This is a genomic window from Chromobacterium sp. INPA-IVC (genome assembly GCF_059047085.1).
Window position 1 is genome coordinate 1 of sequence record NZ_JBTNLS010000007.1, and the last position, 54376, is coordinate 54376.

The following is a 54376-nucleotide window of genomic DNA, read 5'->3' on the forward strand; positions in this document are numbered from 1 at the left end:
AATTTTCTGGCACGCAAGTTCAAAGAAATAAACAAGTATCTCTTGTCTCTTGCAGTGCAAGTGTTCGGCTTTCGCCAAGCACTTACACCTATCGGTTATTCGTTCTGTTAAAGAGCAGTGCCATCCGCTGCGTCGTCTTCACCGGAACCGTTTCGTTTCCGCTGTTTCGTTCGCTGCGTCAGCTGAGGAGACGAACTATACCTGCGCCCCCACCCTCGGTCAACAGGTTTTTTGAGAAAAAGGAGAGGTTTTTACAGGAAAATAAGCAATAGACTGTTTTTAAATGATTTTTCATTTCATCCTTTTCAAAAAAAGATCGAATCTCCTGCATCCGCAAGCCTTTCCAGTCGTTTTCAACACCATGAAAATTTCCAGAAAGCAGAAAAATCAGCCTGTTTTTCCAAAAATCATCGAAAAGATATAACTTCTCCGCCACCTTGGTGTGACGTTGTCATTTCATGTTAGGATGAAATGCCTTCATCATCAGGATGCGCGCCATGAACATTTCCCTGCGGCAACGAATACGGGGCCTGCCCTCCGGCTTCCACCTGCTGATGTTGAGCGATGCGCTGAGCGGCCTGGCGATGGGCGCCGGCTACGTCAGCATCAGTTGGTGGGTGGTATCGACCGGCGGCGCGCGCGACATGGCTTGGTTCAGCACGTTGACCGCGCTGGTGATGCTGATCGCGCTGCCGCTGACCGCGCCGCTGGGCGACCGCTTTCCCAAGAACCGCGTGATCGCCGGCGGCATCCTGCTGGCGATGCTGTCCGGCCTGGCCTTGGCCGCGATGGCCTGGTTCGGCTTCTATAAGCTGGCCTGGGTCGTCGCCAGCGAATCGATGGCGATGTTCGCCTGGGCCATCGTGTTTCCCTCGATGCTGAGCATCGCTTCCGAACTGGTGCCGGCGGCGCGCCTGACCGACGCGCTGTCGCTGCAAAAGAGCTCGCAGTCGGTGGGCAATCTGATAGGACCGGTGGTGGGCGGCAGCCTGATGGCCTTCATGCCCGCCTGGCTGGCGCTGGGCGCTTACGCCATTCTGCTGGCCATCGCGGCGGTCGGCGCGCTGCGCATCCAGGTTCCGCCGCGCGACCTGGCCGACTTGCGCGATGAAAGCTTCGTCGACCAGGTGCGCAGCGGCCTGCGCGTGCGCTGGCGCATCCCGCTGGAGCGCAGCTGGGCGTTCTGGGGCTTGCTGGTGATGACCGCCTACCTTCCCATGGTGGTCACGCTGCTGCCGATCAAGCTGCACCAACTGGGCCTGCCCGCGATCTGGCTGGGCGCTTGCGAAGCGGCCGCCAGCGGCGGCCTGCTGATCGGCTCGCTGTGGCTGACCCACCGCCTGCTGCAATACTGTAGCCGGCCGCGCGCCCGCGCATTCGCCATGTGGGCGCTGGCGGCGGTGTTCCTGGTGGTGGCGCTGACCGACAGCCCTTATCTGATGCTGGCGATGTTCGGCATCGAAGGCATGCTGCTGTCCATCACCATGCTGATCGGCCAGACCCATCGCACGCTGGCGGTGCCGGAGGCTTACCGCGCCCGGGTATCGGCGATCAATGTGCTGGTGGCCAAACTGGGCGGCATGCTGGGCCCGGCGCTGGCGGGCATTCTGCTGGCCAGCTGGTCGCTGGATGGCGTCTACCTGTTCTTCGCGCTATTCCACCTGTTGACGGTGCCGCCGATGCTCTTGCTGCCCGGCGTGAATCGCTTCCTCGGCCTGAGCCACGATGAGGTCAAGGACTGGTATCTGCGCCAGCATCCCGAAGCCTTCGAGCCGATCGCCCCGGCAGCCGGCAAATTGAAGCAGCCTATATAAAGCAAAACGGCGACCGGAATGGTCGCCGTTTGCACATATCTATATATAAGGCATGAAACCGGCTCAGAGCACGTAGCGCGCCAGATCCTCGCGCTCAGCCACTTCGCCCAGCTTGCCGTCGACGTAAGCGCCATCGATTTGGCATACGCCTGACTTGGAGTCGAAGGCCACTTCCTCCAGCAGCTTCTCCATCACCGTGTACAGGCGGCGGGCACCAATGTTCTCGGTTTTCTCGTTGACCTGCCAGGCGATCTCGGCCAGACGCTGGATACCGGACTCTTCAAACGCCAGCTCCACGCCCTCGGTGGCAAGCAGCGCCTGGTACTGCCGCGTCAGGCAGGCGTTGGTGCTGGTCAGGATGGCCTTGAAGTCGTCGACCGACAGCGACGACAGCTCGACACGGATAGGCAGGCGACCTTGCAATTCCGGAATCAGGTCCGACGGCTTGGACAGCTGGAAGGCGCCGGAAGCGATGAACAGGATGTGGTCGGTCTTCACCATGCCGTATTTGGTGGACACGGTGGTGCCCTCCACCAACGGCAGCAGATCGCGCTGCACGCCGGCGCGCGACACGTCGGCGCCGCTGTGGCCTTCGCCGCGGCTGGTGACCTTGTCGATCTCGTCGAGGAACACGATGCCGTTCTGCTCGACGTTCTTCAAGGCCTCGGCCTTCAGCTCTTCCTCATTGACCAGCTTGGCGGCTTCCTCGTCGATCAACAGCTTGAAGGCGTCCGCCACCTTCATCTTGGCGGCCTGCTTCTTGCCGGCGCCCAGTCCCTGGAACATGCCCTGCAGCTGGCTGGCGAAATCCTCCATGCCCGGCGGCGCCATCACGTTCATCTGAGCGGCCGGCGCGGCGATTTCCAGTTCGATCTCCTTATCGTCGAACTTGCCCTCGCGCAGCATCTTGCGGAATTTCTGCCGAGTGGCGCCATCCTCCTGCTTTTCCTCGACCGCCGGCTCCTCGGCGAAAAAGCCGGACGGCTGCTTGCGCGGCTGCGGCAGCAGCACGTCCAGGATGCGCTCCTCGGCGGCGTCTTCGGCGCGCGCGCGGTTGCGCTTGATCGCCGCTTCGCGAGTGTCCTTGATCGCCACGTCCACCAGGTCGCGGATGATGGTGTCGACGTCGCGGCCGACATAGCCGACCTCGGTGAACTTGGTGGCTTCCACCTTGATGAACGGCGCGCCGGACAGCTTGGCCAGGCGGCGGGCGATCTCGGTCTTGCCGACGCCGGTGGGGCCGATCATCAGAATGTTCTTGGGGGTGATTTCGCTGCGCAGCGGCTCCGCCACCTGCTGGCGGCGCCAGCGGTTGCGCAGGGCGATGGCGACGGCGCGCTTGGCCTTGTGCTGGCCGATGATGTGCTGGTCCAGTTCGTGGACGATTTCCTGCGGGGTCATTTGCGTCATGACGTTCTCCGCCCGGCGAGCCTCGCCGGGCCATGCATTCGGGATTAGGCCGCGTCGTCCGGGCCCAGGGTTTCGATCAGGTGGCTGTGGTTGGTGTAGATGCAGATGTCGCCGGCGATCTCCAGCGATTTCTTCACCACCACTTCCGGCGCGAGGTCGGTGTTCTCGAACAGCGCGCGCGCGGCCGATTGGGCGAAGGCGCCGCCGGAGCCGATGGCGGCGATGCCCTGCTCCGGCTCCAGCACGTCGCCGTTGCCGGTGATGATCAGCGTGTGGTCCTTGTCGGCCACGATCAGCATCGCCTCCAGCCGGCGCAGCATGCGGTCGGTGCGCCAGTCCTTGGCCAGCTCCACCGCCGACACCAGCAAGTTGCCCTGGTGCTTCTGCAATTTGGCCTCGAAGCGCTCGATCAGCGTGAAGGCGTCGGCGGTGCCGCCGGCGAAGCCCGCCAACACCTTGCCGCCGTGCAGCTTGCGTATCTTGCGCGCGGTGGCCTTGATCACGATATTGCCCAGGGTCACTTGCCCGTCGCCGCCCAGCGCCACGCGCTCGCCGCGGCGGACGGACACGATGGTGGTGCCGTCGAACTGCTGCATATTGGTATTCCAATCAATGGCGGCCGGCGGTGTGCCGGCCTTTGACCGATATATGCAGACGATCGCCGCGATTGCAAGCGCGCGCAACACCGTCCTCCCTCAAGCTAGAAAATGAGAATTGTTTGTATTATCATTTCCAGCATGAAATCCTCCGCTATCCTGCAATATTCCGCCCTCGGCGGCGTGCTGGCCGCGCATGCGCTGGCATTGACGCTGCTGAACGGCATGTCCGCGCGCACGCAGACCGTCACTCCGCCCCAGGCGCTGCGGATGGAGATGATTTCGCTGGCGCCGGCCGACAAGCCCGCGGCCGCGCCCAAGGCCGCCCCCGCGCCCGAGCCGGTCAAGCCGCAGCTCAAGCCTCAATCCAAGCCCGCGCCCAGCAAGCCTGCCGTCCAGCCCAAGCCGGACCTGCAGCCGGTGAAGACCCAGACCGACACGCCCGCGCCGGCCAAGGCGATCAGCGTCGCTGCGGCCCCTGCGGCTCCGGCCGCGCCGGCGGCGGAAGCGCCGAAGAACGCCGGCGGCGGCAAGACCGACAACCGCGACCTGCCCATCACCGAACCGCAGTCCCGCGGCGGCTATTTGAACAACCCGGCCCCGGCCTACCCGACGGTGTCCCGCGAAGAAGGCGAGGAAGGCACGGTGCGCCTGCGCGTCCATGTCAGCGCCCAGGGCCTGGCGCAGGATGTGTCGGTGCAGAGCAGCAGCGGCTTCCCGCGGCTGGACCGCGCCGCGCTGGCCGCCGTCAAGCGCTGGCGCTTCATCCCGGCCAAGCGCGGCGGCGAAGCCATCGCCTATCCCTTCATCGTACCCATAGAATTCTCACTCAAGTCTGCCAATACATGAACGTACTGTCCGTATTCCAACAAGGGGACGCCGTGCTGATCGCGGTGTTCATGATCCTGATCCTGATGTCGGTGCTCACCTGGTACCTGATCATCGTCCGCGGCGTGCAGACCCTGCGCCTGCGCCGCGCCAACCGCGAGGCGGAAAACGCGCTGTGGGGCGCGGCCGACTGGCGCCAGGCCGAAACCAGCCTGCAACATAGCCAGGGCCAGTTCGCCAACCTGGCGCGCGCCGGCCTCGCCGCGCTGAAGCAGTACCAGAGCCAGGCCGGCCGCGCGCTGGGCCAGGCCTGCGGCGTCGACGAGTTCCTGACCCGCGCCATCCGCAAGGTGCTGTCGCAGGAGATGGCCCGCCAGGAAGCCGGCCTGACCGTGCTGGCCTCGATCGGCTCCACCGCCCCCTTCGTCGGCCTGTTCGGCACCGTGTGGGGCATCTACCACGCGCTGGTCAACATCGGCCAGGCCGGCCAGATGAGCATAGGCGCGGTCGCCGGCCCGATCGGCGAAGCGCTGGTGGCCACCGCCGCCGGCCTGGCCGCCGCCATCCCGGCGGTGCTGGCCTACAACGCGCTCACCCGCGCCCAGCGCGTGATGTCGCAGGAACTGGACTACTTCGCCCATGACCTGCACGCCCAGCTGCTGACCCAGTCCGGAGAAAGCCATGGCGTTCGGTAGTTTCAACCAGGGCCCGGCCGCGCCGATGGCCGAACCCAACACCACGCCGCTGGTCGACGTGATGCTGGTGCTGCTGGTGGTGTTCATCATCACCACGCCGCTGCTGACCAACGCGGTCAAGGTGGATCTGCCGCGCGCGCAGGCCGCCGAGCATCAGGACAAGCCCGAGCAGATCCGCCTGGTGGTGGACGCCGCCGGCAAGCTGTTCTGGAACGACAAGCCGGTGGCCGAGACCGATCTGCCCGCCCGCTTCGCCGCCGCCTCCGCCGCCAACCCCGAAGTGGAGCTGCATTTGTCGGCCGACAAGGCGGTGCGTTACGAGACCGTGGCCAAGGCGCTGGCCGCCGCCCAGAAGAACGGCGTCGGCAAGATAGGCTTCGTCACCGCCGCGCAGTAAACCCGCTCCCGAAACAGCCCCGCTTCCCACCGGAAAGCGGGGCTTTCTCATCCTCGACGCGCCGGATCTTCCACCCGGCCGCGATCCGGCCTCTGGCCCCCGCCCCGGCTGCATGGCAATATCGTCCGCGCAGCCATCCATTCATCCCGCCGCGCCCGGCGCGGCGACAGCAACGGTCCCACACGATGCCGATCCGCTTTCCCCGACTCGCCCTGGCCGCCGCGCTCGCCTGCGCCGGCCAGGCCGCCCACGCCGCCCTGCAGCCCGCAGCCGACGCGCCGCTGGCGCGCCGCTCCAACTCTGTCTGCCATCACCTCGCCGACAACAGCCTGGACTGCACCACGGAAAACCAGTTCACGATCCTGAAGCCCGCCGGCAAGGACCTGCTGTCGCGCATCGACTTCACCTATTCCGACACCGACAGCCTGGAAGTGCTGGACGGCGAAGTGCGCCAGCCGAACGGGCGCGTGGTCAAGCTGGACAAGTCGCAGGTGGAAACCCGCGCCGCGCCCAATCCCTACGCCGGCGTCAGCCGCGACAAGCAGACCTGGATCGCCTTCCCCGAGCTGGCGGTGGGCAGCGTGGTCAGCTACCGCGTCAAGCGCCACATGGCCTCGCCGCCGCTGAGCCGCGAGCTGCTGTATCGGCTGGACTTCGACGCCGAACCCACCCGCAACGACAGCTTCCGCTTCGAACTGGACTCCCCGCGCCCGCTGCTGTGGCGCGGCGAAAAGATGGACGATTTCAAGATCGACGCCAGCGCCGACGGCAAACGCATCGTCGTCGAGCAAAAAGCGCCCCGCTATTTGAACTTCACCAATGAATGGGACAACAGCGCGCTGCGCAGCTGGCCGCGGCTGAGCATCGCCACCAGCGACTCGCCGCAAAGCCATTTCGGCGTCTACGCCGGGCGCTACAACCAAATCCTGTCCGCGCCGCTGCCGCCGGCCGCCGCCGCCGAGGTGGAGGCGCAACGCGGCAAACCCGCCGCCGAACAGGTGGCCGCCTTCATGCAGCACATCAACGGCCATTACCGCTATCTGAACGACCAGCGGCTGGCCGAGCGCGGCCTGGTGCCGTTCACGCTGGCCGAGATCGAACAGCACGGCTACGGCGACTGCAAGGACCTGGCCACGCTGCTGACCGCGATGCTGCGCGCGTCCGGCATCGCCGCCGAGCCCACGCTGGTCTTCCGCGGCAACGACGCGCAGCGTCCGCTGCTACCGGGCCTGGGCACCGTCAACCACATGATCGTCCGCGCCGTGGTGAACGGCAAAACCGAGTGGCTGGACCCGACCAACCCCTTCTTCGTCCCCGACCGCATCATGCCTGACCTGCAAGACCGGACCAGCTACCGCATCGGCGGCGACGGCCAGGTGCGCGAGGAAGCGATCCCGATGCAGGCGGCGACGCTGACCAGCCGCAGCGAGCGCGTGGAAACCCTGCGCCGCGACGGCAGCGCCGCCATCGCCATCCGCGGCGAAGTCTCCGGCTGGCCGCTGGTGCAGCTGGCGATGCAGGACCGCTTCCAGGGACCGGCCAGCTCCGACCAAAGCCTGTGCCGCGCGGTCAACAAGCAGCCGCGGGAATGCAAGGTGGACCGCCCCGCCACCGGCTTTCTGCAGCCGGCGCGCTACGCGGCGCGGATAGACAGCGTCGACCAGCGCGCGGTGGAGAAGATTTCCGGGCTTTATCTGTACGACCCCGGCCTGGAGCATGACTGGGACGGTTTCGCCAGCTATCTGGCCAACGGCAACCAGGCCGACGTCTACCTGGGCGACGCCGAAACCACCGAACGCGCGGTGACGCTGCGCGGCGCCCGCGCCATCCAGCCGCCGTTCAGCTGCCAGGCCAGCTCGCGCTGGTACGACCTGTCGCTGGAGCAGCGGAAAACGCCGGACGGCATCCGCTACCAGTACCGGCAGACCCGCAAGGTGCGCTGGCTGAGCCATGACGAGATCGCCAGCCCCGAATTCATCCGCTTCAACGAAGCGGCGCGCGCCTGCGCGATTCAGGCACGGCAGATCATCAAGCTCTGAGCAAAAACGCAATCCGCACAAAGGACGGCCCCGGCCGTCCTTTTTCATGCCGTTTTGACAAGCGATTCCTTTAAAAACTGCCACGAAAATTCAATAGCGATCACATGCAAGCCTTGCTGCATGATGCGCATAGCATGACAATGACGGATTGGCAGCCATACTAAGATAGCAAGGTCATAGAGAAGCAAACCATGAAACAGACCTCAACAGGCCATCGCGGCGGCCGCGAAGTGCAGCTGGCGCCGCACGAACTAATCGTCACCAAGACCGATCCCACCGGCCACATCACTTACGCCAACCGCGTGTTCATGCGCATCGCCGGCTATGCCGAGCACCAGCTGCTGGGCAAGCCGCACAATCTGATCCGCCACCCGGACATGCCTCGCGGCGCCTATCGGCTGATGTGGCAGACGCTGCAAGCCGGCCACGAATTCTTCGCACTGGTGAAGAACGCCACCCTAGACGGCGATTACTACTGGGTGCTGGCCAACGTCACCCCGGACTACGACCTCAAAGGCAAGCTGCAAGGTTATTACTCGGTGCGCCGTCCGCCCAGCCGCGCCGCCATCGCCGCCATCGAGCCGATCTACGCCGAGATGCGCAAGATCGAAGCCGCGCACGGCAAGGCCGCCGCGCCGGACGCTTCACGCGACTGGCTGCTGGCCCTGCTGGAGGATAAGGGCTGCAGCTACCAGGACTTCATTCTGGGACTGAACGCCGATGTGCTCAAAGCCAGAGGAGCCGCCGCATGAGTTCTTTGCGCAAAACCACGCCCTTCCTGCGCTCGCACCTGGCCTGGGCCCTAGGCGCCTTCAATCTGCTGGTGCTGCTGTCCATCCTGGACGAATACCTGCTGCCGCCGATGGCGCAAGCCCTGATCAGCCTTCTGCTGATGGCCGCCACCCTGGCCCTGTCCTGGTGGCTATGGCGGCAAGGCAGCCGCCTCTTCCTGCTGCTCAACACCCTGACCCGCCAGCTGGGCCTGGCCTGCAGCGGCGAACTGCACCACCGCAGCATCCAGACCCGGCAGATGGGCGAGGTCGGCCAGGTGGCCTGGCAGCTGAACGATTTCCTCGACTTGGTGGAAACCTATTTCAAGGAAATCAACACCTGCTTCCAGGAGATCAGCCAGGGCAACTTCAGCCGCAGGCCGCTGAGCCAGGGCCTGCCCGGCATCCTGTCCAGCTCGCTGGAAAGCGTCAACGCCGCCATCCAGTCGATGGCCGACAACGACGGCTTTGTGCGCCGCAACCGGCTGTCGTCCCAGCTGGCCGCGTTGAACAATCCCCATCTGCGCCAGGACCTGGCCGGCAGCCAACGCGATCTCGCCGCCATCAGCCAGGCGATGGACCAGGTCGCCGGCATCACCCGCGACAACGCCGCCGGCGCCCGCGTCAGCCTGGACAGCGCCAACGAGCTGTCCGGCCACCTGGACACCATCGCCGGCAGCGTCACCAGCATGGACACCGCCAGCCAGATGCTGGCCCAGGAATGGCAGGGCATCGAGACCTCGCTGGCCGACATCTCCGCCATCGCCGACCAGACCAATCTCTTGGCGCTGAACGCGGCGATCGAGGCCGCCCGCGCCGGCGAAACCGGCCGCGGCTTCGCCGTGGTGGCCGACGAGGTGCGCAAGCTGGCCGAGCGCAGCAAGAGCACCGCCAACCAGGTGCAGGGCGTGCTGGAGTCGTTGTCCAGCCGCATCGGCGACATGCAGGCCCAGGCCAGCGCCGCCGGCGGCGTGGCCGGTGAGGTGCAGTCTTCGGTGGACTCGTTCCGCCAGCGTTTCTCCAGCCTGGCCGAGCAATCCGACCTGGTGCTGCAGCAGGTCAGCGCGGTGCAACAGAAATCGCAAACCTCGCTGCAGAAAGTGGGCCATGTGATCTACAAGCAGAGCGCCTATCACGCGATCGAGGAAGCGCAGGAAGCGCCGCCTGCGCTAGAGCTGGAAACCTGGCTGGAGGGCGACGGCTCGGCGCTGTTCGGCAGCACCGCCCATTCCCTGCGCCCGCCGCTGCTGCAGCTACGGCAACAGGTGGACGCCGCGCTGCGCGCCGCCAGCCAGAACGGCCAGCTGGACGAGGCCGCCATCGTCTCCAGCATGCAGGCGGTGGAACAAGCCAGCCAGAAGCTGCAATCAGGCCTGGAGGAACTGGGCGGGCGATGAGCCGCCGCCATCGATAGCGACAGCCGGGCGACGCCCGGCTTTTTTCATGCCCGCGCGCAGCAGGCAAGGCGTCAGTGCCGGCTGGGCAAGCGGTAGCGCAGCAGCCAGAAATGCTCGCGCCGCAACAACGCCATCTCGGCCGCGCCGTACGGCGCCAGCAGGATGCGGAACTCCGCCTCGGTCGGGAAATTCTTCAGCACCCGGCTCTCCCCGCCGTCGTGCCGCGGCCGGCGCTGGTAGCCGTTGCCGGCCTCGTCGTACTCCATCACCGGAAACTGCCCGCCCTGAATCTCGCTGTTGTCCAGCAGGATCACCGTCGCGCCGGGCGCCAGACAGCCGTGCAGCGCCGCCAGCGCCGCCTCGCGCCGCTGGCGCGGCAGATGGGAAAACCACAAGCCGGCGAAGGCCGCGTCGAACGGCTCCGCCGGTTTGGACAGCGCTTCGATCTCGGCCGCCGAGAACGCCACCCCGCCCACCCCGGGCCGCTGCCCGGCCAGCGCCAGCGCGCCGGGCGACACGTCCAGCGCCAGATAGGCGCGCGCCGCCGGCGCCAGATACTGCGTCCAGTAGCCGCTGCCGCAAGCCAGCTCCAGCACCCTGCGGCCGAAATACTGCTGCGGCAGCCAACGCCGCAGCCAGGCCAGATCCAGCGCCCGCTCCGGCTGCTCGTAAACCGTATCGTAGAACGCCACGCGCTCCGCGTAGCCGTCGTCATCCCGATTCATTCCCGCGTCCCCGCCATCAAACACTCAATTAGCATAACACGCTGGAGAAATGCTATTTCATCAACATCATTACGTAAATAATGAATGTATTTCATTATAAAAATAATATTTGAATACAGACTCTAGCTGTAATCGATAATTCATCCTACCCAATACCGCCTCAAAATCAGGTCGTCAAACCTGTCCCTTCGATCCCCTGGCGTGCTGTTCCCAAAAAAATGCCCCGCCGGCAAAAACCGGCGGGGCGGAAAACCAATTCAATCTCGCGGCGGACGCCTCGCTCAGAAGAAGCCCAGCTTGTCCTCGCCATAGCTGACCAACAGGTTCTTGGTCTGCTGGTAATGCTCCAGCATCATCTTGTGCGTCTCGCGGCCGATGCCCGACTGCTTGTAGCCGCCGAATGCGGCATGCGCCGGGTAGGCGTGATAGCAGTTGGTCCACACCCGGCCGGCCTCGATGTGGCGGCCCATGAAGAAGGCGGTGTTCATGTCGCGCGTCCACACGCCGGCGCCAAGGCCGTACAGCGTGTCATTGGCGATCGCCAGCGCCTCGTCGCGATCCTTGAAGGTGGTCACCGACACCACCGGGCCGAAGATCTCCTCCTGGAAGATGCGCATCTTGTTGTGGCCGTGGAACACGGTGGGCTGGATATAGAAGCCGCCGGCCAGATCGCCGTCCAGTTGAGCGCGTCCGCCGCCGGCCAGCAGCTTGGCGCCCTCGTCGCGGCCAATGGCCAGATAGCTCTGGATCTTGTCCATCTGCTCCTGCGACGCCTGCGCGCCTATCATCGTCGCCGGGTCCAGCGGGTTGCCCTGCTTGATCGCCGCCACGCGGGCCAGCGCCTTTTCCATGAAGCGGTCGTAGATGGATTCGTGGATCAGCGCGCGGCTGGGGCAGGTGCACACCTCGCCCTGGTTCAGCGCGAACATCACAAAGCCCTCGATCGCCTTGTCGAGGAAGGCGTCATCCTTCGCGGCCACGTCGCCGAAGAAGATGTTCGGCGACTTGCCGCCCAGCTCCAGCGTCACCGGGATCAGGTTCTGGCTGGCGTACTGCATGATCAGCCGGCCGGTGCCGGTTTCGCCGGTAAATGCGATCTTGGCGATGCGCTTGGAGCTGGCCAGCGGCTTGCCGGCCTCGACGCCGAAGCCGTTGACCACATTGAGCACCCCCGGCGGCAGCAAATCGCCGATCAGTTCCATCAGCACCAGGATGGACAGCGGCGTCTGCTCGGCCGGCTTCAGCACCACGCAGTTGCCGGCGGCCAGCGCCGGTGCCAGCTTCCACGCCGCCATCAGGATGGGGAAGTTCCACGGGATGATCTGGCCGACCACGCCCAGCGGCTCGTGGAAGTGGTAGGACACGGTGTTGGCGTCGATCTCGCCCAGGCTGCCTTCCTGCGCCCGCACGCAGGAGGCGAAATAGCGGAAGTGGTCGATCGCCAGCGGAATGTCGGCGGCGCGGGTCTCACGGATCGGCTTGCCGTTGTCCCAGGTTTCCACCTCGGCCAGCAGGGCCAGATTGGCCTCCATCCGGTCGGCGATCCTGTTCAGCACGATGGCGCGCTCGGTCACCGGCGTGTGGCCCCAGGCGTAGCGGGCGGCATGAGCGGCATCCAGCGCCAACTCCACGTCCTGCTCGTCCGAACGCGGAATCTCGCACAACGGCTGGCCGGTGATCGGTGTCACGTTCTCGAAGTAGCGGCCATTGACCGGCGGCACCCAGCGCCCGCCGATGTAGTTGGCGTAACGCGATTTCAGTTCGAATCCTGGCTTGAGTTGCATGGCGGTCTCCTTGACGTTGTGGCTCCTGCAAACCGCTTGTTGCGCAAGTCCCATGCCAGTCATTATCCGCATTGCATGGCAGCATCGCGCCAAGCCAGACCAGTCCGAGTGTTCGGCTCCCGCATGCCGCGGCGCAACAAACAACTGGAAAATCAGCCGCTTGCCAGCCTGGCGAAAGCGGCCATAATCGGCTGCATTCCCCACCGAAACTGTCGCGCATCGGCACAGCTGTCCCGCCGCCGCGCGACACCCCGCCGGAGCCGCGCATGAAACCCACCGCCCGCTTGCCGCTGGACGAGATCCGCCGCCGCTTTTTCGCCGGCCAGCCGCTGCCCGGCCAGGCGTTGCCGCCGTCCATCCTGCACTCCTGGCAACGCTGCCAGGGCCTGGGCCTGTCCGCCGGTGGCCGCGGCGGCGAGCGGTTGACCGACGGCGAGCTGCGCGACCGGCGCGACGCCAACGCCGACTGGCTGGAGCCGGCGCGGCCGGCGCTGGCCGGGCTGTACGAGCAGGTGTCGGCCGGCGGCCTGGCGCTGGTGGTGGCCGACCGGAGGGGACTGGTGCTGGACCAGGCGGGGGACATCGGCTTTCTCGACAAAGCCGAGCGGCTGGCGCTGACGCCGGGCATGGACTGGAGCGAGGCCGCGCGCGGCACCAACGCCATCGGCACCGCGCTGGCCGCGGCCGACAGCGTGCTGGTGCGCGGCGCCGAGCACTATCTGGAACGCAACCGGGCGCTCAGCTGCGCCGCCAGCCCGCTGTTCGGCCCCCAGGGCCAATTGCTGGGCGTGCTCGACATCAGCGGCCCCGGCCGCAAGCTGGGCGAGGCGCAGCGACTGGCGCTGCAGGCCGCGCGCGCGCAAATAGAGGCGCGCCAATTGGAAGAGGCCGCCCGTCACGGCTGGCGGCTCACGCTGCACGCCGATCCGCGCTGGCTGGACAGCCCGGCGGCCAGCCAGCTGGTATTCGACGGCGATGGCCGGCTGCTGGCGGCCAACCGCGCCGGCCTCGCGCTGTGCGGGCTGGAGCCGGACGCCTGGCAACCGCGCCATTTCGCCGCGCTGTTCGGCCAGAGCCTGGAACACTGGCTGGACCGCCACGGCCCGGCCGCCGGCCTGCTGGCGCTCGGCCACCACCAGCTGTCGGCCCGGCTGCGCCCGCCGCCGCGCCAGTTCCCCAAGCCAAGCGCGCCCGCCGCCGGCACGCCGCGCCCGCCCGCCGCGCCGGCGCTGGACGGACTGCCGGACGGTTTGTTCGCCACCGCGCTGAAATTGCTGGAAGCGGACATTCCAGTGCTGATCCTGGGCGAAACCGGCACCGGCAAGGATAGGCTGGCGCGCGCGCTGCACGCCGCCGGCAGCCGCCGCGGCGCGGCCTTCGTCGCGGTCAACTGCGCGGCGATACCGGAGGGGCTGATCGAGGCCGAGCTGTTCGGCTACCAGCCCGGCGCCTATACCGGCGCCAGCCGCCAAGGCAGCAAGGGCCGGCTGCGCGAAGCCGACGGCGGCGTGCTGTTCCTGGACGAGATCGGCGACATGCCGCCGGGCCTGCAGGCCCGGCTGCTCAGGGTTCTGCAGGAACGGGAAGTGACGCCGCTGGGCGGCGGGCCGGCGCAAAGGCTGGACATCCATCTGATCTGCGCCACCCACCGCGATCTGCGCGCGCGGGTGGACGACGGCGGCTTCCGCGCCGACCTCTACTACCGGCTGTGCCATTACCCGCTCAGCCTGCCGCCGCTGCGCGAGCGCGGCGACGCGGCGGCGATAGCGCAGACGATGCTGGACGGCATGGGCGCGGCGCGGCGCGGCATTTCGCTGGCGCCGGAGCTGGCGCGGGCCATCCGCGGCTATCGCTGGCCGGGCAATCTGCGCGAGCTGTCCAATCTGCTGGCCACGCTGCTGGCGCTGGCCGACGACGGCGCCGCGCTCCGCGTCGAGCATCTGCCGGCTGCGCTGCGCGAAGACATGGCGGCGCAGGGCCATGCGGTGGCGGACAGCGCCATCGCCGACCTGCTGCGCCGCTGCGGCGGCAACGCCAGCGCCGCGGCGCGGGCGCTGGGCGTCAGCCGCTCCACCTTGTACCGGCGGCTGGGCAAGACGCGCGGTAAGGCATCGCCGCCCGCCCCTGCGGTTTGACAGACCGCAGCGGAAGCGCGCGGAATCGCCAGCTGGCTCAGCCGGCTTCCGCCATCAGCGCGGCGAACATTTCGCGTATCCAGCGCTGGCCAGGATGGCCATGATTGCGCGGGTGCCACGCCATCGCCACATCGAAGCCCCGCACCGGAAACGGGCAGAGATGCACGTCCAGCGGCACGCGCGCCGCGGACACCAGCCGCTCCGGCATCAACGCGACGAAATCGGTCTGGGATACGATTTCCGGCACCAGCAGGAAAGACGCCACCGACAGCGCCACCCGGCGCGCCAGTCCCCGCTCGGCCAGGGCCACGTCCACCGCCGTGCCGAAATCGCCGCTGCCCAGCGACACCACCACATGCTCCTGCTCCAGATAGCGCGCCAGCGTGACCCCTTGCCGCCAGGCAGGATGATCCGGACGGCTGATCAACGCATAGCGGTCCTCGAACATCGCCTGGGTAAGCAGGCCCGGCGGCGCGCTCTCCTGGCTGATCAAGGCCAGGTCGACCTCGCCGCTTTCCATCTGCCGCTGCAGACGGGCCGTCTCCAGATTGCGCACCGCCACCCGGATGCCCGGCGCCGTCTCGCTCAGCCGCTTGACCAGCGGGATCGCCGCCACCGCCTGGGCATAATCGGTGCACGCCAGCTGCAAGGTCATGCCGGCCTCCGCCGGATCGAAGTCCTGGTGCGTCATCATGGTTTCGCGCACCTGCCGCAGCGAGGCCTGCAATGGCGCCAGCAACTGCTCCGCCTTGGCGGTCGGCCGCATGCCACGCTGCGCCGGAAGCAACAGCGGATCGCCGAACAGATCGCGCAGCCGCGCAAGCTGGGCGCTGACCGCGGGCTGGCTCAGGTGCAGCCGCTCGGCGGCGCGGGTGACGTTGCGCTCCTCCAGCAGCGCTTCCAGCGTTTGCAACAGGTTCAAATCCAGGCGTCTGGTATCCATATATTCAATGACTAGCGAGAAATCTATCGATTTCACTTATTTATCATGCCCGGACAGACTGTGGCCATCTCAAACCGATGACGCCGGAGCCATTCATGAGCCGCACCATCCTGCTGGTCTACGCCCAGCCCGAGCCCACCTCGCTGACCCGCAGCTTCGTCGACGCCGCCGTCGACACCTTTGCCCGCCAGGGCCACCTCGTGTTGCAATCCGATCTCTACGGCATGCGTTGGAAAGCGGTGCTGGACGCCGACGACTTCCCGCAACGCGCCGATCCGCAGCGGCTGTCCTTCATCGAAGAATCCGGCCAAGCCTACGCCAGCGGCGCGCAGCCGCCGGACGTGGCCGAGGAGCAGCGCAAGCTGCTGGCCGCCGACGCGGTGATCTTTGTGTTCCCGCTGTGGTGGTACGGCGTGCCGGCCATTCTGAAAGGCTGGTTCGAACGGGTGTACGCCTATGGCTTCGGCTATGGCTATCAGGGCCAGGGCAACCGGCTGCGCTACGGCGACGGCGCGCTGAAGGGCAAGCGGGCGCTGCTGGCCGCGATGGTCGGCGGCGGCGAAGAGGATTACGGCCCGCGCGGCATCAACGGGCCGTTGAAGGAGCTGCTGTTCCCGGTGGCCCACGGCTGCCTGTTCTACCCCGGCATGGACGTGCTGCCCCTTCACGCGGTGTACGGGGTCAACCGCCTCAGCCGCGAAGAGATCGCGCGGCAGCTGGATGGCTGGCGGCAGCGCTTGGCCGGCCTGTTCGACGAAGCGCCGATTCCATTCCGCAGCCAGAACGGCGGCGATTATCCGGACAGCCACCAGCTGGCGGCACACGTCGCGCCGGACGTCGAGGGCATCTGGGCGCATGTGGCCGCGCCGCGCAGCCATGCGCCGCAACCGCCAGCCGCGGAGCGCGCCGGGCAATAAAAAACGGCGAGGAGACATGCTCCCCGCCGTTTTTGGCTTGCCGATTCAATCAGAAGCCGAAGGCCGCCAATTCCTCCGCGGTCAGATGCCGCCACTCGCCCGCCGGCAGATCGCCCAAGACAATCGCCCCCAGGCTTTCGCGGTGCAGCGCCTCGACGCGGTTGCTGGCCGCCGCCACCATGCGCTTCACCTGGTGGTACTTGCCTTCGGTGATGGTCAGCACAATGGTGTGGGCGTCGATCTGGGCTACGCTGTCGGCGGCGAACTCGCGCGCCTCGTCGTTCAGGTACACGCCGCTCTGCAGCTTGGCGATCAGCTCCGGCGTCGCCTCGTGCTTCAGCGTGGCGCGGTAGACCTTGGGCACCAGCTTTTTCGGCGAGGAGAGCGCGTGGATGAACTGGCCGTCGTTGGACAGCAGGATCAGGCCGGTGGTGTCCACGTCCAGGCGTCCCACCGCGCTGATGTCCAGATTGGAGAACTGGTCCGGCAGCAGCCGATAGATGCTGGGGTGGCAATTCGGCTTGTGCGAGGTCTCGTAATTGGCCGGCTTGTGCAGCAAGAGGTATAGCGGCCCGCGCACCACCGGCCACGGCTCGTCGTCCACCGTCAGGCTGGAAATGTCGGCCAGCTCGAACTGGGCCCGGTAGTTGTCCACCACCTCGCCGTTCACTTCCACCAGGCCGTAGTCGATCAGCTGGCGGCATTCCTTGCGGCCGCCGAAGCCTTGTTGTTGCAACAGTCGATAGAGTTCCATGGCCGGATGGTAGCACGCGCGCCGCGCGCCTGCCCGGCTTGCCTGCGGCGGCGCATGACGCCATAGTCATCGGGAGCGGACTGAACGAAAGACCCCGGCATGCCCTACCCGAAATACGCGCTGCACAGCCTGGGCTGGATGCGCTACCAGCGGCGGCGCATCTTGCGCGCGGCGTTGTTCAGCGCATTGCTGTTCGCGCCGGCGGCGGCGCTGACCCTGTCCGGACACGGCGCCGGCGTGTTCCTGTTCGCGCTGGCCGCCAACTACAGCGCGCTGTGCATGATGATGGCGCGCCGGCTGCAGCCGCTGTCGCTGCTGGCGATACCCGGGCTTTACCTGGCCGGCCGGCTATGCGCCGGCCAGCCGGCGATCATGCTGGCCCTGCTGGCGGCGGGGCTGGCTCTGCAGGCGCTGAGCGCGCGCCGCGGCCTGCACAAGGGCGTGCAATTCTGGCTGTTCGCGCTGCTGTTGGGAAACATGACCCCCGCGGCGGCGATTCCGCCATGGCAGGAAGCCGCCTGGATGCTGGCCGGCGCCGGCTACGGCGACGCGTTGGCCCGGCTGGGGCTGCGCGACTGGTTTCGCGTGCTGCCGGCGGCCTCGTCCGCCGACGCGCGCCGCTACGCTTGGCATCTGCTGCCCTGGGGCATCCTCGCCTGGCTGGCCGGCGGCTGGATGCGCAGCGCGCATGCGTGGTGGCTGCCGATCGCCGCCGTGGCCATCCCCGATCCGTCTCCGGACCAGATGCTATGGCTGGCGCGCGAGCGGACGATAGGCACACTGGCCGGCGCGCTGCTGAGCGGCCTCATGTACTGGTCGCTGCGGGCGCTGGACGCGCCGCCGCTGTGGCACGTGCTGGCGCTGGCGCTGCTGCAGATGGCGATGCTGATCGCGATGCGGCACAGCTTCCGCGTCTTCGTCGCGCTGCTGACCGCTCTGGTGCTGTCGCTGCTGCCGCCCGGCCAGCTGGCCAGCGGCGCGCTGGAACGGGTGGAAGACACCCTGGTCGCCGCGCTGCTGTTCGCCGCGCTGGCGTGGTTCCTGCGGCAACGCGCTCCGTCCGTCCCGGACGGCAAGGGCTGAAGCCGGCTACCGCCGCCGCCGCGCTCGGCTAGCCCCCCGCGTCCGAGCGCTGATCCTCGCCCCGCAAATTTCCGCGCGCGCGCTCCAGCGCCTGTTCCGGGGTCCGGTCGCCCGCCCCGGCCAGGCACAGGCCGGCCCGCAGCTCGAGGTAGGCGCCGTCAGGCAGACCGGCCTCGATCAAGCCGGCGCTCAACCGCTCGCGGATCCGCGCCAGCACCACCTGCGCCTCGGCCTCGCCGGTTTCGGGCAGCAACAGGCCGAACTCCTGCGGCGACAGGCGGCCGGCGACATCGCTTTCCCGGATCGCGGCGGCGATGGACTGGGCGGCGATGCGCATCAGCATCTGGCTCACCAGCTGGCCGTAGGATTTGCTCAGCCGGCACAGGTCGTCCGCCTCCAGCAGCACCGCGGCCAGCGGCTTGCCCTGGCGCAAGGCCAGCTGCATGCATTTGGCTCCGACGTCGAAGAACATCTGGCGGTTGAACAGGCTGGAGGCCTCGTCCGACACCACGATGCGGTACAAGGCCTCGCTGCGGATATGGCGCGCGGTGGTGTCCTGCTGCAGCGCGGCGAAATGGCTGAGTTCGCCGCTCTCGTCGAACAGCGGCAGCAGATGCAAGCGGGCCCAGTATGGGGTGCCGGAGCGGTGGTAATTGAGCAGCTCCACCGTGGTCTGCCTGCCGTCGCGCAGCGCGGCGCTCAGCTGCAGCAGCGCGGCGGGATCGGTCAGCGGCCCCTGCAGCACGCGCGGCGAGCGCCCCAGCAACTCGCTGGCGTCGTAGCCGCTCATCCGGCACATCGCCGGATTGACGTAGACGATGATGGGGCCCGGCGGCTGCAGCGGCGCCACCTCGGTCACCATCACCGCGTCATGGGCGTGGTCGACTATCTGGCGGAACAGATTGAGTTGGAATGGCATGGCGGCGGCCCGCGTCGATTGGCGTCATGCTTTATTGATAGCAGCGCTGACCGGCTCCGGCATCGCGCCGGCTTGTTTATATTATGAGAATCATCTGAACTGCCGGGAGACGGCATGCGCTATCCGGATTCGCACAAGGCCCAGACCCGCCGGCGCATCGTGGCGATGGCCGCGCTGCGCTTTCGCGCCGAAGGACTGGCCGGCGTCGGCATCGCCAACCTGATGGCCGACCTGGGCCTGACCCATGGCGGCTTCTACGCCCATTTCTCCGGCAAGGACGAACTGGTGGCCGCCGCCTGCGGCGAAGCGCAGAGGCAGATGGCGGAACAATGGCGGCCGCTGCTGGAAAACAGCGCGGACGGCGGCTGCCTGGCCGCGCTGGCCGACCACTACCTGAGCCCCGCCCACCGCGACTTTCCCGACTCGGGCTGCGCGGCGGCGGCGCTGGCGGGCGAGATCGCGCGCCAGGACGCCGGCGTGCGCCGGGCGTTCGCCGCCGGCCTCGGCCCGCTGCTGGCGCAGTTGGAAGACGCCAGGCGCCGGGACGGCGCGGGGCCGGCGCCCGAGGCCAGCCTGGCGATGATGGTGGGGGCGCTGCTGCTGGCGCGGGCGGTGCCCGACGCCGAACTGTCGCAGCGGTTTCTGGACGAGGCGCGCGCCGCGCTGCGCGCTCAGGGCGAATAGGCGCGCGGCTGCAAACAGGCTTCGCGGGTTTCCTGCAGCAAGCGGTCGAAGTCGCCGCTGTCCTGCAAGACCTTCAGGCCGCGGTTGAAACGCTCCACCAGTTCCTTGCCCTGCGCGTGCTTGCGCCAGATCACCACGTGCAGCGGCGCCGACCAGAACGAGCGGCTCTGCGCCTCCAGCTGCGCGCCCTGGGCCGGCGGGAAATGGTGGGCGATCAGGTAACGGCCCACTTCCATATCGATGGGGAACAGATCGATGCGGCCGGCCAGCAGCTTGCGCAGATTGACCAGGTCGTCCGGCGCGCTGTCCACCGCCAAGATCCCGTTCTTGGCCTGGGCGTCGAAATCGTCGGAATAGTAGTTGCCGACGGTGATGCCGACGCGGGCGCCCTTGAGCTCGGCCCAGCGGCTCCAGTCCAGCTTGTGGCTCTTGCGCTGGTAGAACACCATGCGCGCCGACAACACCGGCAAGGTGTACAGCAGGTCGCGTTTGCGCTCCGCGGTCGGCGCCCAGCCGAAGCTGCCGTCTACCTGGCCGTTGCGGGCCGACTGCAGCGTACGGTTGTTGGGGTAATAGCGGAAGGCGACATCGACGCCGCCGCGGGCGAAGGCTTCCTTCACCAGCCGCGACAGAATGCCGTCGTAAGGCAGCTCCTGGCCCATGTACGGCGGCCATTCCTGATTGGAGAGCGTGATTTTGAGGCGTTGGGCAGCCTCAACCGGAGCCGCCAGCAGCGCGGCCCAGCTCAGGATACCCAGCGCCAAGCCGTGGTATCGCATCGTATTCCCGATCTTGCAAAATGCCCGGAGCCGTCCTTGTTTTATATGCTGCGGACAGTCTCCAGGCGAGCATAACCGTCAATGCGATATGCATCAATGCGAACCTTTTCGGTGCAATTCACACCGAGGCCGGTTTAGCGGCCTTTCGGCGGGCTGAACAGCGCGGGCTTCGGCGAGGACGGCTTGGCGGCGCGACCGCCCTGGCCGGTGCCCTGACCCTGGCGCGGACCGCCATTGCGGCCATGGCCGGCCGGCTTGCTTTCGGTCTGGTGGCGCGGCTTGGCCGGCGCGTTGCGCGACTGGCCCTGCCCCTGGCCGCGGTGTTGGCCTTGCCCCTGGCCGCCTCGACCACCCTGGCCTTGTCCGCGGCCGCGGGCGCCGCCGCCCATCGGAATCGGCTCCGGCTTGACGTTGAGATCGGCCTCGAAGCCCGGCACGGTGAAGCGCTCGATCGACATCTTGATCAGCTTCTCGATGTCGCGCAGGAAGCTGAACTCGTCGACGCACACCAGCGACAGCGCCTCGCCCGGCGTGCCGGCGCGGCCGGTGCGGCCGATGCGGTGCACATAGTCTTCCGACACGTTGGGCAGTTCGAAGTTGACCACGTGCGGCAGCTGGTCGATGTCCAGGCCGCGCGCGGCGATGTCGGTGGCCACCAGCACTTGCAGCTCGCCGCTCTTGAAGTCGGCCAGCGCGCGGGTGCGCGCGTTCTGGCTCTTGTTGCCGTGGATGGCCGCGGCCGGAATGCCGATCTTGTCCAGCTTCTCCGCCAGGCGGTTGGCGCCGTGCTTGGTGCGGGTGAACACCAGCACCTGGAACCAATTCTGCTCGCGGATGAGGTGGATCAACAGATCGGTCTTTTTGTCGCGGTCAACCAGGTGTACCTTCTGGGTCACCAGTTCGTTGGTGGTGTTGCGGCGCGCCACTTCCACTAGTTTGGGGTTGTCCAGCAGCTTGTCGGCCAGCGCCTTGATTTCGTCGGAGAAGGTGGCCGAGAACAACAGGTTCTGACGCTTGGCCGGCAGCTTGGCCAGCACCTTCTTGATGTCGTGGATGAAGCCCATGTCCAGCATGCGGTCGGCTTCGTCCAGCACCAGGATCTCGACGCCGGACAGGTCGACGGTCTTTTGGCCGACGTGGTCCAGCAGGCGGCCCGGCGTCGCCACCAGGATGTCCACCGGCGAGCGCAGCGCCTTGATCTGCGGATTGATGTTGACGCCGCCGAACATCACCAGCGACTTCAACGGCAGGTATTTGCTGTAAGTGCGCACCGACTCTTCCACCTGGGCGGCCAGCTCGCGGGTGGGGGTCAGCACCAGCGCGCGCGGACGGCCGGCATGGTGGCTGGGGGAGCGCATCAGCAGTTGCAGCAGCGGCAGCGTGAAGCCTGCGGTCTTGCCGGTGCCGGTCTGGGCCGCGGCCAGCAGATCGCCGCCTTGCAGCACCTGCGGAATCGCCTGGGCTTGAATCGGAGTGGGCGTGGTATAACCGGTATCGGCGACAGCGCGCAGCAAAGGGTCGGCCAGGCCTAGGTCGGCGAAGGTAAGATCGGACATAATATGCTCCTGCGACGGCCTATCGCAGAACTGCGACCAATCCAGGCTGACGGGAAAAGAAGTTGAACTCGGATGAGAAAGGCGCGCGGGACTGGCACTCGCGCGAAGCGTCGCAGTTTACAGCCAATCGCCGGCATTGGGAACTCGCCGCCGCGAAAGGCCGCAGGAAGCCGATGACGCCGCAGCGGACGGCAAACCGGCTCGCTATAATACGTTGTATTCAAGGATAGATTATGCCCGTAGCCCCATCTCGGCTGATAGGCTTGTTTTTGCTGCTGCCCACGCTGGCCCTGGCCGCCAAGGGCGGCCATGCCCATGCCGGCGGAGAAGGCGTCCCGCCGGCGGCGCCAGCCGCGCCCGCCGCCGTCCTGCCGCCGGTGGCCACCGATTTCCACTGCGACCAGCCCGCCAATATGGTGGAGAGCATGGTATGCCAGGACGATGGCCTGACCCGGCTGGACAACCGGCTGGAGAAGGTTTACGCCCAGGCGCTGAGCCAGGCCGAGCAAAGCCGCAGCGGCGCGCAAGCCAAGCTGATCGCCGAACAGAAGCGCTGGGTGAAAGGCCTGAAGGACTGCATGAAGGACGAGGATCCCCACATGTGCCTGGGCGACACCTACATCCTGCGCATCACCCAGCTGCAAGCCACCTGGAACCTGGCCCAATCGCTGACGCCGCTGCGCTACCTGTGCCGCGGCCAGCCCGGCGCCACCATCCTCGCCACCTTCTACCGCACCCACCCCGCCACCGCCAAGCTGGAGCGCGGCAGCGCGCTGGTGATCGTGCACCAGGGACTCAGCGGCAGCGGCTCGCGCTATCAGGGCCAGGGCGTCGAGTTCTGGATCAAGGGCCGCGACGCCAGCGTCAACTGGCGCGGCGAATCGCTGGAATGCACCAGCCAGCCCTCGCCTTGACGCCGGCCGGCGGTTAGAATCGGACGCCCTGCCGCAATGTCGCGCCGGGCGAACCCGATTCAGCGAAGACTCCCATGGCCCTGACCGCCACCATATACAAAGCCACTCTGACGCTGTCCGACATGGACCGCGGCTATTACGCCACCCATCCGCTGACGCTGGCCCAGCATCCGTCGGAAACGCTGGAACGGATGATGCTGCGCATCGCCGCCTTCGCGCTCAACGCCAGCGAAACGCTGGCCTTCACCCGCGGCCTGTGCGCCGACGACGAGCCGGAGTTGTGGCAGAAGAATTACGCCGACGAGATCGAGCTGTGGGTGGACCTGGGCGAACCGGACGAGAAGCGGCTGAAGAAAGCATGCTCCCGCTCCGAACGCGTGGTGCTGTACAGCTACGGCGGCCGCGCCAGCGAAGTGTGGTGGGGACAGAACGAGGGCAAGCTCGCCCGCCTGGACAAGCTGGAAGTGTTCCGCATCGATTTCGACGCGCTGCAGTCGCTGGCCGCGCTCGCCACGCGCAGCATGCAGTTGACCGCCACCATCCAGGACGGCCAGCTGTGGCTCAGTTGCGGCGATCAGACCATCCTGCTGGAGCCGATGCGGCTGAAGTGACGCGCCAGCCAGCCGGCCAGCCGCTGCAGCAGACTGGGACGGGCAGGCTGGCAATGGCGGCCGGTTCTCATGCCCGCCAGCAGCCGGCGCTGGCGCAACGTCTGTCCGCCGTCTTTTCTCGCGGGCAGGCGGCTGAGGATCGCCACGCCGGATGCCTCGCGGCAGCTGCGGCGCAGCGGGGTTCTGACAGGTATGGCCATCCAATGTTTCTCCATGCGGCGGAATCACCCGTCCATGCTAGGCGGCCGCGGCTCAACTTCCGGCAAAAATCGCCCGCCTCCGCATAAACAAAACCTAAATTTCCATCCTGCGCTATGCTGTTCCACGTGAAACCCGCCAAGGAACAGCCGATGCTCGCCCTCCGCCCGGCCGATGCCGAAGACGCGCCCGCCATCGCCGCCCTGCATGCCGCCAGCTGGCGCGCGAGCTACCGCGGCATCCTGCCGGACGACTATCTGGACCAGCGCGCCGCTGACGAAAGGCTGGCCTTGTGGCGCGGCCGCTTCGAAGCCGCCTCTCCGCCCTGGGTGCGGCTGGCCTGCTGGGATGGCGAGCTGGTCGGCTTCGTCTGCCTGCTGCCGGAAGAAGCCCCCGAACTGGGCGTCTACCTGGACAATCTGCACGTGCTGCCCGGCCAGCAAGGGCGCGGCATCGGCCGCGCGCTGATGGCCGCCGCCGCGGCCGAAGCTTCGCGGATCGCGCCCGGCCGGCCGCTCTATCTATGGGTGTACGAGCGCAATGCCGACGCCTGCGCCGCCTACGGCAAGCTGGGCGGCGAAGCGATGGAGCGCCGCGAGGTGGACACCCCGGCCGGCACCCGCGCCGCCGCGCTGCGCTACAGCTGGGCCGATCCCGCGCGCCTCATCGCCGGCAAGGCTTGAGCGGCGGCAACACGCATCGCCGCCGCGGCCTTACAATATCCCCATGCCCACTCTCAAATACCTGCCGCATTACCCGTCCGCCCTGGTGCAACAGGCGCAGGCGCTGTTCGATTCCGGCGAGCTCGGCGCCCTGCTGCGCAGCAAGTACCCGGACGACCACGACGTGCAGACCGACAAGGCGCTGTACCAGTTCGTCTCCGCGCTGAAGCAGCGCCACCTGAAAAACGCGCCGCTGCCGGCCAAGGTGCTGTACGACAACCAGCAGCATCCGCTGAAGGGCACGCTGGGCACCAATACCACCATCTCCCGGGTGCAGGGAGGCCGGCTGAAGAGCAAGAGCGAGATCCGCATCGCGTCGCTGTTCCGCGAACTGCCGCTGCCCTTTCTGCAGATGATCGTCGTGCACGAGCTCGCCCACCTGAAAGTGCGCGATCACGACAAGGCCTTCTACCAGCTGTGCTGCCACATGCAGCCCGACTACCACCAGCTGGAGTTCGACCTGCGGCTGTGGCTGAACTGGCGCGAGCAACAGCGGGATTGAGCGGCCGCGCCATTTATGGCGCAAGAGAATAACAAAACAATTCCTTATTATTTTTCAAGCTATTCCGGCCGCGCTACAGTCAGACCATCGTCTCCTGCGAGTCCGCCATGTTCGCCACCCTGCAACCGTTCGACCTCATCATCCAGCCCGGCTGGAACAATTCCGGGCCGCGCCACTGGCAAAGCCACTGGCAGCGCCGGCTGGGCGCCCGGCGCGTCGACAACGCCGACTGGACCCATCCCCTGCTGGACGACTGGCTGGACGGCCTGGACGCGGCGCTGGACCGCTGCGTCAAGCCGGTGCTGGTGATCGCCCACAGCCTGGGCTGCATCGCGGTCGCCCACTACGCGCGCCAGCGCCCGGAGCGCATCGCCGGCGCGCTGCTGGTGGCGCCGGCCGACGTCGAACGCGCCTTCGTGCCCGCCGAGCTGATGAACTTCGCCCCGGTGCCGCGCCAAGCGCTGCCCTTCCCGGCCAAGATCGTCGCCAGCAGCAACGACCCGTTCTGCAAGACCGCCCGCGCCGCGCGGCTGGCCGGCTACTGGCAGGCGCCGATCACCTGGCTGCAGCATGCCGGCCACATCAATATCGACTCCGGACACCAGCAGTGGGAAGAAGGCTGGCCGCTGCTGCGCCAGCTGGCCTGGCGCGCGCAGCGCCATCTTGAGTCCAGGACAGTCGCAACCGCGACCGGATGAGCTAGACTGATACCAGTCCGACTCCCATGCCCAACCCGCCATGCCCGCCTCGCGCATTTCGTTTCTCAGCCTCGCCTTGCTCGCCAGCTCCGCTCCCGCCGCCGCCGCGAATCTGTCCCGAATCGGCATTTCGGTCGGCGCGCTGGACAACCCCTTCTACCAGGCGCTGGCGCGCGGCGCGGTGCAGGCCGCCCACCGGCTCAACCCTGCGGTGCGCGTCACCTCGCAATCGGCCAATTTCACGCTGGAACAGCAGCAGGAACAGCTGCGCCGGCTGATCGCGCAAAAAGTGGACCTGATCCTGCTGGGCGCGGTGGACAGCCGCGCGGTGGCGCCGCTGGTGCGCCAGGCGCGCGCCGCCGGCATCACCGTGGTGGCGGTGGATGTCGACGCCGCCGACGTCGACGGCACCGTGAAATCGGACAACCGCCAAGCCGGCGAGATCGTCTGCCGCTACCTGGCGCAGCGCCTGAACGGCCGCGGCACGCTGGTGGTCCAGGGCGGGCCGCCCATCACCTCGGTCAGCGACCGCGCCGCCGGCTGCCACGCCGCGCTGGCCGCCTTCCCCCACATCCACGCGGTCGACGACGGCATCAACGCCCAGGGCTCCAGCCTGGGCGGCCAGCGCGCGATGCAGCAGGCGCTGCTGCGCTGGCCCGATCTGGCCGCGGTGTTCACCATCAACGACCGCCAGGCGCTGGGCGCCGAGAAAGCCTTGCGAGCGGCCGGCCGCAAACAGACGCTGATCGGCTCGGTGGACGGCTCGCCCGACATCGAACGCGCGCTGAAGCTGTCCGGCCAGATCGTCGCCTCCGCCAGCCAGTCGCCGTACCTGATAGGCCGCGAAGCGGTGAAGCTGGGCGCCAGGCTGCGCGGCGGCGATGCCACCACCCGCCAGGTGACCGTGCCGGTGGGCCTGGTCACCCGCGACAACCTCTCCCGCTATCAGGGCTGGCAGGCGGCGATGCCGTCCGCCGCCCAGCCCTGACCGCATGGGCTTTGACCTGGGCACCGGCCGGTGTCACACTGCCGGCTCGACATCCATTACCCGATCAAAGGATTTGCCATGTTTGCTTCCCGCTCGATCAAGGCCGGCATCGCCGCCCTGCTGCTGACCATGCCGCTGCTGGCTCACGCCGATGCCGCCCAGGAAGCCGGAGCCAAGGAACTGGCCGCCACCCTGAATCTAGACAATATGCTGCCGGAACTGGCGCAGCGCACCTCCGCCAGCGCGCTGCCGCTGCTGCAGGAATACTTCGTCAAGAACAAGATTAAGCTGACCGAAGCCCAGCAGAAGAAAGCGCAAGCCGGCCTGAAGGGCTACGGCGACGGCATCCAGAAACTGGCCGCCGACTACTTCGGCTCCGCCGCGGTCAAGACCCAGTTCGAACAGACCGTGGTGAAGAACTTCAGCGCCCAGTTCACCGCCGACGACCTGAAACAGATCAACGCCTTCTACAAGACGCCGGCCGGCCAGAAGATGCTGAAGCAGCAGCCGCAAATCATCAACGGCATCGCCGGCGAAACGCTGAAGTCGGCCGAAAAGGCGCTGCTGCCGAAGATGCAGGCCTCCGCTGACGCCTACGGCAAGACCATCGCCAAAAAGTAATCCGTCCGCCTCAGGCCAAGCCGGCGCGCGCGCTCCCCCGCAGCGTCGGCTTGGCCTTGCTCATCCCGCCAGACTCATCGCGCGTTCCGCTCCCCAGGATCGCCCGACCGCTTCGCGCCCGCGCCGCCTCCGCCGTCTCCTTCGCCAACGCAAAAGCCACGCCACCGGCCACGCGCTATAACAATGGTATTCCTCTCTCGGAGCATGACCGCGATGCGCCAGTCCATCGCCCGCCGGCTATTGCCGGTGTTGTGGTCCTTCAGCTGCGCGGCGGCGCCGCAGACCGTGACCATCCTGACCGACAACAGCTATCCACCTTACTCGTACGAAACGGCCGGCCAGGCCCGAGGCATCTACAACGACATCCTGCGCGCCGCCTCCAGCCGCCTGCGCGGCTACCGGATAGAACTGCATCCGGTGCCGTGGAAACGCGGGTTGGCGGAACTGGAAGCCGGCCGCGCGCTGGCGCTGTCCCCGCCCTACTACCGACCCGGCGAGCGCCCCTTCATGCGCCCCTATTCGCTGCCCATGCTGCACGAAAAAGTGGTGGTCTATTGCCGCGTGCCGGTGATGAAGCAGCCGCGCCCTGCCTGGCCCAACGACTATCTGGGGCTGCGTTTCGGCAACAACGCCGGCTTCCGGCCCGGCGGCAATGCCTTCTGGGCGCTGGTCGACCTGGGGCGGATCGAACTGGAAGAGGCCCCGGACGTCCGCACCAATCTGCTGAAGCTGATCCGCGGCCACCTGGATTGCTACCAGAACGACAAGCTGGCGATAGACATGGAACTGGCGAAGCTGCAGCGCCAGGGCCTGTACCGCGACGGCCAGCTGGCCGAGGCGGCGACGGTATCGGAGGAGCAGGGTTATGTCGGCTTCACCGACCGCGACGACGGCCGCTTCCCGTACAAGCAGGACTTCATCCGCGAACTGAACCAGGCGCTGGCGGGCATGAAGCGCGACGGCACCGTCGACCGCATCGTCGGACACGCGCTGGACGCCGCGCGCGGCCAAGCGGCGTCGGCCAGTTTTTGACAGCCGGGAAAGCCCCGGCATAGCATGTGCTGTCGCCCTACCCGAAAGAATCAATGGAAAACCGCAAACTGGCGGTGCTGATAGACGCCGACAACGCCCAGTCCTCGCTGATCGCCGAGCTGCTGGCCGAGGTGGCCAAGTACGGCACAGCCATCGTCAAGCGCGCCTACGGCGACTGGACCACCACCCAGCTCAAGGGCTGGAAGGAAGTGCTGCACCAGTACGCGATCTCGCCTATCCAGCAGTTCGCCTACACCAAGGGCAAGAACTCCACCGACTCGGCGCTGATCATCGACGCGATGGACCTGCTCTACACCGGCAATTTCGATGGTTTTTGCCTGGTGTCGTCGGACAGCGACTTCACCCGCCTGGCCACCCGGCTGCGCGAAGGCGGCCTGACCGTGATCGGCCTGGGCGAGCAATCGAAGACGCCACGCCCCTTCATCGCCGCCTGCGACAAATTCGTGTTCACCGAGATTCTGCGCCCGGCGCCGCCGGCCAAACCCAAGCCTGAGACGACGGCAACGGCGGACAAGCCCAAAACCCGCAACAGCCGCTCGCGCGCCAAAGCCGCGCCGCCCAGGGAAAAACACCCGTTGCAGGACATGTTCACCTCGGCGATCGAAGCGGTGGCGCGCGACAGCGGCTGGGCCGAACTGTCGGCCGTCGGCTCCTATCTCGCCAAGAACGACCCCTCGTTCGACCCGCGCAACTGGGGCCACGGCCGCCTGTCGCAGATGGTGAAGAAACTGGACTTCCTGACGGTGCAGGAGAGCCGGAACGGCTCCAAGCTGCACAGCGAGATCCGGCTGCGCCACGATGGCGAGCCCGCCCTCGTCGAGCCGGCGGCGCCCGTCGAAGCGCCGCCCCCGCCCGAGGAAAGCGCCGCGCCGCCGCGCAAAAAGCGCAGCCCGCGCAAGAAAATCGCTCCCGCCGGTTAATACTGGTACGTTAATTGCTCAGGCCATGACTCAAGGCCCCGAACGACCTCAAGCAAGGACAGAACATGCAGATTCGTGAAGCCACTCTTGAAGACCTGGCCGCGATACTCGACATCTACAACGAAGTGATCGCCACCACCACCGCCGTCTACAACGACGATCCGCTGACGCCGGGGGAATTCGCCATCTGGTTCCAGGACCGCGCCGCCGCCGGCTACCCGGTGCTGCTGGCGGAGGACGAGAGCGGCCGCGCGCTGGGCTTTTCCAGCTTCGGCGATTTCCGCGCCCGCCCCGGCTACCGCTTCACCGTCGAACACAGCGTGCACCTGACCGCCGACGCCCGCGGCAAGGGCATAGGCACCGCGCTGGTGCAGGCGCTGTTCCCCCACGCCCAGGCATTGGGCAAGCACACCATGGTGGGCGCGGTTGACGCCGACAACGAAGGGTCGATCCGCTTCCACGAAAAGCTGGGCTTCGTCCAGGTCGGCCGCCTGCCCCAGGTCGGCTTCAAGTTCGGCCGCTGGCTGGATCTGGTCTACCTGCAGCGCTTCGTCGACAAAGCCAGCAGCGGCCCCGCGCCGGACGCCTGACGCTTACTCGTCCTGGTACAAGGCCCTGCCGCCCAGCCGGCGGCTTATCCTGGCCGCCAGCCAAGCGGCCAGCGCCACCGGCGGCAGCATCGCGTAGGCGCCGGTCAGCTCCATCAGCATCAGCGCCGCCAGCACCGGCGCCCGCGCGGTGGCCGCCAGGAAGGCGGCCATGCCCACCAGGGCCGCGCCGCCCGCCGGCAACCAGCCCGGCAGCAGCAAGTTCAACAATTGGCCGGCCAACGCGCCGCCGGCCGCGCCGGCGAACAGCATCGGCGTGAAGATCCCGCCCACCGCGCCGGAGCCGCTGGTGGCCGCGGTGGCGGCCAGCTTGCACACCAACAGCGTCAACACCAGCTGCCAGCCGGGATCGCTGACCAGCAGCCACGACACCGTGCTGTAGCCATTGCCCCACATCTGCGGCCAGAACCAGGCCAAACCGCCCACCACCGCGCCGCCCAGGGCCATCCGCCATGGCAAGCGCAGTTTCAATCGGCCCAATGCGCGGCGTCCCAGCTCCATCGCGCCCATGAACAGCGGCGAAGCGGCGCCCAGCAACAGGGCCAGCAGACAGTAGCCGGCCAGGGCCAGATGGCCGGGAGCGGCCAAGGGAGCGGGTTGGTATAGCGGGGAGAGGCCGAACAGGCGGTCGACGGTGAGGCTGGCGGTCAGCGCTGCCAGCAGCAGCAGCGGCAGCGCGCGCCAGTCCAGCCGCCGCCACACCACCTCGCAGACGAAGACGACCGCGGCCAGCGGCGCATGATAGGCGGCGGCCCAGCCGGCGGCGATGCCGCAGGCCACCAGCAGGCGGCGGCGCGGCAAGCCTAGGGCCGAAAGCCGGGCCAGCAACGAGCCGCCCAGCGCGGCCAGCGCCACCATCGCGCCTTCGCGGCCGATGGAGCCGCCGCTGGCCACCGTGCACAGCGAGGAGAGGCTGTTGACCAGGGTGCGGCGCAAACTGAGACGGCCGTCGCCGACCCGCACCGCCTCCAGGTAATCGCCTTCGGCGGCGCCGCGCAGCAGATGCCGCCCCTGCTCCAACACCAGTCCGGCCAGCAGGCCGCCCAGCGCAGGCGCCAGCGCGCGCTGCCAGGGCGCCAATTGCCGCGCGATCTCCACCAGGCTGCCGCTGCGTCCGCTCAGCGCCTGCTCGATCGCATGCAATGCGAATTGGAAGCCGAGCACCAGCAAGGCCCCCAATGCGCCGCATGCGGCAGCCAACGGCAAATTCAGGACAAAAGCATGACGATGCCACCATGGCTTCATCGTTCGATCGCCTCCTGGGACCTCGGGCGCGGCCCGTTCCCGCGCACTTGCTTGTCGCGAGTCGCAATAAATGAAAAGCGCCGCGGTCTCCCGCGGCGCTTTCCCTATTTTTACTACCACTGTCGAATGCAGTGTTTTCTTGATATTTCTCTATCTCATCCTTTGTACGACTCAGCGCACCTCTGCAACAATATCCCTACTGAACACCTTTTCGCAATACTTGCACTTCATTTTTGTGTCATGCCCCAGTGTTTTTACGTAGAAGACGCTCTTCACCGGCTCATTATGCGAAATGCAATTGGAATTAGGGCAGGAGAAAATGCCTTCCACCGCATCAGGCAGGGTCAATTTATGCTTTTTTACAACTTCGAAGTTATCGATGACGTTCACTGTCGCTTTCGGTGCGAATAACGCCAGTTCATTGGCCTGCTCCTCGGTCAAGGCCACATTTTCCACCTTGATCAGATCCTTGCTGCCCATGTGGCGGCTGACCAGGTTGAGGCCGACGGTGACGCGCTCGCCGGTTTCGGTCAGCTTGAACAGGCGCAGGATCTTGACGCCTTCGCCGGCCGGGATGTGGTCGATCACGGTGCCTTGCTTCAGCGCTTCCACGGTGCGGGTGTATTGCATGGTCTTTGTCCTTTGCTTGCCTGATTACACGGTTTCGTTCAACACCAGCGACAGCAGCGCCTGGCGCGCGTAGACGCCGTTCTTCGCCTGCTCGAAGTAGTAGGCGTGCGGCGTGGCGTCCACGTCCACCGCGATCTCGTCGACACGCGGCAGCGGATGCAGCACCTTCATGCCCGGGCGGGCGTTCTTCAGCATGTCGGCGCGCAACGCGTACTGGCCCTGGATCTTCCGGAACTCGGCCTCGTCGAAACGCTCGCGCTGCACCCGGGTCATGTACAGCACGTCCACCTCGGGAATCACTTCCTCCAGGCTGGCCGCCACCGTGTACGAAATGCCCTTCTCGTCCAGCTCCTCGCAAATGTAGTCCGGCATCGCCAGCACTTCCGGCGACACGAAGTAGAAGCGCGCGCCGAACAGCGACAAGGCCTGCGCCAGCGAATGCACGGTGCGGCCGTACTTCAGGTCGCCGGCGAAGGCGACGGTCAGGCCGTCCAGCCGGCCCTGGGTCTCGCGGATGGAGAACAGGTCGAGCAGGGTCTGGGTGGGATGCTGGTTGGAACCATCGCCGCCGTTGATCACCGGCACCGCCGAGAACTCGCTGGCCAAGCGCGCCGCGCCCTCTTTCGGATGGCGCATCACCACCGCGTCGGTGTAGGAGCTGATGATCTTGATCGAGTCGGCCAGCGTCTCGCCCTTCTTGGCGCTGGTGTTGCCGCCGTCGGCGAAGCCGATGATGTTGCCGCCCAGGCGCTGCACCGCAGTCTCGAACGACAAGCGGGTGCGAGTGGACGGTTCGAAGAAGCAGCTGGCCACCAGCTTGTCCCGCAACAGGTCGCCGCGCGGGTTTTGCTTGAGGCGAGCGGCGGTGTCCACCACCAGTTCCAGTTCCTCGCGGCTGAAGTCGGGTATGGAGATGATGTGTTTCCGGTACAGTGGATTGGCCATGGTCGCTTTCCTCGTGTTGGCGGTTGCGGGCGAAAAAAAAGCCCCTGTCGTCAGGGGCTTTTTTTCGTGAATGCGGGAATGTCGGGAACGGCAGCGCCTCGCAGCAACGCCGCCGCGCCGCCCGCTAGGGTGTCGCTGATGCCGCTTCGCTGCCGTGCTGCTTGTCTCATTACATCCGTTCCGAACAAAACTGCGGGAATATATCCCATGATCGCCGCCTTCGGCAAGTCCCCGCCCCCGGAATGAGGCGGCGGCAATCGCCTGCGCCGGGCATCCTGCGGCCAGGTTCTTGCAAATCCGCCCGCTCCGGCTGATGCTGAAAAAAAGACGCCTTGTCCGCCAGGGCGCCGGCCCGATCCGTCGCCCCGCGACGATTTGCTGAATTCCACTCCGCGGCAGCAGGCCGCCAAGCGCCATGATCAAGTGCATTGATGTCAGCGAGCTAAAAGTCGGCATGTACATCCACGACCTGAACTGCGACTGGATGTCCCACCCTTTTCTGATCAACCGCTTCAAGGTGAAGGACGACAGCGAGATCCAGAAAATCGCCGACGCCGGCATCCACGAAGTCTACATCGACACCCGCAAGGGCCTGGACCTGCCCTCCGCCCGCAGCGAAGGCGAAGTGCGCAAACAACTGGAAAGCGAGCTGCGCGAAATAGCCTCCCGCGAGAGCACGGTGGTCCGCCGCGTGGAGGCGGCCGAGGAGTTCGGCCGCGCCCGCAGCATCCACGACGAGGCCAACCAGATCGTCCGCGACATCCTGCAGGACGTGCGGCTGGGCAAGCAGGTGGAGCTGGAGCAGGTGGAGCCGCAAGTGGAAAAACTGACCGAATCCATTCTGCGCAACGGCGGCGCGCTGCTGTCGCTGTGCCGGATCAAGGACAAGGACAATTACACCTTCCAGCATTCGGTCAGCGTCGGCGCGCTGATGGTCAGCTTCTGCAACGGCCTGGGCATGAGCAAGGAAGTGATACACCACGCCGGCATCGGCGGCATGCTGCACGACATCGGCAAGATGAGAGTGCCCAACGAAATCCTGAACAAGCCGGGCAAGCTGACCGAGCAGGAATTCCAGGTGATGAAGTGCCACGTGGTGGAAAGCCAGAAGATCCTGCACGCCACCCGCGGCATCTCGGAAACCGCGGTGCTGGTGGCCGGCCAGCATCACGAGCGCCACGACGGCAGCGGCTATCCGGCCGGACTGAAGGGGGAGCAGATTTCGCAGCTGGGACAGATGGCGGCCATCGTCGACGTCTACGACGCGCTCACCTCCGAACGCTGTTACCACCAGGGCATGTCGCCGACCGACGCGTTGCGCAAGATCTACGAATGGTCGAAATTCCATTTCAACCCGGAACTGGTGCAAGCCTTCATGCGGGTGATCGGCATCTATCCGATCGGCACGCTGGTGCGGCTGGAAAGCGGCCGGCTGGGCGTGGTGATCGAGCAGAACGACAACAATCTGGTCTCGCCCAAGGTGAAGGTGTTTTTCAGCACCAAGAGCAATACCCACATCGCGCCGGAAATCGTCGACCTGTCGCGCAAGATGGGCTTCGGCGGCGGCGACCGCATCGTCAAGCACGAGTCGCCGGAGAAATGGCACATCGACCCGCTGCGTTTCCTGTAGGGCGCATCGCCCCGAGGCGACACGCCGCAGGGACGGCGCACCGCGTTTCCAATCAAGCACCCATCACTCGCCCACGACGGCATGGGTGGTGCGTCGCCCCGTTTGGTGACGCACCCTACGACCGTCTCCCGATACCGTCCGCATCGCCGCCGCCTCGGTACGCACAACGCACGGCCCCACCCGTAGGGTGCGTCACCCCGCAGGGGCGACGCACCGCAAGAACGACGCGCCGCATCTCCAATCAAGCACCTGTCACCCGCCCACGACGGCATGACCGGCGCCTCGCCGGAATGGCGCGCCCTAGCGGTAATCCCCCCACACCGCCTGCATCGCCGCCACCGCCGCCAGCGCCGCGGTCTCGGTGCGCAGGATGCGCGGCCCCAGCTTCAGCGGCGTCCAGCCGGCCGCCAGCGCCGCGTCTTCCTCCTGCGCGGAAAAACCGCCCTCCGGTCCCGCCATCAGCCAGCTGCGCGCCGGCCTATCGGCCAGTTGGGCCAGGCTCTTGTCGCCGCGCGGAGACAGGATCAGCCGGATATCGGCCTCCTGGCGCTGCGCCAGCCACTCGTTCAGCGTCAGGATGGGCAGCACTTGCGGCACCGTGTTGCGGCCGCTCTGCTCGCAGGCGGAGATCACGATCTCCTGCCAGCGCGCGACGCGCTTGTCGGCGCGCTCGCCGCTGAGCTTGACCACCGAGCGGCCGGCGGCGATGGGCTGGAACACCGACACCCCCATCTCCACGCCCTTCTGCAGCGTGAACTCCATCTTGTCGCCGCCGGAAATGCCCTGCGCTAAGCCCAGCCACAGCGGGGTTTCACGTGAAACGTCGTCGAAGCGCTCGACCACGCATTGCGCGTCGCGCTTCATCACCGCACAGAGCGCGGCCTGGTACTCGCCGCCGCGGCCGTTGAACAGCGTGATGGGGTCGCCGGCGTTCAGCCGCAATACTTGGATATGACGCACCACAGCATCGGGCAGGGACAGCTGCTGGCCGACCGCGAAGTCGGCGTCGAGATAAAACCTTGGCATCGGATATTGAAAGTCGCTGTTGATACCGGTATTTTGCTAGGTTTGCTCCATTCGGCAAACCGCTTTCGCGCGGAAACCACGCAGGGAGAAAAGGATGCAGGTGCTAGAACAGGTGATGCAGCTGGTACGCGACGTGGCCGCCCGCGAGGTGATGCCGCGCTTTTTGCGCGTCGGCAAGAGCCGCAAGGACGACGGCACCCTGTTCACCGAGGCCGATCTCGCCTGCCAGGAAGAACTGCAGCGGCGCCTGCCCGCCATCCTGCCCCATCCGGTGCTGGGCGAGGAAATGGAGCGCGACGAACAAGACGCGCTGTGGGCGGCCAACCGCGACGGACTGTGGGTGGTGGACCCGATAGACGGCACCACCAATTTCGTCAACGGCCTGCCCTATTTCGCGATCTCGGTCGGCCTGATGGTGGACGGCAGAAGCGAGCTGGGCGTGATCTACAACCCGGTGTCGGACGAGATGTTCTACGCCCGCCGCGGCCAGGGCGCCTGGCTGAACGGCCATCGGCTGCCGCTGAAAACCATCAATAACTGCATGGGCGACGCCATCGCCAGCGTCGAAGTCAAATACCTGCACTCCGGCAAGCTCGCCGCCCGCATCGGCAGCGTGGCGCCGTGCGGCAGCCAGCGCAATATGGGTTCCAGCACGCTGGACTGGTGCTTCCTGGCCGCCGGCCGCTACGACCTCTACCTGCACGGCGGCCAGCGGCTGTGGGACTACGCCGCCGGCGCCGTCATCGCCGAAGAGGCCGGCGCCCGCCTGGCCAGCCTCAACACCGACGACTACTGGACCGACGTGGTGTGGAAACGCTCGGTGATCGGCGCGATCACGCCGGAACTGTTCTCGCAATGGCACCGCTGGGTGCGCGCCAACCAATAGCCTCCTCGCCATGGACGCATGCCGCGCGCGCCGGCCCCGACATCGCGCGCGCAACCTCCTCCCGGCCGCCATGAAACAGCCGCCTCCCCCACTCCCAAGCTCGGCCCGCCTCCAGGCAGGCCGATGCGCGCCGGCGCTGACGACATGACCACGACCATCCTCGCCATCTTTCTCATCGTCTATCTCGGCATGATTCTCGGCGGCCTGCCGTTCCTGCAGCTTGACCGGACCGGCGTCGCGCTGCTCGGCGCGATCGCGCTGATCGGCGTCAACGCGCTGAGCCTCGAGCAAGCGGTGGCTGCCATGCATCTGCCCACGCTGATATTGCTGTTCGCCTTCATGGTGATATCGGCGCAGATGCGCCTCGGCGGCTTCTACGACTGGGTGACCCGCAAATTGGCGACCCTGTCGCTCGGCCCCGCCGGACTCTTGGCGGCGCTTACCGTCGTCAGCGCGGCGCTGTCGGCGGTGTTCAGCAACGACATCGTCTGCCTGGCCGTCGCCCCGGTCTTGATCGACGCCTGCAGGCAGCGCCGGCTGGACCCAGTCCCGTTCCTGCTGGCGCTGGCCTGCGCCTCCAACATCGGCTCGGCCGCGACGCTGATCGGCAACCCGCAGAACATGCTGATCGGCCAGACGCTGCGCCTGGACTTCGGCGGCTATTTCCTGGCCGCCGCCATTCCGGTGGGATTCGGGCTGCTGGCATGTTGGGGGCTGATCGTCAGGCAGACCGGCGGCCGCTGGCTGGATGCCGGCCCCGCCGAGCCCGCCGCCGAGCCGCCGCGCGAAGACACGCCTTTCGATGGCTGGCAAACCGCGAAAGGCCTCGTCATCGCCGCGGCGCTGCTGGCGGCGTTCCTGGCGGCGCCGTGGCCCAGGGAACACATGGCGCTCATCGGCGCGGGCATCTTGCTGATGAGCCGCCAGCTGCATTCCCGCAAGATGCTGGGGCTGGTCGACTGGGAGCTGCTGGTTCTGTTCATGAGTCTGTTCGTCGTCAACCATGCGCTGCAGCGCACCGGGATCCCCGCGGATGCCGTCGCCGGCCTGGCCGCGCTCGGCGTGCGGCTGGAGCAGCCGGGCCCCTTGTTCGCCGCCACCTTCCTGCTGTCCAACATCGTCTCCAACGTCCCGGCGGTGATGCTGCTGTTGCCCGTCGCCCATCACGAGACGAGCGGCCTGCTGTTGGCGCTGGTCAGCACGCTGTCGGGCAATCTGCTGATTGTGGGCAGCATCGCCAACATCATCGTCGTCGATGCCGCCGCCAGGCGCGGCGTCGCCATCGACTGGAAACGCCACGCCCGCGTCGGCGTGCCGATCACCCTGGCGACCCTGGCCGTCTCCGGCGCCTATCTGGCGCTGCGGTTCCAGCTCGGCTTCTGAGCCCGGCCGCGCGGCATTCGAATACGGCGGGAACCCGCCCTCATCCGCGAAACGACGGCGACAAAAAACCGCATGCCGGCAAGGCATGCGGTTGGCTGATAGCCTCAACTCCGGCGGCTCAACGTCTGCGCGCCTGCGCCGACAGGTTCAGGTTCTGCTGGCGCAGGAAGTCGGCCACCATCTGGCCCAGCAGCACGTGGGTGTGCGTGGTCGGGTGCAGATTGTCCCAGAACACGTAGGCGTCGGCGTTGGTGCACTCCGGCCGCGGCGTCTGCGACGAGATGTAGGGCAGGCTGGCGTTGGCCGCCACGTTCAGGCAGGGCTGGGTGGTGTTGCTCACCTGGTACTTGGCCGGATTCGTCAGCAGGTCGTTGAACATGCCGTAAGCGTCGAACAGGCTGAGCTTGAGCGCCGCGCCGTGCTTCTGCTTCAGATTGGCCACCAGCGTCGCCAGCTTGGCGTTGTAGTCCTTCACCTGCTGCGCCAGCTGCGCCGCCTTGCCGCCGGCCGAGCCGGACGGCGTGCGCGACAGGTCGGGCAGCGTCAGCACCACGATATTGCGGCCGCCGGCGGCGATGATCTTGTCCAGCGCCTTGCCCTGGTCGGCGATCACCTGATCGACGGCGCGGCCGTAGTTGAGCAGGTCGTTGCCGCCGATCAACATCGTGAACAGCGTGTTTTCCGGACGATAGCCCGGCGCCTTCTGCATGTACTGGGTCCAGGAGTCCACCTGCTGCAACAGGCCCGGCACCACCAGGTGGCTGTCGGCGGCGGAACCGCCTATCGCCCAGTTGTAGAACGGCAGCTTCAATTGGTCGGCCAGATGCTCGACCCAGACCCGGCCGTTGCTGAAGCGGCCGACGTACCAGCTGCTGGCCACCGGCAGCCGCCATTGCGAGGCGCCGTACATGTTCTGGGTATCGGACAGGCTGTCGCCGAACACCACCATGCGGTTGATCGCGTTGCCCTGGCTGGCGCTGTCCAGCGTCCAGATGGTGTGGTTGTACGACATCACGTTGTTGGCGGCGGCGAACAACGCCAGCGGACGGTTGACGCCCTGCTTGGCCAGCGTCTGCTGGCACACCGAACGCAGCGTGTCCTGGCTGGTGTCGCTGTAGAACATGTTCTTCAGCGCGACGAAGCTGCCCGACCACCAGTAGCCGTTGACGCGATAGTAGTCGCCGCTGGATGGATCGGTGGCCCACACGTAGTCAGTCTGCGGCTGGTTGGCCGCCGGACTCTTGCGGTAATAGCAACGCAGATAAGTGTAGGTGGCGCTGCCGGGCTGCGGCTTGGCCTGGCCCGAGGCGGCGCGCGCCTCGCTGCCGGACAAGGGCTTGCCAGCGGAGATCACGCCGTCCAGCTCGTCGCTGGGAGGCTGTTCGGACTGGGCCTGCGCCTGAGCGCAGGCCAGCATGCCCGCCAGCAGGGACAGAACGATGGTTTGTTTCATGTATTCACCCGATACCTTGTTTGTTATGTGTGGAATGCCCGTCGTTTTCATCCGGTCGCGGCTAAGGCTCCACGCCGGCCGGGGCTTCCTGTCAAACAGAATATCAGCCGTTTACATTTAAAATAAAGTGTTAATTTTAAACAATTAAACTGACTTCACGCTTAGTTGTCTTGGCTCAAACTATGCAAAAAGCCGCGACTGGGTCGCGGCTTTTTTGCTTGATAATGCGTCTCAAACGCTAAGCAAAACGATCTTCAGCGGGGGTTTGCCGTCAATGCTGGGAAAGTCTTCGTCGGGGACGATCCACTCGGCGGCGCGCACTTCGCGGCCGGCCTTGGCGGCGCTTCGCTTCAAACTCTCCAGCCAGGCGTCGCCGTCCACTTCTGCAACATTATTGCAACAAACCAGCATTCCGCCCGGCGCGGTGGCCAGCAGAGCGGGCTTGAACAGCGCCTGGTAATCGTTGACCAGGTCCACCACGCCGAACGGGCTCTTGGAGTAGCGCGGCGGGTCGAGGAACACCAGATCGAACTGGCGCGGCTCCAGCTTGGGGAAGGGAGGCATCTTCTTGCCGCGCACGCGGTCCGGCTGGCCGATGCCGGACAGCTGGCGCACGGCGGCGAAGACGTCGCTGTGCAGGCAGCGCGGCCGGGAGGCCAGCAGGTTCAGCTTGGCGTTGGCGCGGCCGACGCTGAGGCTGGATTCGGCGAAATCCACGTTCAGCACGAAGCTGGCGCCGGCCTTGGCCGCCGCCACACCCACGCCGCAGGTGTAGGCGAACAGGTTGAGCACGCTCTTGCCCTCGGCCAGCTGCATCACGCGGCGGCGCGCGGCGCGCAGGTCGAGGAACAACCAGGGGTCCTGGCCCTTGTGGCGCGCCTGGTAATGGAAGGCGACCCCGTTCTCGCGGATGGCCACGTCCTGCTGGGCCACCGCCTGCTCGGCCAGCGATAGCGCGTTGCTCACGCGCGAGTTGGCGTCGCTGCGGTCGTTGTACACCAGCGCCAGCTCCGGCAGCGCTTCGCGGTAATGGGCGCGGATTTCCTCCAGCTCGGCGTCGGTCAGCGGCTTATGAAAGGTCTGCGCCAGGATCTGCTCGCCGTAGCGGTCGATGGCGAGGCCGGGCATGCCCTCCACGCTGCCGTGGAACAGGCGGTAACAGTTGGTGTCTTCGGCGGCCAGGCGCTCGATCAGCGCGGCGCGCGCCGCGTCGGCGCGGCGGAGGAGTTCGGTCAGGGTGGACATGGGGGCTTTCGATTACAGTTCGGCCGGGCCGCGGGACAACCCGCGGCCGGATCAAAACCGAATTGTAAGCCCTGGCGGACGGCGCGCCAAACGCCGTCCGTCCGCGCGTCAGCGCGCCTTGCTCAACATCGGCATCGCGCCGGATGAGCCGAGGAAGTCGGCCACCGCGTTGCCCAGCAGCAAATGGGTGTGGGTGGTCGGGTGCAGCGTGTCCCAGAACACGAAGCTGTCGGCGTTGGCGCAATTGGCGCGCGGCGACTGGGTCTGCATGTAGTTCAGCGCCGAATCGGCGTTGATGTTCAGGCAGGACTGGGTGGTGTTGCTGACCTGGTACTTGCCCGGATTGTTCAGCAAGTCATTGAACATCGCATAGCTGTCGAACACCTGGATGTTGACGCCGTACTGCTGGCGCAGCGAGGCCGCCAAGGCGTCCAGCTTCTGGTTCAGGTCCTTCACCTGCGCCGCCACGGTGGCCGAGCCATCCTTGTACTGGTACACCGGCGCGCGCGACACGTCGGGCAGCTTCAGCAGCAGGATGTTGCGGGCACCGGCGTTGATCAGATTGGTCAGCGCCTGCTGCTGGCCGGCGATCACCTTGTCCGGCGTGCTGCCGTAGTTGACCAGGTCGTTGCCGCCTATCCACATCGTGAACAGCGTGGTGGCCGGATTGTAGTTGGGCGCCTGCTTCATGTAGTCCTGCCAGGACTGCACCTGCTGCACCACGCCCGGGATCACCAGCTTCTGCGTCGACACGCCGGCGCCGCCGATCGCCCAGTTGTACATCGGCAGCTTCAACCGGCTGGCCAGGTATTCCACCCACACCGGGCCGTTGCTGAAGTGGCCGATATACCAGCTGTTGCGGTTGGGCAGCGTCCATTGCGAGGCGTTATAGACGTTCTGGTTGTCGGACAGGCTGTCGCCGAAGGCGATGATCTTGTTGATGCCGCTGCCCTGTCCGGCCTTGTCGTTGGTCCACACCGTGTAATTGAACGACATCGCATTGTCGGCGGCGAACACCATCGCCGGCTGCGACGGCCTGCCCTTCTTGGCCAGCGTCTGCTGGCAGACGGAGCGCAGCGCGTCCTGCGTCACGTCGCTGTAGAACATGTTCTTCCAGTCGAAGATGCTGCTGGACCACCAGTTACCGTTCAAGCGGTAGTAGTCGCCGCTGGACGGGTCGAGCGCCCACTCGTAATCGGTGCCCGGCTGAGTGTTGGCGCTGCCGGTGCGGTAGAAACAGCGCACATAGGTGTAGGTGGCGGGTCCCGGCACCGACATCGCGGAGATACGCGCGGCGGCCTGTTGCTTGGGCAAGCCGCGCTTCAACAGCTCGGCGCGGCTCAGCGGGCCGGACGACGACAGCACATGGGCATAGCGCGCATCCGGCGCGCCGTCGTCATTGCCGGCCCAGGCCAGCGAGGAAAGGGTCAGTCCCAGCAGCAACCATGACTTCATTCGCACTCCTCCTTGGATTTTCGTGTGTGGATCGCGCCGGTCTAGCAACGCGTCATTACACAGTACGGAGGAAAGATGAAAATTGCATGATTGTAATCATTGCGTTACGACAAATTTAGATCAAACGCTCGAATGATGTCTCATCATCGCCAGCGCAACATGACATCCGGCTCAGCCTCCGCCAGCCGGCGCGTATGCCATAGTGAAGGGATCGCCACTCATGCCGCGAGGAAGCCATGCAAGCCAGCCGCGAACTGCTGAAAACCTTGTACACGATGGCCATGCTGGTGGAGGCGCGCGACGCCTACACCGGCGGCCACTTGTGGCGCGTGTCGCGTTACAGCCATCTGCTGGCTTCCGACTTGCAGCTGCCCCAGGCCGAGGTGGAAAGGATCGCGCTGGGGGGTTTTCTGCACGATCTGGGCAAGGTTGGCGTGCCGGACGCGGTGCTGAACAAGCCAGGCAAACTCAGCGACGAGGAATACGAGGTGATCAAGACCCACCCCCAAGTCGGCGCGGAACTGCTGAAAGACCACCCATTGGCCGAGCTGGTGATCGACGCGGTGCTGCGCCACCATGAAACCCCGGACGGCAACGGCTACCCCGGCCGACTGTCCGGCAAGGCCATCCCGCTGGTCGCCCGCATCGTCGGCATCGCCGACGCCTTCGACGCGATGACCAGCACCCGGCCCTACCGCCAAGGCATGCCGGTGCCGCAGGCGCTGGCCATCCTGCGCGACAACCTGGGCCGCCAGTTCGACGCCGAACTGGGCGCGCGCTTCATCCAGCTGGGCGAGACGGGCCGGCTGGACCACGTTCTGGGACACAGCGAGCCCGGCGTGCCGATGCAGCGCTGCGCGGCCTGCGGACCCATCATCGCGGTGCCGGCGGCGGCAGCCGATGGCGACGAATTGTTCTGCCCGGCCTGCGCCGGCGGCTACCGCCTCAGCCGCCGAGACGACGCGCTGGCGCTCGCGCCCACCGGCGCGAATGACCCCGTGCGCGCCCGCCGGCCACGCGCCGACAGCGCGCTGATCGACCGGCTGCTGGCCGACAGCGGCCGCCTGCGCGCGCGCGGCAAGCCCGGGCTGCTGGATCTGCTGTTCGGCTGAGCCAACCGATCAGGTCACTGCGCTTGCCGTTAAAATGCGAATGGTATAGCCTGATGAATCAACACCTTGCATAGGCGGGACAGACCATGCACCGACTGCATCCCAATCTGCGACCCTGGCTGGCCGAGCTCAACCAGCAGACTGCGCAACGTCTGGCCGAAGGCTACAAGCCGACGGCGATAGGCGCGCGGGAAGCATTGGCGCAGTTGACCGCGCAGATGGTCGCGCCCGGGCCGGACATCGCCTGGGTGAACGATGATCTGGTGCCGGGCGGCGCTTACGCCGTGCCGGTGCGCATCTACCATCCCGCGCCCAAAGAGGCGTTGCCGGTGCTGGTCTTTCTGCACGGCGGCGGCCACATGGCGGGAAGCGTCAGCGTCTACGACGGCATCAACCGCCGCCTCGCCGCCGCCAGTCGCCACATCGTCGTCGCCGCCGAATACCGGCTGTCGCCGGAAAACCCCTACCCGGCCGGCCTGGATGACGCGCTGAGCGTGGCCAGGCATGTGTGGCGAACGCTGGACGAACGCGGACTGGCCTACCGGCGGCGCCTGTCGCTGGCCGGCGACTCCGCCGGCGGCGCGCTGTGCGCCAGCCTCTGCGGCCTTGCCGACCCATCGCTTGAGATTGCGCGCCAGGCGCTGATCTATCCCTGCGTCGACTACACGCTGGCGCAGCCATCGGTGGCGGAAAACGGCGAAGGCCTCTTCCTGACCCGGGCCCGCACCGACTGGTATTTCGACAATTATTTCCAGCATGGCGAAGACCGCGGCCAGGCATCGCCGCTGCATTGGGCGCTGGATGCCCCGCCGCCCGCGACGCTGGTGATCACCGCCGGCCGCGACATCCTGCGCGACCAGGGCCAGTTGTACGCGAACAAGCTGCAGGCGGCCGGCGCCGAAGTGGAGCGGCTGCATCTGGAAGACCAGGTGCACGCCTTCCTCAACATGGAGGCGCTGGTGCCGGAAGTATGCGACCTGGCTTATCGCCGCATCGGCGCCTTCCTCAATGCCGGCTGAACGCCTGCCTCACGGCCTGCGCGCTGAAATCCTTCAACTTCGGGACGCGCGCCTCCCGGCGCATGATGCGTCTCAGTAGTTTTCCGGGAAGAAGTGCCGCTCGGTCAGCTCGATCAGGATATGCAGCACCTTGATGTGCAGTTCCTGCACGCGGTCGGCGTAGCTGCCGCCCGGGGTGTTGACGTAGACGTCGGCCAGCGGCTCCAGCTTGGTGCCGGCGCGGCCGGTCAGGATCACCACTTTGACGCCCAGCTCGCGCGCCACTTCGGCGGCGCGGATCACGTTGCGGCTGTTGCCGCTGGTGCTCAGGCCGATCAGCACATCGCCGGCGCGGGCGTGGCTTTCCAGGTAGCGGGCGAAAATCTCGTCATAGCCGTAATCGTTGCCGACGCAGCTGATGTGGCTGGGGTCGCTGATGGCGATCGCCGCCATGCCGCGGCGGTTGTCGCGGTAGCGGCCGGTGAGTTCTTCAGCGAAGTGCATCGCGTCGCACATCGAGCCGCCATTGCCGCAGGAAAACACGCGGCCGCCGGATTCGAGCGCGCCGATGATCGCCTGCGCCGCCGCTTCCACGGAGGCGAGCGACTGCGGGTTGGCCAACAGATTGTCGAGCGCGGTCTTGGCCTCGCCCAGACTGGCGCGGATATGGTCTTGCATGATGAATTCCGTTGCTTGGTCAGGCTCTAGTGTACACCTGATGGCCAGCCTGCACGGAGCGGCCGGCGTCTAGCCAGGCCTATCAAGGCGGCATCGATCGCGCGGCGGGCGCAGCCAGAAAACCCGACGTGCGTCAGGATGCGCGCCGACGCGTTCAGGCGATCTGCCGGCCGAACCACACCACCCGCCCGATCACTTCGAACTCGCCGGCTGAGCGGGACAGATCCACGGTGAAAGTTTCATACAAGGGGTTGGCGCTCTTCACCTGCACCGCGCCGCCGGGCAAGCGTTGCAGCTGCTTGACGAAGATGTCATCGCCGATGCGGATCACGAACAGGCCTTCGCCGGGGTTGCGCTCGGCCGTATTGACCAGGATGGTGTCCCGGTCTTCCAGCACGCCACTCATGCTGTCGCCCTTGACGCTGATCACCACCAGATCGCGCGGCGAAGCGTTCAAATAGTTCTTCACCCAATAACGGCGGAAGGCCATATAGAACATTGGCTGCTCGCCGGCGGCGCTGGTTCCAAAACCGGCCGACGCCTTCAAGTTATAGCGTGGTATGAAACAGAACTCTTCTTGTACTCCGGCAGGGATTTCGTGCTCATCGGCGTCGCTGCGCGGGGGCAAGGCCGGCAGTCCCGCCGGTTGCGCGGCCTCATGCGCCTGCGCGCGCTCGTCCTGCATCGGGCCATCGCCGTACAGCAGCCATTCGACCCGGCAACCGCTGCCGGCCGCGATCTTTTGCGCGGTTCCGACCCGCGGAACGCCGCCCTTGTACCACATATTGGTGAACGACCCCTTGTTGAGACCGTGGCGCGCCGCCCAAGCGTAGGGCTTCTCGCTGCCGATCAATAGTTCCAGGCGCTGCCGGAAATCGGTCTGTTGCTGCGAATTTTCCATTTGGAACTCCATCGGAAGTCATGCACGGTTGGAGCGGTGCTCCAGATTACCATTGCATTGTCATTTTGTCGAATGTAACTGACATAAGTAGTGACATCCCGTTGCTTGTTTAGTTCAAAAGCAAGGCATACAATAGCAATCATACTTCATAAGTAGTTCTACTGATTAGCAATGATACTTATAAAAGTGCTAAAATATGAGCACTCTACTACCATAGCAGTTCTAAAAACTGACCGCGTAAAACCTTGGTTCGCCCTAGGTTAACCCTGTTAAAACTATAACTCATTTAGAACTATTTGTCTGCCAAGGCCCTTAGAGGGCTTTCAGGAGCTCACGTGATGACTACAGCCGCGCAATATCCCGCTCTGCCCTCCACCATGCAACTGGTCGCTCAGCTGATTGGCATGCCGCGCACTTTGCAGCTAGTGCAGGCGCTGGGCGGAACCACCCTGCCCTTCTCCAAGAACCAGAGCCGCGCAGGCCAGCTGCGCTTCGCCGCGCTGGTGGAGGTGATCGGCCAAGAGGCGGCCGAGCGGCTGACCGGCCATTTCGGCGGCGACATCCTCTATATCCCGCGCTGCAGCACCGCGCTGCGCCAGGCCCGCAATCAACAGATGATCCGCGACTTCGACGCGATGCTGGTGGAAGGCCTCGGCGCCAACGAAGCGGTGGGCGTGCTGGCGATGCGCTATCGCCTCAGCGACCGCATGGTCTGGCGCGTGCTGAAAACCCCGCCGGCCGATTACGAAGTGCACTGATCCCCGGCACGGCGCCGCCGAGGGCCGCCTACCCGCCTCCCAGGCCGAGCAACGCATTTCATCAGGCAAAGGAGACCTCATGGCAAGCCGAGCCATTTCCGATCTGCACCCGCAACTGCAGCCGCTGGCTGAAACCTTTCTGCGCCTGTGCCGGGACCAGGGCGTGGACCCATTGCTGATCTGCACCTGGCGCTCGGCCGCCGAGCAGGAACAGTTGTACCGCCGGGGCCGGGAACTGCCCGGCGTCATCGTCACCTACGCGCGTCCCGGCGAATCGGCCCACAACGCGATGCTGCACGGCAATCCCGCCGCCCGCGCCTTCGACGTGGTTCCGCTCCACGCCGGCAAGCCCATCTGCGACATCGACCATCCTCACTGGCAGGTGATGGGGCGGATCGCCCAGTCCTTGGGCTTGTACTGGCACGGCACGCTGGAAGCGCCGCTGCATGAGATACCCCATTTCCAACTGTCACTGGAGAAATGAGCATGCGCCTCGCCGACCTGCTCCGCCATCCGCGCAGCCGCCGTCTCAGCCACAGCCGGCTGTGGGCCAATATCGCCTGCGCCGCGGCCACCATCATGTTTCTGGTCAATGGCTGGCGCGGCGCGCTGACTGCCGACATCTGGCTGATCTATCTGGGCGTGGTCGGCGGCTACTCGGCCACGCTGCGGCTGATCGCCGCCTATCGCGACCGGAGCCGAACATGATCCCCACCTCCTTTCTCCGCCTGGGTTCCGGCCTGCTGCTGCCGCTGCTCGCCGCCGCCGGCGGTTACGCGCTGGGCAACAGCCAGAGCCGCCAGTACTGGCAAACCAAGCTGCAGGCCACCGTCGCCGAGATGCAATCGACTGACAGCCGCGCGCAACAACAACGCCAGGCCGCAGCCATGGAATTGCAGCGGCAGTGGCGCCAACGCATCGATCAACTGGAAAGCCGGCTGCTGGAACAACAGCAGGCGCTGCAAGCGCAACAACGGCGACAAGCGCAAAGGATAGACGATGTCACCCGCAACGATGGTCCCCGCTTTACTGGCCTTGGCCCTGACAGCCTGCGCCTCTACCGCCAGCTCCTCGGCTATCCCGACGAGCTGCCCGGCGCCCAGCCCCTACCTGCTGGAGCTGCCGCCCAAGCCTCCGGCGCCGATGCCGGGCTACCGGCGCCCGATCTCCTCGCCCACGCCGCCGACTACGGCGCCTGGTGCCAGCAACTGGAGCAACGCCTTGTCGCCCTGAAACAACTCTACTCTCAACAGGAACCCACACCATGACCGACTTCTTCGACCGGGCCAGCGAGCTGGAAACCGAATTCCGCGAGCAGGCGCTCGCCCGCCACTTCGAGCAATGGCGCCAAAGCGGCCTCAGCCATTGCGAAGACTGCGGCGATCCGATTCCCGGCCCCCGCCGGGCGGCGATCCCCAGCTGCACCCGCTGCGTGCTGTGCCAGCAACTGGCCGAGAAGTGAGAGGTTTCACGTGGAACACGACAACCTGCTGGCCCTGGGCCGCATAGAAGGCAAGCTTGACATGATCGTCGCCCACCTCGCCAAACAGGACAAGAAACTGGAAGAGCTGGACGGCCGTCTGCGCGACGTCGAAATCCAGGCCGCCAAGAGCGGCGCGGTATCCGGCGCCCTGTCCGCGCTGCTGGTCACCCTGGCCGGCGAACTGCTCAAGCGCCTAGTGCACTGACACCCCTCAGCTAAGCCCCGACGCCGCCCGGCGTCACACTCTCCCCATCCTCACCATCGTTCCAAGGAATGACCATGTCCATGCTGATTTCCGTGCAAACCGCCATCGCCGACCGCCTGCGCCAAGGCATGGGCCGGATGGTGCGCGAAGTGGCGGCGGACCTGGACGAAACCGCCCTGTGCGGCCTGCAGCTGGCCCACGGCGATTACGCCAGCCGGCTCACCCCGGGCCAGTCCAGCCCCACCATCAATCCCCAGGCGCTGGCCAGGCTGCCGGCGCTGTGGACCGTGGCCGGCGGCATCACGTCCAGCCAACCGCAGGCCAGCCAGCGTCTGCGCTACAAGGCCAACGCGCTGTTCACCGTCATCGTCGGCGACCGCTTGCAAGCCGACGCCAACTACGCCGGCGCCGGCGTCTGGCAATTGGTCTACGCCGCGCGCCGCCTGCTGGCCTCGCAGGATTTCGGCCTGGCGGTGAACCCGCTGCTGCCGGAAAAAGTCCGCCCGCTGGGCCAGGCCCCGCGCGACGGCCAGCCATGGAGCCTGGTGGCCTGCGACTTCAGCACCTATTGGCTGGACGAGGCGCTGGACAACGGCCACTGGCCGTCGCCGCAAACTGACGCCGATCCGGACGCGCTGTTCCGCGCCTTCGGCGGCCGGCTGGAAGATCCGGCCAAGACCTGGCAGAGCACTCAGCTCAACTACAGCCTGGCCGGTTCCGCCGGCGTCAAGGCCCAGGACGTAGTCGCCAATCCCGCGCCGCAACCCAAGTAACCGCTTTCCCCTCGCCGCGCCAACCGGCGCGGCACCTCCCCAACCGCCACACCAGGAGCCTTTCCTTATGGCTAGCGCCAACATCAGCTTCGACCAGATTCCGGCCTCCATCCGCAAGCCGGGCAAATACTTCGAGTTCAACACCAAACTGGCGGTGCGCACGCTGCCGGGTAATCCGCAGCGCGTGCTGGTGATCGGCCAGCGCCTGGCCGACACCGCCGCGCAGCCGGCGCTGGCCGCGCTGGATGTGTTCAGCGACGACCAAGCCGCCCAGGCATTCGGCCGCGGCTCCAACGCCCACCTGATGGCGCGCGCCGCGATCAACGCCAACCCCTACCTGCAGCTGACCGTCATCGGCGTCGATGACGCGGCCGCCGGCACCGCCGCTTCCGGTTCCTTCACCTTCAGCGGCCCGGCCGCCGCCGCCGGCGTGCTGAGCCTGTTCATCGGCGCCGTCCGCGTCGATGTGGCCGTCGCCGCCACCGACGATCCGACCAAGATCGCCGCCAACGCGCAAGCCGCCATCGCCAAACTGACCGACCTGCCGGTAACCGCGTCCGCGGCCAAGGAAGTGCTGACCCTCACCGCCCGCCACAAGGGCAGCATCGGCAACGGCGTCGCGCTGAAGGCGCAGGAACAGATCGCCGGCCTCGGCGTCGTCGTCGCCCCGATGAAAGGCGGCGCCGGCGATCCGGACCTCGCTCCGGCCCTGGCCGCAGTGGTGAGCGGCGGCCACCAGATCATCGCCAGCCCGTTCACCGGCGACGCCGCGCTGACCGCGCTGCGCAATCACCTGGACTTCGTGTCCGGCCCGCTGGAACAACGCGGCGCCATCGGCGTGATCGCCACCACCGGCGCGCTGGCCGACGCCTCCACCTTGTCCGCCAAGCTGGACAGCGGCCGCATCACCGCCGCCTGGTACCGCGGCTCGGCCAAGCTGTCGGCCGACATCGCCGCCGCCTACGCCGCCGTGATCGCCAGCGAGGAAGATCCGGCCCGTCCGCTGAACACCCTGGAGTTGAAGGGTCTGGACGTGGTGGATCTGGCTTCCCGCACCAGCCGCACCGAGCAGGAAAACGCGCTGTACAACGGCGTGACCCCGCTGGAAGTGGCCGCCGGCGACCGCGTGCAGATCGTGCGCGCCATCAGCACCTACACCAAGGACGCGCAAGGCGTGGACGACGTCTCGCTGCTGGACATCACCACCATCCGCACGCTGGACTACGTGCGCCGCGCCTGCCGCGAGCGCATCGCGCTGCGCTTCCCGCGCGAGAAGCTGTCCGACCGCACCCCGTCCAAGGTCCGCTCCGAGCTGCTGGACGTGCTGTACAAGCTGGAAGAGCTGGAAATCATCGAGCAGGTTGAAGCCAACAAGGCCGGCCTGATCGTCGAGCGCGACCTGCAGGACGCCAACCGCCTGGACGCCAAGATCCCGGTGGACGTGGTCAACGGCCTGCACGTTTTCGCCGGCCGCATCGACCTGCTGCTGTAAGCGCGCGCGGCGAGGCGGCTGATTCCGCAGCCCCAGTCCGCCTCGTCCCTTCTCCCATTCCCAATCTCCCCGCCGGCCGGGCCGCCGCCCGGCCGGCACATCCCGAATCGAAAAGGAAAGTCTCATGGCTTTGAAAGAATACGCAGGCTCCATCGTCCTGGAAGTGAACGGACAGGAAATCGACGTCATCGACCTCAACGTCAGCAGCCGCACCGGCCGCAAGGTGGTGAAGACGATGAACTCCAGCGGCCGCGCCAAGGGCTTCGCCCGCGGCATCTCCGAATACGACCTGGCGGTCACCGTCTCCATCCCGCTGACCGGCGACCTGGACTGGGAAGCGATCGAAGGCGCCAAGCTGACCGAATTCCCGCTGGCCCCGGGCGGCAAGCGCACCAGCTACCTGGACTGCTTCACGCTGGAAGTCGGCGAGAAATACGGCGTGGAAAGCGAAGCGCGCCGCGATATCAAGCTGATGTCGCTGCGAAAGGTCGTTGAATAAACCCCAACCGTCTTGAAACCAGCGCGGTGCGCCATGCGCATCGCGCTTTCTTGGAAATGGATGCGAGATGAGCAAGAAACAGACTAGTCATACTGCCGCCAACAATAAAACGGTTCTGATTAACGCCATGCTACAGGCAGGCATTCGCGACCCTAAAGAGCAGGCGATGTTTCTGGCACAGACTGCCCATGAAAGCCTGAATTTCAGTAGTATGCGCGAGGGAAACTACCGTACAGCCAGCAATTTTCTAAACACCTTTAAGAAAAGACTCAACGCGCAAGGGATCACCACGACACAGCAGGCTCAGGCGCTGATCAACTCTGGACAAGATAAAGTCTATGACGCCATTTACGGTGGGCGCATGGGCAATAAAAACTCAGGGGACGGCATCAAATATCGTGGTCGCGGCTTCGTACAGCTAACCGGACGCGATGCATATGCAGCAGCCAGTCAAGCGCTTAAGCTTGATCTCGTCAATCATCCAGAATTGGCAGAAAACCCCGACAATGCTGCCAAAATCGCCATCTGGTACTGGCAGAAATATAAAACAGGTTTGGCTGAAGCGGCACGGGCAGGCAATGTCAAACAGGCGACCCAGATTCTTAACGGTGGCCAAAATGGCTATGCCGATAGAAAGACAAAATACGAGCAGTATCTAAACCAAGGTCCGATTACAACATCGCCTCCAGCCTCTCCTTCACAATCTACACCATCTCCTTCTCTCGTAACACAGCATGCGGAAGCGGCCAAGCCTGTCGTTCATACCCCGCCTCCACAAGGCAGGCCCCAGGCAAAAAAAGCCACTGAATCGGCTACTGCACAGCCTGCGACTCAATCTCCGCACACAAACCAAGAGTCCATCCTGTCCCAGCGCGGCCGCTTCAACGGCTACAAGTACCTGTACGGCGGCAACGGCCAGAAAGACGCCAAGGGCGTCAACCGCATCGACTGCTCCCATTTGGTCAACCAGGCGCTGACGGGCGCGGGCTACGCCATTCCGTACCAAACCACGGCGGGCATGGCAAATTCCAAATACTACGAGGAAGTCGACGCCAAAGACGTCAAACCCGGCGACATCGCGCTGTGGCAGGGAAACAAGAACCATACCGGCATCGTCGAGGCTTACGACGCAAAAATGGGCAAAGGCAGCTTCTTCGGCGCGCAGTCCAAGAAAGGCGCGTCCAGCGCCCAAATGGGCAAGGGCGCATGGTGGGGACAGCCGCAAAAATTTTTGCGCCCCAAGGCTGAATATCTGAAAGCGCCTGCGCAAGCTCAAGGGAAGGAGGCCCATGCGCCTGCGGCACAGAAACCCGTAGCCCAAGCCGCGCATAAGCCAGCTAACCAGCCGAAGCCAAAAGCGGCCGCAGCCAACGCAAGCCAGCCTACCCCGCAAACCATCGGGGATGACAAGATCCAACAATTACTTCGTTCTGAAGACAAGACGCGGCAATACCGACTCAATAACGGCACGACTGAAACTCGGACCGGCGGTTCACGTTCCTGGCGCGACAACAATCCCGGCAATATGAAATTTGGCTTCACCGGCAGCGAGGAGGCCACCAAGCACCTCAAGGTAAGCAAAGCCAAGGCTTTGGCCAGGGCTCAAAAGAAATACCAGGGCGTCGTCGATCTGGACCACAACGGCTACGCCATTTTCGAGAGCCAGGCAGCAGGCCGCGCCGCGCAGGCTCAGCTGCTGTTTCACGATCATGCCAATCATTCGGTGGAAGAGATGCTGCCGGGCTATGCCATGGATGATCACTCCGGCAAGGCAGACCATCAGAAATACGCCGAGATGATCTACAAGACAGCAGCCAAACGCGGTCTGGACTTGCACGGCAAAAAACTGAAAGACATGACGACCGCGGAACGCGACGCACTGCAAGACGGCATGCAAAGAATGGAAGGCTTCAAAGCCGGCAAGGTGGACGTCAGCGGTACGGCCCATCCTGCCGCTCAGGCCCAGGCCGCGCCACCCGCCGCACCCGCAGCAAAAGCGCCGACGCCGACGCCCGCCGCAGCCAAGCCGCTTCCCAAACCGACAGCGTCCGCCAATCAGCCCAAGGCCCAACCCAAGCCGGCCGCGCCGCCTAAGAAACCCGCCGCAGCCAGCCAAGCGCCCGCGGCGGTAGGCAACGCCGCCGAGGCGCAGCTGTCCGCATTGATCGCGCAGCTCAGCGCCGCGCTGACGCAATTGACCCAACCGCTGCGCGTGGTGGTCGACGTGCAAAACGGCAACATCGTCGCCGCCGTCAACGCCGCCAACAGCCAACAACAAAGGAGGAGCTGATGTTCAGCCTCAATGTGTTCGCCGGCCTGTCCGCCGGCCCCCTGGTGGACGCCAGCTTCCGCGGCGTGCGCTTTGATTGCCTGAAGAGCGTGGACAGCGCGCAGCGCGACCAGGCGATGCACGAATACCCGTACAAGGACGGGGCCGACGTGGAGGACCTGGGCCGCAAGGCGCGCAAGGTGTCGCTGTCGGCGATGTTCTGGGGCAAGGATTACCAGCACCGGCTGCGCGAGTTCGTCGCCGCGCTGGACGCCGCCGGCCCGGGCGAGCTGGTCCACCCGGTGTTCGGCAGCATGCCGCAGGCCCAGGTGGTGGATTACCAGATCAGCCACGATGCCGACGCCACCGACTCCTGCACCGTGGAAGTCAACTGGGTGGAAGCCACGCCGGGCAATCCCTTCTTCGCCGCCAAGAAGACGCTGCCGCAGGTGGAGGCCATCTCGTCGCAGGTGGACAAGCTGCGCCAGATGGCCGGCGAGGCCTTTTCCAAGGCCCAGGGCCTAGTGGCCACCGCCAAGGGCGCGCTGGCCCGCGTCGCCGCGCTGCGCCAGCAACTGACCGCCACCGTCCGCCAGCTGGCCGCGATGGCCAATCAGGCGGTGGCCCAGGTGACCGACCTGCTCGCCTATCCGCAAGCTTTCGTCGCCCAGGCCAAGCAGCTGGTGGATGAGGCGGCCAACTGGCGCTTCGATCTGAAAGCGGAGATCGGCCCGCTGCCGGCGCTGAAAACCGCCGCCGAGATGTCGTCGGCCACGCTGGCCGACTGGAAGGCATTGCGCCGCCGGCTGGAAGGCCTGCCGGACGCGGTGCGCCAGGGCATCTCGCCGATATCCGCCAGCGCCTCGCTGTCGGTGTGGAGCGACGACCAGCGCCGCATCGACGCGCTGCTGCAGCTGAACGTGTCCACCAAGCTCGCCTCCGCCGCCGGCGGCATCTTCGCCAGCGAATCGCAGAAACCGACGCTGACGCCGCCCGCGCTGGAACAGATCGCCGGCGACGTGCGCGCCTCGCTGCAGACCACGATAGACCAGTGGCGCGCCGCGCTGCCGGCCGAGGACGCCTACAAGGTGGTGGATGGCCTGCGCGAGCTGGGCCTGCAGGTGCAGCAAGGCGCCGCCGCGCTGATCGCCGCCAAGCCGCCGCTGCTGAAACGCAAGGTGGAATCCGTCTGCAATCTGCGCCAGCTGGCCCACCTGTGGTATGGCGACAGCGAGCGCGCCGCCGAGCTG

56 protein-coding genes (1 of these 56 cut by a window edge) are annotated in these 54376 nt (G+C 66.2%); 37 read left to right on the forward strand and 19 right to left on the reverse strand.

All coding sequences use genetic code 11. The features are described from left to right. Positions 1-497 precede the first annotated feature (497 nt). Positions 498-1814 (forward strand): MFS transporter, encoded by a 1317-nt coding sequence (locus ACX17K_RS13735; protein ID WP_160300433.1) that lies wholly within the window; start codon positions 498-500, stop codon positions 1812-1814. Positions 1815-1877: 63 nt separating this feature from the next. Here ACX17K_RS13735 and hslU read toward each other — a convergent pair whose 3' ends face one another. After that, entirely contained in the window at positions 1878-3224 is a 1347-nt protein-coding gene (gene hslU, locus ACX17K_RS13740) for an ATP-dependent protease ATPase subunit HslU (protein WP_493775233.1), read from the reverse strand. 44 nt (positions 3225-3268) lie between these two features. Continuing rightward, positions 3269-3820 (reverse strand): ATP-dependent protease subunit HslV, encoded by a 552-nt coding sequence (gene hslV / locus ACX17K_RS13745; protein WP_493775234.1) that lies wholly within the window; start codon positions 3818-3820, stop codon positions 3269-3271. A 141-nt stretch (positions 3821-3961) separates the two neighbouring features. Between hslV and ACX17K_RS13750 the strand changes: the two genes are divergently transcribed. The 6 genes from ACX17K_RS13750 to ACX17K_RS13775 all read left to right on the forward strand — a co-directional run bounded on the left by ACX17K_RS13750 (position 3962) and on the right by ACX17K_RS13775 (position 9946). Beyond that, positions 3962-4669 carry an energy transducer TonB gene (locus ACX17K_RS13750; protein ID WP_493775235.1) on the forward strand — a complete coding sequence of 236 codons (708 nt, stop codon included), beginning with the start codon at positions 3962-3964 and terminating at the stop codon, positions 4667-4669. Continuing rightward, positions 4666-5343, forward strand: coding sequence for a MotA/TolQ/ExbB proton channel family protein (locus tag ACX17K_RS13755; RefSeq protein WP_046158958.1), 678 nt, complete (start codon positions 4666-4668; stop codon positions 5341-5343). The genes ACX17K_RS13750 and ACX17K_RS13755 overlap by 4 nt, the downstream gene beginning before the upstream one ends. Further along, a complete protein-coding gene (locus tag ACX17K_RS13760; protein ID WP_166441341.1) occupies positions 5330-5740 on the forward strand; it encodes an ExbD/TolR family protein in 411 nt (136 codons plus the stop codon). The genes ACX17K_RS13755 and ACX17K_RS13760 overlap by 14 nt, the downstream gene beginning before the upstream one ends. Before the next feature lie 185 nt (positions 5741-5925). Next, a complete protein-coding gene (locus ACX17K_RS13765) occupies positions 5926-7779 on the forward strand; it encodes a DUF3857 domain-containing transglutaminase family protein (RefSeq protein WP_493775236.1) in 1854 nt (617 codons plus the stop codon). 191 nt (positions 7780-7970) lie between these two features. After that, on the forward strand, positions 7971-8531 hold the full coding sequence (locus ACX17K_RS13770; protein WP_493775237.1) for a PAS domain-containing protein: 561 nt from the start codon (positions 7971-7973) through the stop codon (positions 8529-8531). Then, positions 8528-9946, forward strand: a complete 1419-nt coding sequence (locus ACX17K_RS13775) for a methyl-accepting chemotaxis protein (RefSeq protein ID WP_493775238.1) — start codon at positions 8528-8530, stop codon at positions 9944-9946. The genes ACX17K_RS13770 and ACX17K_RS13775 overlap by 4 nt, the downstream gene beginning before the upstream one ends. Before the next feature lie 71 nt (positions 9947-10017). Here the strand turns inward: ACX17K_RS13775 and ACX17K_RS13780 are convergent, their stop codons facing one another. Both ACX17K_RS13780 and adh read right to left on the reverse strand, forming a co-directional pair. After that, entirely contained in the window at positions 10018-10671 is a 654-nt protein-coding gene (locus tag ACX17K_RS13780; RefSeq protein WP_493775239.1) for a class I SAM-dependent methyltransferase, read from the reverse strand. A gap of 281 nt (positions 10672-10952) precedes the next feature. Next, positions 10953-12455 carry an aldehyde dehydrogenase gene (gene adh, locus ACX17K_RS13785; RefSeq protein ID WP_021475407.1) on the reverse strand — a complete coding sequence of 501 codons (1503 nt, stop codon included), beginning with the start codon at positions 12453-12455 and terminating at the stop codon, positions 10953-10955. 266 nt (positions 12456-12721) lie between these two features. On the opposite strand from adh, the gene ACX17K_RS13790 reads away from it, so the two are divergent. Then, the gene (locus ACX17K_RS13790) at positions 12722-14590 is read left to right on the forward strand and encodes a sigma-54-dependent Fis family transcriptional regulator (RefSeq protein WP_493775240.1); all 1869 of its coding nucleotides are present in this window, start codon (positions 12722-12724) and stop codon (positions 14588-14590) included. Positions 14591-14627: 37 nt separating this feature from the next. Here the strand turns inward: ACX17K_RS13790 and ACX17K_RS13795 are convergent, their stop codons facing one another. After that, on the reverse strand, positions 14628-15533 hold the full coding sequence (locus tag ACX17K_RS13795) for a LysR family transcriptional regulator (RefSeq protein ID WP_493775241.1): 906 nt from the start codon (positions 15531-15533) through the stop codon (positions 14628-14630). 95 nt (positions 15534-15628) lie between these two features. On the opposite strand from ACX17K_RS13795, the gene ACX17K_RS13800 reads away from it, so the two are divergent. After that, positions 15629-16450 (forward strand): NAD(P)H-dependent oxidoreductase, encoded by an 822-nt coding sequence (locus tag ACX17K_RS13800; RefSeq protein ID WP_493775242.1) that lies wholly within the window; start codon positions 15629-15631, stop codon positions 16448-16450. Positions 16451-16499: 49 nt separating this feature from the next. Here ACX17K_RS13800 and ACX17K_RS13805 read toward each other — a convergent pair whose 3' ends face one another. After that, the gene (locus ACX17K_RS13805; protein WP_493775243.1) at positions 16500-17204 is read right to left on the reverse strand and encodes a pseudouridine synthase; all 705 of its coding nucleotides are present in this window, start codon (positions 17202-17204) and stop codon (positions 16500-16502) included. Positions 17205-17303: 99 nt separating this feature from the next. Here ACX17K_RS13805 and ACX17K_RS13810 point away from each other — a divergent pair, with 99 nt between their 5' ends. Beyond that, positions 17304-18287 (forward strand): FUSC family protein, encoded by a 984-nt coding sequence (locus tag ACX17K_RS13810; protein ID WP_493775244.1) that lies wholly within the window; start codon positions 17304-17306, stop codon positions 18285-18287. 28 nt (positions 18288-18315) lie between these two features. Here the strand turns inward: ACX17K_RS13810 and ACX17K_RS13815 are convergent, their stop codons facing one another. Further along, entirely contained in the window at positions 18316-19206 is an 891-nt protein-coding gene (locus tag ACX17K_RS13815; RefSeq protein ID WP_493775245.1) for a sensor domain-containing diguanylate cyclase, read from the reverse strand. A 114-nt stretch (positions 19207-19320) separates the two neighbouring features. Between ACX17K_RS13815 and ACX17K_RS13820 the strand changes: the two genes are divergently transcribed. Next, entirely contained in the window at positions 19321-19890 is a 570-nt protein-coding gene (locus tag ACX17K_RS13820) for a TetR/AcrR family transcriptional regulator (protein ID WP_231160981.1), read from the forward strand. Here the strand turns inward: ACX17K_RS13820 and ACX17K_RS13825 are convergent. Next, positions 19878-20669: a substrate-binding periplasmic protein gene (locus ACX17K_RS13825; RefSeq protein ID WP_493775246.1), complete on the reverse strand. Its 792-nt coding sequence runs from the start codon at positions 20667-20669 to the stop codon at positions 19878-19880. The two genes, ACX17K_RS13820 and ACX17K_RS13825, sit on opposite strands and share 13 nt — an antisense overlap. Positions 20670-20803: 134 nt before the next feature. Beyond that, entirely contained in the window at positions 20804-22225 is a 1422-nt protein-coding gene (locus ACX17K_RS13830; RefSeq protein ID WP_493775247.1) for a DEAD/DEAH box helicase, read from the reverse strand. Between the two features lie 233 nt (positions 22226-22458). On the opposite strand from ACX17K_RS13830, the gene ACX17K_RS13835 reads away from it, so the two are divergent. Both ACX17K_RS13835 and ACX17K_RS13840 read left to right on the forward strand, forming a co-directional pair. Further along, positions 22459-23139, forward strand: a complete 681-nt coding sequence (locus ACX17K_RS13835) for an MliC family protein (protein ID WP_493775248.1) — start codon at positions 22459-22461, stop codon at positions 23137-23139. Between the two features lie 74 nt (positions 23140-23213). Further along, positions 23214-23750 (forward strand): YaeQ family protein, encoded by a 537-nt coding sequence (locus tag ACX17K_RS13840; RefSeq protein WP_021475672.1) that lies wholly within the window; start codon positions 23214-23216, stop codon positions 23748-23750. Here the strand turns inward: ACX17K_RS13840 and ACX17K_RS13845 are convergent. After that, on the reverse strand, positions 23714-23950 hold the full coding sequence (locus ACX17K_RS13845; protein WP_493775249.1) for a hypothetical protein: 237 nt from the start codon (positions 23948-23950) through the stop codon (positions 23714-23716). The two genes, ACX17K_RS13840 and ACX17K_RS13845, sit on opposite strands and share 37 nt — an antisense overlap. Before the next feature lie 150 nt (positions 23951-24100). Here ACX17K_RS13845 and ACX17K_RS13850 point away from each other — a divergent pair, with 150 nt between their 5' ends. From ACX17K_RS13850 to ACX17K_RS13885, 8 genes are all read left to right on the forward strand, one after another. Further along, on the forward strand, positions 24101-24631 hold the full coding sequence (locus ACX17K_RS13850) for a GNAT family N-acetyltransferase (RefSeq protein WP_493775250.1): 531 nt from the start codon (positions 24101-24103) through the stop codon (positions 24629-24631). Between the two features lie 43 nt (positions 24632-24674). Beyond that, positions 24675-25172 (forward strand): YgjP-like metallopeptidase domain-containing protein, encoded by a 498-nt coding sequence (locus ACX17K_RS13855; protein WP_493775251.1) that lies wholly within the window; start codon positions 24675-24677, stop codon positions 25170-25172. 107 nt (positions 25173-25279) lie between these two features. Next, a complete protein-coding gene (locus ACX17K_RS13860; protein ID WP_493775252.1) occupies positions 25280-25870 on the forward strand; it encodes an alpha/beta hydrolase in 591 nt (196 codons plus the stop codon). Between the two features lie 40 nt (positions 25871-25910). Then, a complete protein-coding gene (locus ACX17K_RS13865) occupies positions 25911-26858 on the forward strand; it encodes a substrate-binding domain-containing protein (RefSeq protein WP_493775253.1) in 948 nt (315 codons plus the stop codon). A gap of 78 nt (positions 26859-26936) precedes the next feature. Next, positions 26937-27479: a DUF2059 domain-containing protein gene (locus ACX17K_RS13870; protein ID WP_493775254.1), complete on the forward strand. Its 543-nt coding sequence runs from the start codon at positions 26937-26939 to the stop codon at positions 27477-27479. A 213-nt stretch (positions 27480-27692) separates the two neighbouring features. Beyond that, a complete protein-coding gene (locus tag ACX17K_RS13875; protein WP_493775255.1) occupies positions 27693-28511 on the forward strand; it encodes a substrate-binding periplasmic protein in 819 nt (272 codons plus the stop codon). Positions 28512-28564: 53 nt separating this feature from the next. After that, positions 28565-29452, forward strand: coding sequence for an NYN domain-containing protein (locus ACX17K_RS13880; protein WP_493775256.1), 888 nt, complete (start codon positions 28565-28567; stop codon positions 29450-29452). A gap of 65 nt (positions 29453-29517) precedes the next feature. Then, positions 29518-30042, forward strand: coding sequence for a GNAT family N-acetyltransferase (locus ACX17K_RS13885; RefSeq protein WP_493775257.1), 525 nt, complete (start codon positions 29518-29520; stop codon positions 30040-30042). Between the two features lie 3 nt (positions 30043-30045). Here ACX17K_RS13885 and ACX17K_RS13890 read toward each other — a convergent pair whose 3' ends face one another. The 3 genes from ACX17K_RS13890 to pyrB form a co-directional block, all read right to left on the reverse strand. Beyond that, positions 30046-31260, reverse strand: coding sequence for a chloride channel protein (locus ACX17K_RS13890; RefSeq protein WP_493775258.1), 1215 nt, complete (start codon positions 31258-31260; stop codon positions 30046-30048). A gap of 216 nt (positions 31261-31476) precedes the next feature. After that, the gene (gene pyrI / locus ACX17K_RS13895) at positions 31477-31935 is read right to left on the reverse strand and encodes an aspartate carbamoyltransferase regulatory subunit (RefSeq protein WP_021477474.1); all 459 of its coding nucleotides are present in this window, start codon (positions 31933-31935) and stop codon (positions 31477-31479) included. Positions 31936-31959: 24 nt separating this feature from the next. Continuing rightward, positions 31960-32880 (reverse strand): aspartate carbamoyltransferase, encoded by a 921-nt coding sequence (pyrB, locus tag ACX17K_RS13900; RefSeq protein WP_493775259.1) that lies wholly within the window; start codon positions 32878-32880, stop codon positions 31960-31962. A gap of 415 nt (positions 32881-33295) precedes the next feature. On the opposite strand from pyrB, the gene ACX17K_RS13905 reads away from it, so the two are divergent. Beyond that, on the forward strand, positions 33296-34510 hold the full coding sequence (locus ACX17K_RS13905) for an HD-GYP domain-containing protein (protein ID WP_021477471.1): 1215 nt from the start codon (positions 33296-33298) through the stop codon (positions 34508-34510). 300 nt (positions 34511-34810) lie between these two features. Here the strand turns inward: ACX17K_RS13905 and ACX17K_RS13910 are convergent, their stop codons facing one another. Continuing rightward, the gene (locus ACX17K_RS13910; protein ID WP_493775260.1) at positions 34811-35536 is read right to left on the reverse strand and encodes a 16S rRNA (uracil(1498)-N(3))-methyltransferase; all 726 of its coding nucleotides are present in this window, start codon (positions 35534-35536) and stop codon (positions 34811-34813) included. Positions 35537-35630: 94 nt separating this feature from the next. On the opposite strand from ACX17K_RS13910, the gene ACX17K_RS13915 reads away from it, so the two are divergent. Next, complete coding sequence (locus tag ACX17K_RS13915) at positions 35631-36422, forward strand: inositol monophosphatase family protein (protein WP_493775261.1); 792 nt, start codon at positions 35631-35633, stop codon at positions 36420-36422. A 144-nt stretch (positions 36423-36566) separates the two neighbouring features. Continuing rightward, positions 36567-37805, forward strand: coding sequence for an anion transporter (locus ACX17K_RS13920; RefSeq protein ID WP_493775262.1), 1239 nt, complete (start codon positions 36567-36569; stop codon positions 37803-37805). A gap of 118 nt (positions 37806-37923) precedes the next feature. Here the strand turns inward: ACX17K_RS13920 and ACX17K_RS13925 are convergent, their stop codons facing one another. The 3 genes from ACX17K_RS13925 to ACX17K_RS13935 form a co-directional block, all read right to left on the reverse strand. Beyond that, positions 37924-39258, reverse strand: coding sequence for an SGNH/GDSL hydrolase family protein (locus tag ACX17K_RS13925; RefSeq protein ID WP_493775263.1), 1335 nt, complete (start codon positions 39256-39258; stop codon positions 37924-37926). 231 nt (positions 39259-39489) lie between these two features. Next, positions 39490-40503, reverse strand: a complete 1014-nt coding sequence (locus ACX17K_RS13930) for a class I SAM-dependent rRNA methyltransferase (RefSeq protein ID WP_493775264.1) — start codon at positions 40501-40503, stop codon at positions 39490-39492. A 108-nt stretch (positions 40504-40611) separates the two neighbouring features. Continuing rightward, on the reverse strand, positions 40612-41958 hold the full coding sequence (locus ACX17K_RS13935; RefSeq protein ID WP_493775265.1) for an SGNH/GDSL hydrolase family protein: 1347 nt from the start codon (positions 41956-41958) through the stop codon (positions 40612-40614). A 236-nt stretch (positions 41959-42194) separates the two neighbouring features. Here ACX17K_RS13935 and ACX17K_RS13940 point away from each other — a divergent pair, with 236 nt between their 5' ends. Next, entirely contained in the window at positions 42195-43070 is an 876-nt protein-coding gene (locus ACX17K_RS13940; RefSeq protein ID WP_493775266.1) for an HD-GYP domain-containing protein, read from the forward strand. A gap of 86 nt (positions 43071-43156) precedes the next feature. Beyond that, the gene (locus ACX17K_RS13945) at positions 43157-44089 is read left to right on the forward strand and encodes an alpha/beta hydrolase (protein WP_493775267.1); all 933 of its coding nucleotides are present in this window, start codon (positions 43157-43159) and stop codon (positions 44087-44089) included. Between the two features lie 72 nt (positions 44090-44161). Here ACX17K_RS13945 and gmhA read toward each other — a convergent pair whose 3' ends face one another. Both gmhA and ACX17K_RS13955 read right to left on the reverse strand, forming a co-directional pair. Then, positions 44162-44746 (reverse strand): D-sedoheptulose 7-phosphate isomerase, encoded by a 585-nt coding sequence (gene gmhA, locus ACX17K_RS13950; protein ID WP_493775268.1) that lies wholly within the window; start codon positions 44744-44746, stop codon positions 44162-44164. 154 nt (positions 44747-44900) lie between these two features. Further along, positions 44901-45647 (reverse strand): S24 family peptidase, encoded by a 747-nt coding sequence (locus tag ACX17K_RS13955; RefSeq protein ID WP_493775269.1) that lies wholly within the window; start codon positions 45645-45647, stop codon positions 44901-44903. Between the two features lie 338 nt (positions 45648-45985). Between ACX17K_RS13955 and ACX17K_RS13960 the strand changes: the two genes are divergently transcribed. The 11 genes from ACX17K_RS13960 to ACX17K_RS14010 form a co-directional block, all read left to right on the forward strand. Beyond that, positions 45986-46405, forward strand: a complete 420-nt coding sequence (locus ACX17K_RS13960) for a Mor transcription activator family protein (RefSeq protein WP_166441371.1) — start codon at positions 45986-45988, stop codon at positions 46403-46405. 79 nt (positions 46406-46484) lie between these two features. Then, complete coding sequence (locus ACX17K_RS13965; protein ID WP_021475234.1) at positions 46485-46889, forward strand: M15 family metallopeptidase; 405 nt, start codon at positions 46485-46487, stop codon at positions 46887-46889. 2 nt (positions 46890-46891) lie between these two features. Then, complete coding sequence (locus ACX17K_RS13970) at positions 46892-47113, forward strand: hypothetical protein (protein ID WP_493775270.1); 222 nt, start codon at positions 46892-46894, stop codon at positions 47111-47113. Then, positions 47110-47673, forward strand: coding sequence for a hypothetical protein (locus tag ACX17K_RS13975; protein ID WP_493775271.1), 564 nt, complete (start codon positions 47110-47112; stop codon positions 47671-47673). The genes ACX17K_RS13970 and ACX17K_RS13975 overlap by 4 nt, the downstream gene beginning before the upstream one ends. Then, entirely contained in the window at positions 47670-47867 is a 198-nt protein-coding gene (locus ACX17K_RS13980; protein WP_046158005.1) for a TraR/DksA family transcriptional regulator, read from the forward strand. Before ACX17K_RS13975 ends, ACX17K_RS13980 begins: the two co-directional genes overlap by 4 nt. Before the next feature lie 10 nt (positions 47868-47877). After that, on the forward strand, positions 47878-48093 hold the full coding sequence (locus ACX17K_RS13985) for a hypothetical protein (protein WP_021475230.1): 216 nt from the start codon (positions 47878-47880) through the stop codon (positions 48091-48093). Positions 48094-48167: 74 nt separating this feature from the next. Further along, the gene (locus ACX17K_RS13990; RefSeq protein WP_046158004.1) at positions 48168-48866 is read left to right on the forward strand and encodes a DUF1834 family protein; all 699 of its coding nucleotides are present in this window, start codon (positions 48168-48170) and stop codon (positions 48864-48866) included. A gap of 67 nt (positions 48867-48933) precedes the next feature. Continuing rightward, positions 48934-50358, forward strand: coding sequence for a phage tail sheath subtilisin-like domain-containing protein (locus ACX17K_RS13995; RefSeq protein WP_493775272.1), 1425 nt, complete (start codon positions 48934-48936; stop codon positions 50356-50358). A 124-nt stretch (positions 50359-50482) separates the two neighbouring features. Then, positions 50483-50857: a hypothetical protein gene (locus ACX17K_RS14000; protein WP_046158002.1), complete on the forward strand. Its 375-nt coding sequence runs from the start codon at positions 50483-50485 to the stop codon at positions 50855-50857. A gap of 67 nt (positions 50858-50924) precedes the next feature. After that, complete coding sequence (locus tag ACX17K_RS14005; protein ID WP_493775273.1) at positions 50925-53147, forward strand: glycoside hydrolase family 19 protein; 2223 nt, start codon at positions 50925-50927, stop codon at positions 53145-53147. Next, positions 53147-54376, forward strand: partial view of a DNA circularization protein gene (locus tag ACX17K_RS14010; protein WP_493775274.1) — the 5' portion only. The gene runs 75 nt beyond the window's last position; only the first 1230 of its 1305 coding nucleotides appear in the window; it begins with the start codon at positions 53147-53149; its stop codon lies off the right edge, out of view. The genes ACX17K_RS14005 and ACX17K_RS14010 overlap by 1 nt, the downstream gene beginning before the upstream one ends.

Excerpts from the sequence above, each read along its gene's own strand:
- ACX17K_RS13760 (WP_166441341.1), top strand. The coding sequence starts at position 5,330 with ATGGCGTTCGGTAGTTTCAACCAGGGCCCGGCCGCGCCGATGGCCGAA.
- ACX17K_RS13905 (WP_021477471.1), top strand. The coding sequence starts at position 33,296 with ATGATCAAGTGCATTGATGTCAGCGAGCTAAAAGTCGGCATGTACATC.
- ACX17K_RS13800 (WP_493775242.1), top strand. The coding sequence starts at position 15,629 with ATGAGCCGCACCATCCTGCTGGTCTACGCCCAGCCCGAGCCCACCTCG.
- ACX17K_RS13930 (WP_493775264.1), bottom strand. The coding sequence starts at position 40,503 with ATGTCCACCCTGACCGAACTCCTCCGCCGCGCCGACGCGGCGCGCGCC.
- ACX17K_RS13795 (WP_493775241.1), bottom strand. The coding sequence starts at position 15,533 with ATGGATACCAGACGCCTGGATTTGAACCTGTTGCAAACGCTGGAAGCG.
- ACX17K_RS13850 (WP_493775250.1), top strand. The coding sequence starts at position 24,101 with ATGCTCGCCCTCCGCCCGGCCGATGCCGAAGACGCGCCCGCCATCGCC.
- pyrB (WP_493775259.1), bottom strand. The coding sequence starts at position 32,880 with ATGGCCAATCCACTGTACCGGAAACACATCATCTCCATACCCGACTTC.
- ACX17K_RS13870 (WP_493775254.1), top strand. The coding sequence starts at position 26,937 with ATGTTTGCTTCCCGCTCGATCAAGGCCGGCATCGCCGCCCTGCTGCTG.
- ACX17K_RS13780 (WP_493775239.1), bottom strand. The coding sequence starts at position 10,671 with ATGAATCGGGATGACGACGGCTACGCGGAGCGCGTGGCGTTCTACGAT.
- ACX17K_RS13860 (WP_493775252.1), top strand. The coding sequence starts at position 25,280 with ATGTTCGCCACCCTGCAACCGTTCGACCTCATCATCCAGCCCGGCTGG.
- ACX17K_RS13865 (WP_493775253.1), top strand. The coding sequence starts at position 25,911 with ATGCCCGCCTCGCGCATTTCGTTTCTCAGCCTCGCCTTGCTCGCCAGC.
- ACX17K_RS13820 (WP_231160981.1), top strand. The coding sequence starts at position 19,321 with ATGCGCTATCCGGATTCGCACAAGGCCCAGACCCGCCGGCGCATCGTG.
- ACX17K_RS13805 (WP_493775243.1), bottom strand. The coding sequence starts at position 17,204 with ATGGAACTCTATCGACTGTTGCAACAACAAGGCTTCGGCGGCCGCAAG.
- ACX17K_RS13790 (WP_493775240.1), top strand. The coding sequence starts at position 12,722 with ATGAAACCCACCGCCCGCTTGCCGCTGGACGAGATCCGCCGCCGCTTT.
- ACX17K_RS13970 (WP_493775270.1), top strand. The coding sequence starts at position 46,892 with ATGCGCCTCGCCGACCTGCTCCGCCATCCGCGCAGCCGCCGTCTCAGC.
- ACX17K_RS13960 (WP_166441371.1), top strand. The coding sequence starts at position 45,986 with ATGACTACAGCCGCGCAATATCCCGCTCTGCCCTCCACCATGCAACTG.
- ACX17K_RS13880 (WP_493775256.1), top strand. The coding sequence starts at position 28,565 with ATGGAAAACCGCAAACTGGCGGTGCTGATAGACGCCGACAACGCCCAG.
- ACX17K_RS13965 (WP_021475234.1), top strand. The coding sequence starts at position 46,485 with ATGGCAAGCCGAGCCATTTCCGATCTGCACCCGCAACTGCAGCCGCTG.
- ACX17K_RS13875 (WP_493775255.1), top strand. The coding sequence starts at position 27,693 with ATGCGCCAGTCCATCGCCCGCCGGCTATTGCCGGTGTTGTGGTCCTTC.
- ACX17K_RS13975 (WP_493775271.1), top strand. The coding sequence starts at position 47,110 with ATGATCCCCACCTCCTTTCTCCGCCTGGGTTCCGGCCTGCTGCTGCCG.
- adh (WP_021475407.1), bottom strand. The coding sequence starts at position 12,455 with ATGCAACTCAAGCCAGGATTCGAACTGAAATCGCGTTACGCCAACTAC.
- ACX17K_RS14005 (WP_493775273.1), top strand. The coding sequence starts at position 50,925 with ATGAGCAAGAAACAGACTAGTCATACTGCCGCCAACAATAAAACGGTT.
- gmhA (WP_493775268.1), bottom strand. The coding sequence starts at position 44,746 with ATGCAAGACCATATCCGCGCCAGTCTGGGCGAGGCCAAGACCGCGCTC.
- ACX17K_RS13775 (WP_493775238.1), top strand. The coding sequence starts at position 8,528 with ATGAGTTCTTTGCGCAAAACCACGCCCTTCCTGCGCTCGCACCTGGCC.
- ACX17K_RS13980 (WP_046158005.1), top strand. The coding sequence starts at position 47,670 with ATGACCGACTTCTTCGACCGGGCCAGCGAGCTGGAAACCGAATTCCGC.
- ACX17K_RS13815 (WP_493775245.1), bottom strand. The coding sequence starts at position 19,206 with ATGCCATTCCAACTCAATCTGTTCCGCCAGATAGTCGACCACGCCCAT.
- ACX17K_RS13925 (WP_493775263.1), bottom strand. The coding sequence starts at position 39,258 with ATGAAACAAACCATCGTTCTGTCCCTGCTGGCGGGCATGCTGGCCTGC.
- ACX17K_RS13915 (WP_493775261.1), top strand. The coding sequence starts at position 35,631 with ATGCAGGTGCTAGAACAGGTGATGCAGCTGGTACGCGACGTGGCCGCC.
- ACX17K_RS13810 (WP_493775244.1), top strand. The coding sequence starts at position 17,304 with ATGCCCTACCCGAAATACGCGCTGCACAGCCTGGGCTGGATGCGCTAC.
- ACX17K_RS13955 (WP_493775269.1), bottom strand. The coding sequence starts at position 45,647 with ATGGAAAATTCGCAGCAACAGACCGATTTCCGGCAGCGCCTGGAACTA.
- ACX17K_RS13920 (WP_493775262.1), top strand. The coding sequence starts at position 36,567 with ATGACCACGACCATCCTCGCCATCTTTCTCATCGTCTATCTCGGCATG.
- ACX17K_RS13855 (WP_493775251.1), top strand. The coding sequence starts at position 24,675 with ATGCCCACTCTCAAATACCTGCCGCATTACCCGTCCGCCCTGGTGCAA.
- ACX17K_RS13935 (WP_493775265.1), bottom strand. The coding sequence starts at position 41,958 with ATGAAGTCATGGTTGCTGCTGGGACTGACCCTTTCCTCGCTGGCCTGG.
- ACX17K_RS13835 (WP_493775248.1), top strand. The coding sequence starts at position 22,459 with ATGCCCGTAGCCCCATCTCGGCTGATAGGCTTGTTTTTGCTGCTGCCC.
- ACX17K_RS13840 (WP_021475672.1), top strand. The coding sequence starts at position 23,214 with ATGGCCCTGACCGCCACCATATACAAAGCCACTCTGACGCTGTCCGAC.
- ACX17K_RS13885 (WP_493775257.1), top strand. The coding sequence starts at position 29,518 with ATGCAGATTCGTGAAGCCACTCTTGAAGACCTGGCCGCGATACTCGAC.
- hslU (WP_493775233.1), bottom strand. The coding sequence starts at position 3,224 with ATGACGCAAATGACCCCGCAGGAAATCGTCCACGAACTGGACCAGCAC.
- ACX17K_RS13845 (WP_493775249.1), bottom strand. The coding sequence starts at position 23,950 with ATGGCCATACCTGTCAGAACCCCGCTGCGCCGCAGCTGCCGCGAGGCA.
- pyrI (WP_021477474.1), bottom strand. The coding sequence starts at position 31,935 with ATGCAATACACCCGCACCGTGGAAGCGCTGAAGCAAGGCACCGTGATC.
- ACX17K_RS13995 (WP_493775272.1), top strand. The coding sequence starts at position 48,934 with ATGGCTAGCGCCAACATCAGCTTCGACCAGATTCCGGCCTCCATCCGC.
- ACX17K_RS13770 (WP_493775237.1), top strand. The coding sequence starts at position 7,971 with ATGAAACAGACCTCAACAGGCCATCGCGGCGGCCGCGAAGTGCAGCTG.
- hslV (WP_493775234.1), bottom strand. The coding sequence starts at position 3,820 with ATGCAGCAGTTCGACGGCACCACCATCGTGTCCGTCCGCCGCGGCGAG.
- ACX17K_RS13750 (WP_493775235.1), top strand. The coding sequence starts at position 3,962 with ATGAAATCCTCCGCTATCCTGCAATATTCCGCCCTCGGCGGCGTGCTG.
- ACX17K_RS13755 (WP_046158958.1), top strand. The coding sequence starts at position 4,666 with ATGAACGTACTGTCCGTATTCCAACAAGGGGACGCCGTGCTGATCGCG.
- ACX17K_RS13830 (WP_493775247.1), bottom strand. The coding sequence starts at position 22,225 with ATGTCCGATCTTACCTTCGCCGACCTAGGCCTGGCCGACCCTTTGCTG.
- ACX17K_RS13825 (WP_493775246.1), bottom strand. The coding sequence starts at position 20,669 with ATGCGATACCACGGCTTGGCGCTGGGTATCCTGAGCTGGGCCGCGCTG.
- ACX17K_RS13940 (WP_493775266.1), top strand. The coding sequence starts at position 42,195 with ATGCAAGCCAGCCGCGAACTGCTGAAAACCTTGTACACGATGGCCATG.
- ACX17K_RS14000 (WP_046158002.1), top strand. The coding sequence starts at position 50,483 with ATGGCTTTGAAAGAATACGCAGGCTCCATCGTCCTGGAAGTGAACGGA.
- ACX17K_RS13990 (WP_046158004.1), top strand. The coding sequence starts at position 48,168 with ATGTCCATGCTGATTTCCGTGCAAACCGCCATCGCCGACCGCCTGCGC.
- ACX17K_RS13945 (WP_493775267.1), top strand. The coding sequence starts at position 43,157 with ATGCACCGACTGCATCCCAATCTGCGACCCTGGCTGGCCGAGCTCAAC.
- ACX17K_RS13735 (WP_160300433.1), top strand. The coding sequence starts at position 498 with ATGAACATTTCCCTGCGGCAACGAATACGGGGCCTGCCCTCCGGCTTC.
- ACX17K_RS13765 (WP_493775236.1), top strand. The coding sequence starts at position 5,926 with ATGCCGATCCGCTTTCCCCGACTCGCCCTGGCCGCCGCGCTCGCCTGC.
- ACX17K_RS13910 (WP_493775260.1), bottom strand. The coding sequence starts at position 35,536 with ATGCCAAGGTTTTATCTCGACGCCGACTTCGCGGTCGGCCAGCAGCTG.